Source organism: Adhaeribacter sp. (genome assembly GCF_057359045.1).
Genome location: NZ_JBMQUD010000032.1, coordinates 1 through 42875 on the forward strand (window position 1 = coordinate 1; position 42875 = coordinate 42875).

Genomic DNA, 42875 nt, shown 5'->3' on the forward strand with positions numbered 1-42875 from the left:
ATGAATGATCATTGCGGACTATTAAAAACACAAATTATGATAAGTGCTGAAGGGAATGCCATACCGGGTATGTTGAAAACATTAGGCCGTCAATGGAGCGATATCAATAAACTTGACGGGGATAATTTCAACTATCATTTCCTCGATGAATTATACGGACAGCTTTTTGTAAAGCAGGAGCAGTTGCGAACGGTGCTTGTCTTGTTTTCAGGGTTGGCCGTTTTTATAGCTGCCCTCGGCTTATTTTCTTCGGCGGCTTATGCTATTCGTCTGCGTATGAAAGAGGTTGCAATCAGAAAAGTATTTGGGGCAAGTGGCGAGCAACTAACGGTAATTTTAAGCAGGCCATACTTCATGATCGTTTTAATTGCAAATTTGATCGCGTGGCCCATCTCATTTATGATCGCAAATAAATGGCTAGAAACTTTTGCTTATCGGGTACATATTTCTTTTACTCCTTTTGCGATTGCCCTGATTATCTCAATCGTTATAGTTGTTTTTACTGTCTGTCTGCAAATTGCTAGGGCAGTTAGGCTTAACCCAGCAGTTAGGTTAAAGGTCTAAGTCACTATCTCCTTTTTGGAATTATTCTGATAGCTGAGGAGCTGCTGACCATGAATACTTTTAAACTTTCTGTTATGGTAACATCCGTAGCTTGCGCCGGTGGAATGATTGAACCGCGCCCCGAGTTCTCTAAACTAACGTGAACTCGAGAATTAAATCAAAAAAGAGAGCGGGTATAATAAAACATACAGGCTAAAGCCAAGGTAGAAATATTGTCCGATGTTTCACCTAAAGTTTTAGCCTGATGTATTTTGTGATAGATACTAGAAAAGTAGTAGAAGTGTTCTGCTTTATCGATGATTTTTGTCTTCAAGTCAGCCATTATTTAGCTACCCATCCGCTCCCTGCCGGCCTAGCACCACGTTCTTGTGCCGGTCGTAAGCCCAGGTTGAGTGAGAGTGAAGTCCTCACTATCCTGGTGCTTTACCACCTGTCAGGCTTTAAATGCTTCCTGTACTTCTACCAGCGGCTGGTGTTAGGGGAGTTGCGGAGCTACTTTCCCCAAGCCTGCTCTTATCCGCAATTCTTATCTTTGGCTCGCCAGGCTTACCTGCATGCTTTTCTGTTGGCTCATTACCGTTGCCGTTTATCTATCTGGAGCGGTCATTACTACATTGACTCCAAGAAACTGCCCGTTTGTGATAACCGACGTATCCACTCCCATAAGGTCTTTGAGCAGGTGGCCGCCAGAGGCAAGTCCTCCACGGGTTGGTTCTATGGCCTGAAACTACACCTGGTGACCAATCAATATGGTGAGTTATTACGCTTTCTCATCACGCCAGCTAATGTAGCCGATAACAACAAACAGGTACTAAGCCGGCTATTGGCTGGTTTGCAGGGTAAGTGCTATGGCGATAAAGGTTACCTTTCGGCTTTACTCGAAGAGTTGCTTGAGCAAGGACTTCATTTGGTAGCTAAAGTCGGACGTAACATGAAAAACATGCTCCTAAGCTTTGCTGATAAGATAAACTTACGCCAAAGAGGTACTATTGAAGCGGTTAATGATATTCTCATGACTGTCTGTGATATTGACCATACCCGCCACCGCAATCCAGTTAACGCATTGGTGCAAATCATCTTCGGATTGACTGCTTACTCTTTCTTAGAACATCAGAAAGCATCTTTTAATCCCGCTAGATTACTAGCTTAATTCCCGAGTTCACGTTAGTTTAGTATATTACCTTATTCAGGGTACAGCAATGTGGTTGGTTGCTTCTTTAGCTTATTTTTGGAAGATAGTTTTAGTAAAACTTAACCTATGATTAATAATTTTATTCAATTGTTTGCCAAATTAAAATTTAGAAAACAAGTATTATATTAATTTGAGAGTCAATTATTTATTAGTAATACTCACTGCTTCTGCTGAAATATTAATTTATTTTCTGAATAAATATTCAGTAACCTTTTGGAAGGTATTAAAAAATAGTTATGTTTGCACTCCCAAACCGGTAGCGAGGCCGAGTGGCTAGGCAGAGGTCTGCAAAACCTCGTACAGCGGTTCGAATCCGCTCGCTACCTCATAATAGAACCCTGCTCTTAAACAGCAGGGTTTTTTGTTTCTGTTTTGTATGTATTCTAAGTAGTTGCCGTACTTTCTTCATCTTCTACTTACCATTTCCCGAATAAAGACCGATTTATTTCAATAGGTCTGTTTAATGCCCCAAAAGCTTCATCTTTTTATTTGAGCATACGTATGCTTCTTACCTCATTTTAAGAATAATTTTTAATTCTGTTGAATCACAAGTTGGCTTATCTGTTGCAAAATAGAATAGGACTGAGGTTTATTAATTTATTATAAACTTAAAAATAAATATGGGTGAGAAGACAAGTAAAGTAGAACAGCGTACCATTAATGAAAGCATAACGCCCAAGGGTATAATTATTGCCATCGGCGGAAAAGAAGACAAAGGCGAGAGCGGAAATCATGTGCACGAGGGAAATGGGAATTTTATTGAGTTGGATATTTTAACGCGCTTTACCGAAGAATTAAAAAGAGAAAATCCACTGGTCCTTATTATTCCAACAGCATCATCGGAACCAGATGAAGTTGCGAAGGATTATGTAAAGGTTTTTTCTAAGCTAAAAATTAAAAATATTAAAATAGCAGATATACGGACCAGAGAGGATGCTGCTAAGCCTGAGATTATAGAATTAATAAAAGAGGCTGATGGAATACTGTTTACGGGTGGCGACCAATTAAAATTAACCGCCATATTAGGAGGAACCGAATTATTATTTGTGCTAAAGCAGCGTTTTATAAAAGATGCAATTGTAATTGCTGGTACCAGTGCCGGTGCTGCCGCTATGTCGACGGGTATGATATACGAAGGCCAAAAAGATAATGGCATGTTTAAAGGCGATGTACGCTCTACTACCGGTTTAGAATTTTTAAAAAATGTAGCCATTGATACCCATTTTATCTCTCGTGGCCGTATGATTAGAATGGCGCACCGTTTGGCCTCAAATCCGGGATGTATTGGAATAGGGTTAGAAGAAGATACCGGGATTGTGGTAAAAGCTGGTAGAGAAGCCGAAGTAATTGGGAGCGGCTTAATTGTGGTTATGGATGCTCGCGGTTGTACAGCTACTAACATCCATGAAGTCGACAATGGCGATCCCGTTACATTAAGAAATTTAAAAGTCGATCTTTTAGGTAAAGGGGATACATTTTTAATTCCCGATTTTAATCAACTTCATTCTTATTAGTAGATAAAGTTTAAAAGTTCAAAATTATCCCCATGGAAATTGTTGACTTGCGCATTATGCGCGGACCAAATTATTGGTCGGTGGAGCACCCCAAAATTATTGTGGCTGAACTAGACCTACAGCAGTATAAAGATATTTACACCAACGAAATTCCTGGCTTCTTCATGCGGCTGAAGAAAATGTTTCCAGGAATGCAGGCGCATCGCTCGGCAGAAGGAACAGAAGGAGGCTTCTTTAAAATTGTAAGACGCGGAGCTAAATTAAGCCAGGTAGTAGAGCACATTGCCTTAGAGCTACAAAACCTGTCGGGTATGGATTGTGGATTTGGCCGTACCATTCCTAGTTCAAGAGAAGGCATAGATAATGTTATTTTTTCCTACTCAGAAGAACGGGCCGGCGAATACGCGGCTTATGCGGCGGTAAAGATTACAGAAGCGCTAGTAAAAGATGCCCGATATAATTTAAAACGAGATGTAGACCGGTTGCACCAAATCCGGGAAGATGAACATATTGGCCCCAGCACATACTCAATTGTAGCCGAAGCGGTAAGTAGAGGTATTCCCTATATTCGTTTAAACCGCAATTCGTTAATTCAGCTAGGTTATGGTGTGCACCAGAAGCGGATTCAAGCTACCATGACGTGCCGGACTGCTACTTTTGCCGTTGAACTCGCCGGCGATAAAAATGCCACAAAAGAAATGCTGGCCGAAGCAGGGGTGCCGGTTCCCAAGGGTACTACCGTGTATTCTATAGAAGAACTTAAAGCCGCTACGCAAGCGTTAGGGTATCCGTTGGTAACTAAACCTTTAGATGGGAACCACGGCAAAGGGGCCAGTATAAACATAAAGAACTGGAAAGATGCCCAAAAAGGTTTTGTAGAAGCATCTAAATATTCGGCCGGAGTAATTGTAGAGCAGTTTATAGAAGGTTTTGATTTTAGGTTGCTGGTAATTAACCGCAAGTTTGTGGCTGCTGCCAAGCGTACCCCCGCCATGGTAACCGGCGACGGCGAATCCAGTATTCAGCAATTAATTGAGAAAGTAAATAAAGATCCGCGGCGGGGAGTTGGGCACGAAAAAGAATTAACCCAAATTAAAGTAGATAAGTTTACCAAAGCCATTTTAAAAGACAAAGGGCTCACTATAAAATCAGTTCTTAAACCTGGCGAAATATTATACTTAAAAAGTACTGCTAATATAAGTACGGGTGGTACCGCAACCGATGTAACCGATATTATTGACCCGTATAACGTACTGATGGCCGAAAGAATAGCCGGTATTATAGGCTTAGATATTTGCGGTATTGATGTTATGACAACCGATATTGCCATTCCGTTAAACGAAGGCCGGGGTGCCGTACTGGAAGTAAACGCAGCGCCAGGCTTCCGGATGCATATTGCGCCTACCGAAGGTTTACCCCGCAACGTAGCTGAACCTGTAATTAACATGTTATTTCCGCACGGTTGCCCCTCCAGCATTCCTATAATTGCGATTACCGGTACCAATGGTAAAACCACCACTACCCGTTTAACGGCTCATATTATTAAATCTAACGGGTACCAGGTAGGTTTTACTACCACCGACGGTATTTATATACAAGATAAAATGCTGGAGAAAGGCGATACGACCGGTGCTAAAAGTACGGCCTTTGTGTTAAAAGACCCAACGGTAAATTTTGCGGTGCTGGAATGTGCCCGGGGCGGTATGCTGCGGTCCGGGCTGGGCTTTGAACAATGCGACGTAGGCATTGTAACCAATGTAGCGGCCGATCATTTAGGTTTACGTGATATAAATACCTTAGAAGACATGGCTCGGGTAAAAGCCGTAATTCCTAAAACAGTAAAGCCCGATGGTTACGCGGTTTTAAATGCCGACGACGATTTGGTTTACAAAATGGCCAAAGAACTGGATTGCAAAGTAGCCTTCTTTAGCCTCGACGAAAATAACCCGCGCATTTTAAAACACATTAGCAGAGGCGGCTTAGCCGCGGTGCTGGAGAATGGATTTATCTCGATTTATAAAAACAGTTATAAAATCAGAGTAGATCGAGTTGCCGATATTCCGCTTACTTTTGGCGGAAGGGCCCGCTTTAATATAGAAAATGTATTGGCAGCTACACTGGCGGCTTATGTATCGCGGATTCCGGTAGAAGACATTAAAAACTCTTTACGCACCTTTGTGCCATCTGCTTCTAAAACGCCGGGTCGTATGAATCTTTTCCGTTTCCCAACTTTTGAGGTTCTGGTTGATTATGCCCATAATCCGGCCGGATTAAAAGCAATTGGTGAGTTTGTAGCTACCGCTGAGGCAACGCGGCGGGTAGGTATAATTGCCGGAGTAGGAGACCGCCGCGATGAAGATACCCGGGAACTAGGTAGAATGGCCGCAGAAATATTTGATGAAATAATAATCCGGCAAGATAAAGATTTACGAGGTGCTTCGCCCGAGCATATTTTGGAAATATTGCAGGAAGGAATTAGTCAGGTAGAACCGCCGAAAAAAGTAACTTTTATTCCGGAAGAAATGCGGGCCATTGCACATGCGCTAGAGAATGCCACCCGTGGAGCATTGATTACAATTTTTTCGGAAGATGTTACCGAAGCTATTAAAATGGTAGAAAATTTTAGGGTAATTCAGGACCGCCGCGAATTAGTAGATTAGAATACTGAAGTATCATATAAAAAAGAAGGCCGGATTTACCCGGCCTTCTTTTTTATATGATACTCTACTTACATGCAAGTAAAGTAAATCGGTTTACTTTAACGTAAAAGTGGTCTTACCAATCAGGAATCCATCGGCGTAAAGTTCTACCGTATGTAAACCTCTTTTGTATTCGGCACCTTTGGCGTAAACAAAAGTTACGGCTTGCTTGGTGTTATCAAAAACAATGTCTCTTTTGGCTGTAAAGAAGGTTTCTTCGCCGTTGAGCATAAAAGTACCCGAGCCGGTAGAAAGGTTATACAGGGCAGCGCCATCTGGTTCAATCAGGCGCATTAAAATTTCTTTTGTTCCTTTTTCAGCCACCTCATTATTACCCATAGAAAAAGAAATTTTAATTTTATCTACTTGTTTGGCTTTGTACTCTTCGTCGCTGTCTTCTTTTTCTTTACCCCGGTTATTAATAATATTAACGCTAATATTCTGGGCTTCTAACCGGGAGGCAAGCGCTACTTTCTGGCTTAAATCCTGGTTATTCGTTTTTAAAGTACTAATAGTATCGGTTAACTTATTTTGTGCCGTTTTAAGATTGGTGTTTTCACCAAAGAGCACTTTATTATCATCTTTCAGTTTAGCTATTTCAATATCTTTTTTCTTCAGCTGGCTTTCCAGGTTAGAGGCTCTTTCGCGGTAACGGCGTTGGTCGGCCAGGGAAAAGCTGGTCTTTCTAAAAGATTGCAGTTTAATTAAGTCCGCATTGATTTGCGCAATTTTAGCTTCTAAGGAGTCGTTGGCTACCCCCATAGTCTGTAGCTCTTCGCTTTGGCGCTCAAAATCGGTTTTTAAAGCTTCATAAATTTTAATCTGATTTTCCAGCTCGCTGTTTTTTACCCGGATAACTTCTGCTTGCTCTTCTACTTTCTGGGTTTTTTGGTGCTGCATGTAAAACAGAATTCCGTTAATACTAAGCAAGACAATAATTAAACCTATTACCAATAATTTACGATTATTGTCTCTTTCAGAATTATTTTCTGCCATATTGTTTAAGTTAGTTAAGTTTCTAAAGTAAGTAAATATATAGAAAGTACAAAAATATTAGAACCGTCCTATTTGCCAAAATTATTTATCCGACAAGTAAAGATGCAAGTAGTTAAATAAAGAAATAAATTTACCGCGACAAAAATCTTAAATTTTATTTAATCTAAGTCGCAATTATAAAATAAATTATTGTCATTAAGGTAAACTCACATTAAACTAAAATTAAAATATTAACGAAACCCATTCAGATTTAATATATATATGCTGTCAATTCCAAAATTAACCCATACCCATACGAATAATTTTTTTTTAATGGCCGGTCCTTGTGCCATCGAAGACGAGGCCATGGCTTTGTCAATTGCCGAAAAAATAAAGAAAATTACCGACCGATTGCAAATACCCTATATTTTCAAAGGTTCTTACCGCAAAGCCAACCGGTCCCGGTTAGATTCTTTTACCGGCATCGGCGACGAAAAAGCCTTAAAAATTTTGCAGAAGGTTAATACCGAATTTGATGTACCAACCATAACCGATATTCACGAAGCCCACGAAGCCGCTATGGCAGCCGCGTATGTTGATGTGCTGCAAATTCCGGCTTTTTTGTGCCGCCAAACCGATTTATTAATTTCTGCCGCCAAAACTGGCAAAACAGTTAGTGTTAAAAAAGGTCAATTCTTATCAGGCGAGGCCATGGGCTTTGCGGTAGATAAAATAAAAGGCTCGGGCAACGACAACGTGATTTTAACGGACCGCGGTAATACGTTTGGCTACTCCGATTTAGTGGTTGATTACCGCAATATTGTAGATATGAAAGCTTTTGGCGTGCCGGTGGTTATGGATGTAACCCATTCTTTGCAGCGGCCAAACCAGTCTTCTGGCGTAACCGGTGGTAAACCAGCGCTTATCGAAACCATTGCCAAAGCCGCTATTGCGGTAGGTGCCGACGGTATTTTTATTGAAACGCATCCCATGCCCAGTCAGGCTAAATCCGATGCTGCAAACATGTTACCCTTAGACCAGCTAGAAGGTTTATTAGAAAAACTGTTACGTATTCGGCAAGCTATTACAAACTAATAAATATTCATGATGCAGGTTAATCAATACGGCTTGTATTAATACCACAAAGTAAAATGCTGCTTGGGTTGATGCGGCCGGAAAAAAATTAAACCAAATTGGAAGAGGTCGATGGAGAGGGTAACTGCCGGGTGTTTAATTATTTCCTGCCAGGCCTTTTCCATTTCGGCTGACCAATAAATATCGTCAAAAACAAAAATGCTGTTAGCCGTATGTTTGGTCAGGCAAGTATTAAAATACCGCATAGTTGGTTCATAGCGGTGGTTACCGTCAAAAAAAACGAGATCTAGCTGGGGCAAAGCGGCAATAGTATGGGTTAAGGTTTGGTCTATGTTGCCGGTAATTACCTGAATATTGCTGAGTTTGAGGTTCCGGAAATTATTCTGGGCCTCATCAGCAATATTAGGGCAGCCTTCTAAAGTAAAGACTTTACTTCGCTGACATGCCATAGCCAGATAAGCCGTTGAAACCCCCAAAGAAGTGCCTAGCTCTAAAGTAATAGCAGGTTGCCTGAAATTCACCAACCGAAAAAGCAATTGCGCATACCTGGGCGGTTTGGCTGATATTTTAGTGATTTGATTTATCTCCCTTGCCGAAGAATGTTGCTTTTTAGAGCCCGCGCCAAAATCGGTTACCTGAATAATTTTTTTAGTATGCAAAAGTCTTTGCCTAAACTCTTCCAGAATAGAGTAGGCAGTAAATTGCCCGGAATGCAGAATAACGTTCTGGTACAATTCAAAAACAAAAGGAGAATGTACCCCGTGGAGCCGGAAAGATTTGAGCCGATAAAGTAAAAATTTATAGGCCAGACGAAGCAGGTGCAATCGGATGTTTTTAGTTTAGCTTGTAAGGCACAATCAGTACAAATTCAGGAATAAGAACATTAAATTGCCGGCCATCTACCAGGCGTTCCATTAAATAGGTGCCTCGCATTTTGCCAATGCCGGTTTTTAAATTACATCCGGAAACATACTCGTGCGATTCGCCGGGTTCTAAAACGGGTTGCTGCCCAACTACACCTTCGCCTTCAACTTCGCGTACAATGCCATTTGTATCATGGATAAACCAATGCCGGCGTAATAACTTTACCGTAAATTCACTGTTATTCTGAATATTTATCTTGTACGCAAAAACAAAATGCTGCTGACCCGGACTGGAATAGTCGGGGAGGTAGTTGGTAGTTACCGTTACTTTTACGCCCTGTGTGGTGGTTGTATCCATAATGGGTGTTGCAGGTTTGTTAAATAAACAACCAATTTTAATTAATAGTTTTGGTATACCAAGCATTTACGTTAAAAAAACTTTAATTTGTTTCGCTAATTTAATCATTTTTATGGCTGTTAAAATAGAAGAAAGCTGGAACCGCGTTTTAAATCAGGAGTTTGAAAAGGAATATTTTAAAAAATTAATTTCTTTTGTAAAAGAAGAATATGCCACCCAACAGGTGTTTCCGCCGGGTAATCTTATTTTTAATGCCTTCACTAAAACACCTTTCGACCAGGTTAAAGTAGTTTTAATTGGTCAGGATCCCTACCATGGTGCCGGGCAGGCGCACGGTTTGTCTTTTTCTGTTCCGGATGGTGTTACACCTCCACCATCTCTGCGCAATATTTTTAAAGAAATTAAAGAAGATGTAGGCAAAGAAATTCCGCGCTCGGGCAACCTGGAACGTTGGGCCGTACAAGGCGTATTGCTTTTGAATGCTACCTTAACCGTGCGGGCCAACTCACCGGGTTCTCACCAAAAGAAAGGCTGGGAAGAATTTACCGATGCTGTTATACAAGTTTTATCTGACCAGAAAGAAGGTTTGGTTTTTTTGCTTTGGGGAGCCTTTGCCCAAAAGAAAGGTGCCATAATTGATGCGCAGAAGCACCACGTACTAACTGCTGCCCACCCGTCGCCGTTTGCCGCCGACAAAGGCTTTTTTGGTTGCCAGCATTTTAGCAAGACCAATGATTACCTAAAAGCGCAAGGCCAAACCGAGATTGCGTGGTAAATAGCTGTTATACTCGTAATTTTTGTTGGTTCAATTATCATTATTAACTCTTAGATGGATTTTAATCTAAGGTCTGCTTTCCGGCAATGATAAGAAGTGGAGGAGAAACTTGCCTCTTGAATAATATTTAGAGAAGTAAAAATCTTTAGAAATAACAATATTCAGCCAGGTTCAACGCTAAAAAGAGAAGCACCAAATCACTTTGGTGCTTCTCTTTTTAGCGCTTATGAAAGTTATAGATTATCTAGTTTATTAGTTTAAATATCCGGTTCCAACGGATTTTACCACTTACGCCACCATAAGGGTCCGACGACATCCAGATTAATACGGCTTTACCTACCACATGGTCTTCGGGTACAAAACCCCAGAACCGCGAATCGAGGGAGTTGTGCCGGTTATCGCCCATCATGAAATAATAATTTTGTTTGAAGGTGTATTGGGTTTGGGATTTACCGTCTATGGTTATGCGGTTATCCTCTACTACCACGTTTTTATTACTCTCGTAACGCCTGATAACGGTTTCGTAAAGCGGAATGGTTAATGAATCTAACGTAATGGTGGCACCTTTTTTAGGTATCCAAATTGGTCCGTAGTTATCTTTATTCCATTTGTATACCGATGGCTTAAACGGGTAAACACTGGGATCTGCTACGCCTGCCGGAATTTTATCGTATTCTTCTACGGCTTTAATTGTCTCATTTTTGCCTAATTCTTTAGCCGTCTCAGGAGTGGTATCTACAATATAACCGTTTTGTACCAAAGTAGGTTCAGTTATGTTATGGTCCCGAAAAAACTGTTCGTTCAATGCTTTGCCGGTTTGTAAAAAATACCGGTACTGGGTTTGCTCCGGATCTTTTTGGAGAGCTCCATTTACATAAATTTCTTTATTCTTTATAACCAGCGTATCTCCGGCTATGGCAATACAACGTTTAATATAGTTGGTGCGCAAATCTACGGGATGTTCTTCTTCGGGCGGAAAGTTAAAAACCACCACATCGCCTTGTTTTACCGAAGAAAAACCGGGCAGACGAAATTGCGGCAGCTGTATTAGTTTAGAATAAGACGGAATGCTGGTACCCCAAATAGTTTGGTGCGTAAGCGGTACTTGCAACGGTGTTTTAGGTGTGCGGGGGCCGTAGTGTAGTTTGCTTACAAACAAATAATCTCCCACCAATAAAGATTTTTCCATAGAAGGAGTAGGGATTACGTAGGCCTCAAACGTTGCCCAGCGTATAAGGGTAGCAGCAATTACCGCAAATAAAATAGCATCGCCCCACTCCCGGAAAAAGCCTTTAGGGGCTTTGGGTTTAGGTGTGGTAGTTGGGTTGGTGTTCCTGAATTTTAACTTCATGTTAAGGTTTTTACTTCGGAGCTTACAAGTTAAGCAAATCTTTCATCCCGTAAACGCCAATTTTGCCCGGTAACCATTCGGCGGCCATTACGGCTCCTTCGGCAAAGCCAATGCGGCTGTGGGCATTGTGGGTTAATTCAATTGTATCGTGGGCCGAGGTATATTTTACCGTATGTAAACCCACTACATCGGCCAGGCGTTCCGAAATTATGTTTAACTCCTGGGGCTGCGGCTGATCAGCATCACTTACCCAATTGGTCTTTAATGAATAGTTATTAAGCAAACCTTCGGCGGTAGTAATAGCCGTACCACTGGGTTTATCCACTTTCTGGGTATGGTGTACTTCTTTTATTTCAACATTAAAATCACTATAAGCCTGCATTTTGGCTGCAATATATTCATTAAAATGAAAAAACAAATTTACCCCTACACTATAATTAGAGGCATAAAAAAAAGACCCTTGCTTTTGATTGCATATCGCCGTGATTTCGGGCAGGTGCTGTAACCAACCCGTAGAGCCCGAAACCACCGGTATCTGATTCTGCAGACAGTAACGAATGTTTTGCGGGGCAGATTCGGGGTGAGTAAATTCTATGGCGACGTCGGTGTTTTGTCCGTTAAAGGTTTGCAGGTTTTCCCGGTTATGAACATCAATAATGCCGGCTAGTTCATGGCCTTTTTGCAAGAGTATTTGTTCAATGGTTTTACCCATTTTACCGTATCCGATGAGAAGAATGCGCATTGTTTTTAAAATTTATACTTAAAGTGAGGGCGGGTGCAAAGCTGTTGGTAGAAGCCGTATAAATAAAATTAGGATTTACCTTCATTGATAGATCGTCGCTGATATCAAAGTCTTTCAGGTGGGCGTAAACATACGCTTCGGCTACATTTATGGTGTAAGCTACTAAAGTAAGTAAAATAGTTTGGTCGCGCCACCTGCGGTAGGTATCACGGCCTCTTTTTAACTGATTAATTCTATCCTGCGGGTTTAAGGCCGCAAGCCTTTCTGTAAACTCGTCTTCGACGTCGGTGGTAGTAGTATCTTGGCGGACTCTAACACCAGTACGATAGTGTAAATAATTTTTTTGATGTTGGCTCACAAAATAAAACAGTACCCCGGCGCCGGCATAGATAACCGGAACTTTCCAATAGCTTTTATTATAAACCTGTCCTAAACCGGGTACAATAGCCGACATAAGGGCGGCTTTTCCTGGTTTACTCCATAAATCTACCCGGTAAAAAGGAATGGTATCTTTGGGGCTAGGTGGTGGCGGTGCTACTTCTACCGAATCGGGGCCGGTAGTGATAACCTGGGCCTGCAAACCAGTACTTAAACCGGTACAAATTAGCAACAGCAGGAAAAAAACATTAAACAGGCCGATTCTCATTAAGTATAATTAAGTATTTCCAATATCCGGTTTAAATCATCAACGGATAAAAATGGAATTTTAATTTCTCCTTTGCCGGCTTTATTTGATTTTACCTGAATTTTGGTGCCAAAATACGTTGAAAGCCGCGATTCTACTTTCTTAATTTCCCCGGTATGTTCGTTTTGGGCTGGTCGGGCCGAAGGTTTGTTACCTTTTTGCTGATCGCTTAGGTTCCGAACAATTTCTTCTACTTTTCTTACAGATAATTCCTGTTCTACAATGCGGCGGTATACCTCTAGCTGCAACTCAACATTTTCGATATTGATTAAGGCACGGGCGTGGCCCATACTAATTTGGTTGTCGCGCAAAGCTACTTGTATATCGGGTGGTAATTTTAGCAAGCGCAAATAATTGGTTACTGTAGTCCGCTTTTTGCCCACCCGGTCGCCAAGCTCTTCTTGTTTTAGGTTACACTCGCTTAACAAACGCTGGTAGCTAAGGGCAATTTCGATAGCGTTGAGGTTTTCGCGTTGAATATTCTCAATTAAAGCCATTTCCAGCATTTGCTGATCATTGGCCTTACGTATATATGCGGGAATAACTTCTAAACCGGCCAGTTTAGATGCCTGATACCGTCGTTCGCCCGAAATAAGCTGGTATTTGCCTTCTTCTAACTGCCGCACGGTAACCGGTTGAATAATTCCCTGGGTCCGGATAGAATCGGCCAGTTCTTCTAGGGCGTCCTGGTCAAAGTGGGTGCGGGGTTGGTACGGGTTGGTTTCTATTTGGTCCAGCCGGATTTCGCCAATCGTATTGGCTGGGTTGGGGTTTACCGCCCGGGTTGGCTCCGGTTTTTTATCGTAACTGCCTTCTATCAGGGCGCCTAAACCGCGGCCCAACCCACCTTTTTTCTTAAACAAATTTTTATTATCAGACATTTACTAATATGCTTACTGTGGCTGCAGAATGCCGTTTTTCTCAACAATTTCCCGGGCCAGATTCAGGTAACTGATGGCCCCTTTACTGTCGGCATCGTGCAAAATAGCCGGAATACCAAAACTAGGCGATTCGCTTAATTTTACGTTCCGGGGAATAATGGTGTCGAAAACCATTTGCTGGAAATGTAGTTGTACTTCTTCCACCACCTGGTTAGACAGGCGCAGGCGTACATCGTACATGGTAAGCAAAATGCCTTCTATTTCCAGATCTTGGTTTAACCTCGACTGAATAATTTTAATGGTATTGAGCAACTTGCCTAATCCTTCCAGAGCAAAATATTCGCACTGCACCGGAATAATAACGGAGTTGGCCGCAACCAAAGAGTTTACGGTAATTAAACCCAACGATGGAGAGCAGTCGATAATAATAAAGTCGTAACGATCTTTTACCGGCGCTAAGGCTTCTTTCATTTTAACTTCCCGGTTGGGCAGATTTATCATCTCTACTTCGGCACCTACCAAATCTATGTGCGAAGGAATGAGATCTAAAAAGTCAATATTCGAAGGCATAATAATATCTTCGGCTTTGATATTATCAACCATGCATTCGTAAATACTTTTGGAGATATCTTTGGGGTCGAAACCAACACCCGACGTAGCATTGGCCTGGGGGTCGGCATCTACCAGCAGCGTTTTATATTCCAAAGCGGCCAGACTAGCGGCCAGGTTTATTGCCGAAGTAGTTTTGCCTACGCCACCCTTTTGGTTAGCTACTGCAATTATTTTTCCCATTTTATAATTAATATTCTAAATCAAAGGTCCATTTTTTCGCCAACGGCCAGCAGAAATAATTCTTTACCGGCTTTTTGGGCAGCCTCCTGGGCTTGGGTATGGTCTATTTTAATATTAGGCCAGGTATCGTAATGCATACCAACAATGCGGGTAGTATTAACCCAATCGGCCGCTTTTAAAGCATCATCCACATCCATGGTTAAAGTACCGCCCACCGGTAAAAAAGCCACATCTACTTTTGGGTACAACTCGGCAATCAATTTCATGTCGTAAGTAAGGGCTGTATCACCGGCAAAATAAATGGTTTTACCATTGCTCTGGATTACATAACCCGCCGGGTTACCACCGTAGGTGCCATCGGGCAAAACACTCGAATGGGCGGCATACGCCATTCTTACGGTACCAAACGGCAAATTTACTTTACCGCCAATGTTCATATGCACCACGTTTTCTACGCCTTTACTTTTATACCATTCGCAAACTTCAAAAATAGCCACTAACCCCGCGCCATCTTTTTTGGCAAAATATTCGGCGTCGGCCATGTGGTCCTGGTGGGCATGCGACAGCAAAATATAATCGGCCCGAATGGAAGCTTTATCTATATTGCCGGCTAACTCGTTGTACGTTATAAAAGGATCGAATAAAATTCGGGTACCGTTTAAATCTAACAAAAAGCAAGAGTGGCCCAAGTAAGTAATTCCCATAGTTTTGTGGCTTTCAGAATTATGTTTTACTTTAAAAGAACTGTTGTAATTTTAGGCAAAGATACACGATAAAAAGTACAAATTTTCCACATGTTACCCACACGTCTTCTTTTTTTTACGCTATTCTGGGTCATTTTATTGGCTTGTCAAAACCAATCTGATCAGCTAACGGCGAAAAAAATTTTTAAGTATAACCAACCCGAAGCGCTTAGTTCTTTAGACCCGGCTTTTGCCCGGAACCAGGCCAATATTTGGGCCACAACGCAAATATTTAATGGTTTGGTAGAACTAAACGACTCGTTAAAACCCAGCCCCAGTATTGCCCGAGCCTGGAAAGTATCGCCGGACGGATTGAAATATACGTTTTATTTACGGCCGGATGTTTTCTTTCACGATAGCCGGGTATTTCCGGAGGGTAAAGGGCGAGCTGTGGTAGCCAATGATTTTGTTTATAGTTTTAAACGATTGTTAGACCCAGCAACCGCCAGTACGGGTAGTTGGGTGTTTAAGGGTAAGGTGCTGGAAAATGCTAAAGGAATAATTTCGGATACGTGCTTTAAAGCTAAGAATGATAGTGTTTTAAATATTTATTTAAAGGAGCCTTTTATCGCCTTTCCGGAGATTTTAAGTATGCCGTATTGTTTTGTGGTGCCCCAGGAAGCCGCAATTAAATACGGGAAAGACTTCCGGGAACACCCGGTTGGTACCGGCCCCTTTATCTTTAAAAGTTGGGACGAAGGCAATGCCATTATTTTGCACAAGAATCTAAAATATTGGAAAAAGGATAGTAACGCAAAGCAATTGCCTTATCTCGATGCGGTCCAGATTTCTTTTATTAACGACCGTAAAATGGAGTTCCTGACTTTTCAGCAAAAAAAAATCGATTTCTTATCAGGTATTCGGGGTAGCTCCAAAGATTTGATTCTGCAGCAAGACGGTACATTGCAGGAGGAATTTAGGCAAAAGTTTGATCTCCAGAAAAAGCCTTATTTAAATACCGAGTACATCGGTTTCCAACTGGATTTTGCCAATTTGCGTAACGGCAACCGGGCCCTGCTGGATAAGCGGGTACGTAAGGCGCTGAATTACGCGCTGAATAAAAAAGAACTGGTAGTGTATTACCGTAACAATATTGGCATCCCGGGCCATTCGGGTATGGTGCCGCCTTCTTTGCCTTCTTTTAACCAAAAATTGGTACCGGGCTATGCTTACGATCCGGTAAAAGCACGTTTGTTGCTGCAAGAAGCCGGGTTCTCTCCTCAAAAGCCTTTACGCCTTACACTCTATACCGTAGCCGAACACAAAGAAATAGCCGAGTTTATGCAGAAAAAATGGTCGGAGGTGGGGGTAATAGCCGATATTAGCATTAGCCAGGCTGCTGCCCACCAGGAATCGGTGGATAACGGCCGGGCCGGTTTTTTCATGAAATCCTGGTTTGGCGATTACCCGGATGCCGAGAATTTTTTGGCTTTGTTTTACAGCAAAAACTTTGCCCCGCACGGGCCTAATAAAACCCATTTCAAAAACACGCGCTTCGATAAATTATACGAAAGTGCCAAGCTGGAGCAGGATATTGAAAAGCGTTACCAACTGTATCGCGAAATGGACAAAATTATAGTAGAAGAATGTCCGGTAATTGTGCTCTTTTACGACGAGGTAATTCTTTTGACCCAGAAGAATATTAAAGGTTTAAAAGCCGACCCCATGAATACTTTACGCCTGGAAAGTGTGCAAAAGCTTTAATACTGGCTGCAATATTTTACCTCAGATTATATGAGAAGCTATATAAAGTGGGGATCATCTAATTAAAAAAAGGTTTGTTATTTAGATGTAAATGGTCTTACGCAGGAGCAAAAGCTGCGTAAAATTTTTATTGGTAAGATACCTGCTATGGTATATAGTTTGGGGGACTGGTTTTGATAGATGTAAGCTGCTTAATAAAAGCAAAAGAGCCTGGAAATATTAATTCCAGGCTCTTCTGATTTATAAAAATACTCAATCTATTTCTTACCTTTTTTGGGTGCTTCGGATGCTTTTTTCTGCTGCGCTTCTCTTTCGGAAGCGGCTTTCATAGCATCTTGTAAACGTTTCTGGAAACCACCTGGCTTTTTGTCTTTGTTTTTTTCTTTATTTTCTTCCAGTTTAGCCCGGATTTTATTGTCGTCTACAAACCGGCGAATAATAGCTTGTTGCGCAAACGTTACAATATTAGAAACAAAGTAATAAAAGCTCAGACCAGCGGCAAAAGAGTTTACCACAAACATAATCATTACCGGCATCAGGTAAGAATAAAACTTCATCGGACCCTGAATGGTGGTCATTTGGTTGTTAGACCAGGTGTACAAAATAGTAGACAAGGTCATGAGCAAGGTAAACATACTTACGTGGTTGCCATAAAACGGAATGGTAAACGGCAAGCGGGTAAATACATCGTAAGTAGATAAGTCGTGGGCCCACAGGAAGGGCTGCTGCCGCAACTCAATAGAGTTCGGGAAGAAGTTGAGTAGGGCAAATAATATAGGAATCTGCAACAGCATAGGCACGCAACCACTCATGGGATTAACGCCCATGGTAGAGTACAGCTTCATGGTTTCCTGTTGGGTTTTCTGCATATCATCGGGGTGTTTCTCCTTAATGGCATCAATTTCGGGTTTTAAAATCTTCATTTTAGCCATAGATAGATACGACTTGTAAGTAAGCGGTGTAAGTAATACTTTAATAAACACCACCAGCAGAATTATAATGATACCGTAATTGGTAAAATATTTTTCCAGGAAATTAAAAACTGGGATAACAATTAATTTATTTACCCAGGAAAAAACTCCCCAGCCCAAATCAATGTTTTTCTGGAAATCGGCGGGTAAGGTTTTTAAAATCTGGTAATCGTTCGGGCCAAAATAATACTGGAAATTTCCTTTGCCCGACAGCACATCCTGCGCCGGAATTTGCAGCTGCGTAGCAAATGTTTTTACCTCGGTGGTATCTTTATCGTTAAAAGAGCTCTTAAAATTACCTTTGCTAAAATTATTTTTGGCAATTATAGCCGCCGAGAAAAAGTTTTGTTTGTTAGAGACCCATTTAATAGGTTCTTCTATCGTAGCGGCTTCGGGTTCATCTGCTTTACCGGTAATATAGTCAAAATCTTCATTGGCAGTCATGTAGTTTAACCGTGATCTTTCACGGTTCTGGTTTAGGTCAAACTCTACCCGTTTCAGGCGGTCGCTCCAGGTAAACTGCAAGGGTGCATTAGCCATTAATCCATCTAAACCAACAAAATTAAGTTTATAATCAATCAGGTAAGAGTTTGCCGGTAAAGCGTAAACCTGTTCAATGTACTGGTTCGGGCCGAGTTCGGCGCGGTAAGTTATTACCTGCGTAGGTTTAGCAGCATCGCCGGTAGTTTTAACCGGTTGCGGCGTAAAATAGATATCAGAAAGCTGTATAATCCGGTTGTCCTGGGTCCGGAAGCTGATATCGGTTGTGCTGCTATTTTTGTCGAACAATATCAGCGGCTTCTGGTCATACGTTTTGTATTTCTTTAAAACTACTTCGTTTACCTGGCCTCCTTTGCTTTCGAAAGAAACTTTTAAGTTTTCGTTTTGGAGGATGCTTTGCTGTACAGTGCCGGTTGCTACTGTACCAAAGGCGCCCAAAGCAGTCACTTTTCTGGCTTGCAACACCGAATCGGAAGGTTGATTGACTGGCGGCGTTGCCGGGCTAACAGTAGCCGCCGATGTACTGGGCGCCGGCGCTTCTTTCTTTATTGGTTCAGTAGAAAAGAAAGTCATGTACAAAATCAGCATAACTGATATAAGTACTAAGCCTATGGCTTGATTTTTATCCATTGTGGGTGATTCTAATAATTAAATAAGTACTTGGTTTTTGTTTTTCTGGTAATGGATGGCGGCTTTGATAAACTTCACAAATAAAGGATGTGGATTCTGAACGGTGCTTTTTAACTCCGGGTGAAATTGCGAAGCCACAAACCAAGGGTGGTTTTGTAACTCAATCATTTCTACTAAGTTATTATCGGGATTTATGCCCGAAGCTATCATGCCGTGTTGTTCTAATTGCTCTAAATAGTTGTTGTTAAATTCATACCGGTGCCGGTGCCTTTCACTTATCCGGGTTTTTCCATAAATATTATGGGCCCTGGTTCCTTTTTTAAGTTCGCAAATATACGCGCCCAACCGCATGGTTCCGCCTTTTTGGGTAATTTCTTTCTGGCTGTCCATTAAATCTATAACCGGATGCGGTGTCTCAGGGTTCATTTCGGTGGATGTTGCTTCGGTATATCCCAAAACATTGCGGGTAAATTCTACTACAGCGCACTGCATACCCAGACAAATGCCCAGGAAAGGTATTTTATTTTCGCGCACGAACCGGATGGCTTCTAACTTGCCTTCGAAACCCCGCGCGCCAAAACCCGGTGCTACCAAAACGGCATCGAGGTGATGGAGACTATGGTGAATATTTTCCCGGTTAAGGTGTTCTGATTGGATGGTATGCACATGTACTTTGCACTCATTATGCGCACCGGCGTGAATAAAAGCTTCGGTTATAGATTTGTACGCATCGGGCAACTCTACGTATTTACCTACCAAACCAATGTGTACTTCGGCCGTTGGATTTTTTAAGCGGCCTAAAAATTCTTTCCAGCTATCGAGGTTCAGGTCTTCTTTAGAGGTTAGCTTCAGCTTTTTAATAACGCGCTCGTCTAATTTTTCTTTGCGCATAAGTAAAGGCACGTCGTAAATGGTATCGGCATCTAAAGATTCAATCACCGAATTTACTTTTACGTTACAGAAAAGCGCAATTTTCTGGCGCATTTCTGGCGGAATGGAATGCTCTGACCGGCACACCAAAATATCGGGTTGCACGCCGGCTTCGGAAAGCGCTTTAACTGAGTGCTGGGTAGGTTTGGTTTTTAGTTCGCCGGCAGCCCGCAAAAAGGGCAATAAAGTTAAATGAATAACCACCGAATCGTTGGCGGGTAATTCCCACCGGAGCTGCCGTACCGATTCGATAAAAGGCAAAGATTCAATATCGCCCACGCAACCGCCAATTTCAGTAATTACAATGTCGTACTGGCCGGTTTGGCCCAACAACAGTAATCTGCGTTTAATCTCGTCGGTAATGTGCGGCACCACTTGTACGGTTTTGCCCAGGTAAGCACCCTGACGTTCCTGGGTAATTACATAATTGTAAATTTTGCCAGTAGTAACGTTATTGGCCTGCGAAGTGGGCGCATTTAAGAAACGTTCGTAATGCCCCAGATCCAAATCGGTTTCAGCCCCATCGTCGGTAACAAAGCACTCGCCGTGCTCATACGGGTTCAGGGTACCGGGGTCGATGTTTATATATGGATCAAATTTTTGGATGGTAACCGAGAAACCTCTCGCTTGTAATAATTTAGCCAAAGAAGCTGAAATAATGCCTTTGCCTAACGACGAAGTAACTCCGCCAGTAACGAAAATATATTTGGAAGCCATAAGTTGAGTAAGTCTTATGGAATACAAAGGTACGGATATAATCTTAGAATAAAGAATTTAAAATCAGGAATTAAGCCAGAACTTTACTAAAGTGATAGTGGGTTTTTTGAATGCATCTGTGGTTATTAGTTAATAGTCAACATTTTAACAGATTAATATTTCTTTTAATCATATTTCTAAATTAAATTATAACGCAGCAACCGTTTTTAGAAGCAAAATAATTTTTAAGAATTAGATTCGTGTTTTAGAACCAATTAAAATATTATTTCTTGCCAACTATTTTCACCAGAAAGTAAACAGAACCAGGCAAAATAATGAGCGGCGATAACACCACCCAAGGCACCTGATTCAGTTCGAAATTGAAATAATAAGCGGCTTAGATATATCAGAATTTTGCGGTAATAAAATGGGTTTACCTTTATTGCGGAGAAGTAATATTGGTTACATAAGCTGACGCAAAGCCTGATAATAATTTTGGTAGTGCTGAGGTTGGTTTTGCAGGTAAAGCAAAGGTTCAATTAATTCCAGTTCCATCAACCTAAAGTTGCCGTTGCTATTAATTCCATCAACGCGGGCATACAGGCAACCGGCCGCAAATTTATTAACTAAATTTTGGGCGTAATCCAGTACGGCAGGCGAGGGGGTGGCCGGAATAATGGCTCCGCCAAAATAATGTTGCACCCTAAAATCGCCGGCTTTGGGTAATTTCCGGACAGCATGGCTAAACTTACCGTTAAAAAATAACAACGACCATTCGCCCTGGCTTTTCACTTCGGGTATAAACGGTTGTACCAAATAGTCTTCGGTATTTAAAAGAAAGTTAATTTGGGTTTCAAGTTCGGCAGCATTGGTTACCGAGATAGAAAAAGTATTTTTGGCACCACCGCTTACCGCCGGTTTTACGATTAAGGTTTTGGTTTGCCATTGCTCGAAATAGGTTGCGGCTACAAAAGTTGTTTGTTGCGGTAAAATAGCCGTAGGTACAATAGCAAACCCGGCTTTTTCTATGTCCAGTAAATATTTTTTATTTGTATTCCACCGCACCACCGGCACCGGATTTAAGGTTTTTACTTTTAGCGCTTCGAGTAAATCCAACCAAGCCATAAATGCTTCTATTTTATCAAAATAATCCCACGGCGACTTTAATATAACCGCATGGTATTGTTGCCATGGTACCTGGGGTTCGGTCCAAATCTCGAAATTTACCTGTAAGTTTTTCCGGGTTAAATATTGGTGTAATTGCGCATCTTCGGTAGCGCCTTCGCCCGGATACTGGCCGGCATCGTGGTAAGTAACCAAAGCAATTTGCATGGAGTGCTTTTTACGTTCGTTTTGAATTGAAGAAGTAATAATTAGGTCAGAATATATATTAAATGATTTTTTTTACGGACAAATTAAAATCCGTAAACCGAAAAACCGCCATCAACGGCTAAGCATTGGCCAGTAATGTAGCTAGCGCCCGGCATACATAAAAAAGCCGCTGCGGCGGCTACTTCGGCGGGTTCTCCCACCCGTTTTAAAGGCGTGCGGTCTAGTACCTGCTGTAAATATTCCGGATTTTTTAGTACGGCATCGGCTAAAGGCGTTTGAATGTACCAAGGGGCAATGGCATTTACCAGAATATTATCGGGCGCCCACTCTACTGCTAAATATTTTGTTAAATGGTTTAGGGCGGCTTTGGTCATGCCGTAAATGGCGCCGGTGCGTACCTGCGTTAAACCAGCCACCGACGAAATATTTATAACCCGGCTTTGCGGCCGAGCCTTGAATAAAGGGTAAGCTAATTGACAAAGATGAAACGCCGAAGTTAAATTGGTATTAAGTAAAAGTTGGTACTCGCTTTCGGCGTACGTTTCGGTTCTTTTCCGGATGTTGGTACCCACATTGTTTACCAGAATATCTAGACCACCCCATCTCTGGCCAATTTGTTCAATTATAAGCTGCCGGTCGGCTGGGCGGCTCATATCGCCGGTGAGGCCGTATGCCGGTAATTGCCGGCTTTGCCATTCCCGCACTACCTGATCTATATCGGCGGCTTTACGGGCCACCACGATTACCTCGGCTCCTAAACTTAAAAATTCATCGGCAATGGCTTTTCCAATGCCTTTTGTTCCGCCCGTAACCAAGGCTCGCTTACCCTGTAAATGCCATTTAGTTCTGTTTTCCATTTTTAAAAACCAAGTGTTCTAAAAGTACAATATATTTCATACGCTTAAACCCTATTTGGGATATAATTATATAAATAATAAGGAGGTTTGTCTTATAAATATTTTGTTGGTGCCGCAGGAGAATAGCTTATTCAGTTGTAAACAAAAAAGCGCTTTTACAATTTTGGATAATGTTCAAGCATTTCTACCTGTAAACAGCCTCTGTTAACTTTAAAAGTAAAAACAAGTTATAGTTATTTTTAAATAAAATTTTTAGATAAAGGAGGTAAGTGGTTATATAACAATAAAGTATGAGCTATAAACTGATTTTATTTAACTGCCAAGAAGATTGGTTAACTGGCGGGTAGAAACAGCAGTTTTGTGGTAAAAAGGAATGGCCCTTACGTTTTTAAAAGGTTTATGGTTGCAATTTTATTTAGAAATATTATAAATACTCAATATTTTATTATTAGAATATCGTTATTTAGTTAATTTTTAATAATATAGCGTTGTAAAAATCTTTATAAAATGAAAAAACTCTACTGCGCTTACGTTTTAATTTTATTCTTATTCTACGTAACACCAACCAAAGCCCAGCAAGGTGCGGGCAATACCTTTTTGAAGATGGGTAACATTTCGGCCGAAGATCTGAAGATGACTCATTATAAACAGGATACCAGTGCCAGTGCAGTTGTTTTGTACGATGCCGGTAAATCTTACTTTAGTGTAAATCCGGGCCTGGGCTTGGTTTTAAATTTTGACCGCCACGTTAAAATAAAAATTCTTAAAAAGTCGGGTTATAACTGGGCTGATGTATCGGTACCCCTTTACCAAAAGAACAATGCCACCCGCGAAATTTTAAATAACTTAAAAGGCGCTACTTATAATTTAGAGGATGGCAAAATGGTAAACCACAAACTCACCAAAGAATCGGTGTTTGAAGAAAAAAGCACCGACAACTGGACCACCAAAAAATTTACCATGCCCAATGTAAAGGAGGGCTCAGTAATTGAATTCACGTACCAGGTGCAATCGGTATTTTTCTTTAACCTTCGCGACTGGACTTTTCAGCATACCATTCCGGTGGTATGGAGTGAGTACACCACCGCTATACCAGAATATTTTGATTATAAAAAAATGTCGCAGGGCTACGAAGGTTTTCACGTTAATGAAACCAAGCCCATTAATATTTACTTAGGGCCATCTGTGGGGCAAGCCTCCGGCACCGAGTTCCACTGGATTATGAAAGATGTGCCGGCCATCCGGCGCGAGCCCTACATGACATCAGTAAATAATTTTGTTTCTAAAATAGAGTTTGAATTAGGGCACTTTACTATTCCGGGGCAGGTTTACGAAACCTATAATAGTTCCTGGCGAAGTGTTTGCGGCAATTTGCTGGCCAGCGAGCGTTTTGGCACCCAGTTAAATAAATCGGGCTTTGTAAAAGAAACCATTGCGCCTTTAGTAGCCAACCTAAAAGAGCCCGAAAAGAAAATGACTGCCCTGTACGACTACGTTAAAACCAATATTAAATACAATAACCAGGAACAGTTATTTGCCCAGAATAACCTGCGCAAAGTGCTCGATACCAAAGTGGGCAGCTCTGCCGAAATTAATTTATTATTAGTGGCCATGCTAAAAGAAGCCGGGCTGGAGGCAAACCCGGTAATATTAAGTACCCGAGACAATGGCTATGTAGGCAGCACCTCGTTCCCGAATATTTCTAAGTTTGATTATGTAATTGGCCACGTTAGAATAGACGAAAAAGATTATTTGCTGGATGCTACTGAACCCTTGGCATTGCCCAATATTTTGCCTGTTAAATGTTTAAACGGGCAAGGTTTGTTGGTAAATACCCAGGAAACCCGCTGGGTAAATTTATTGCCGGGTGCTAAAGCCAGCCATACGTCGCAATCGTTCTTAACCATTGGCAACGACAACTCCATTAAGGGTAAAATGGAAACCATTAGCAATGGCTATACGGCGCTGCAAGTGCGTAAAAATATTCAGACAGACGGTGAAAAAAAATACGTGGAAAATTTCCGGAAAAAATTAACCGAATGGGAGATAGATAAATTCGCGATTGTAAATGCGGCTGCACCGGCCGAGGCTCTGAAAATGAGTTTAGAAGTAAACCTCGCTGGCCAGTCTAGCCCCGTTAATGTAATTTATTTAAACCCGATGCAAAACATGGGCGAAAAGGAAAACCCGTTTAAATTAGAGAACCGTAAATTCCCGATTGATTTTGCTACGCCCATAGAAGAAACATACTTGTTTTCTTACACCATTCCGGAAGGTTTTAAAGTAGAAGAACAGCCTAAAAATGCCATTATTACCTTGCCCGAAAACGGTGGACGCTTTACATATAGTGTAACCGCCATTGGTAACACCATAAATGTAATGAGCAAAATAAATATTAACCGACCCACGTTCCAGGCCGCTGAGTATAATTTCTTAAAAGAGTTTTATACCATGGTTATCTCGAAACACGCTGAGCAAATTGTACTGAAAAAAGCAAACTAACCGAAAAGTCAGGGGGCAGAAAGAAGAAATATTTAACGGAGAAATATTTATTTAGAATATTCCGAAAGTTTCTTTTTTCTACCACTCCGGTTAATGAAGATAAATAATTAAAATGTTGTTAAATTTTATATCGCTGGTTGCCCTCTACACGGGCCTCAGCTTTTTAGCCCCGGCTAATAAATATGATACGGCTACTTTACCCGCTAATTTAAAAGAAAATGCCCAGGCCGTAATCCGCACCCACGAAACAACTTTTACGGTTAAGTCCATTAACAGTGCCGTCCGGAAAGTATATTATGCTGTTACTATTTTAAACGAAAAAGCCGCCCGGCAAGCTTACGTATATGTACCCTACGATAAATTAAGTAAGGTAAATTACATTAAAGGCACCCTGTACGACCAAGCCGGCAAGGAACTAAAGTCCTTGAAAAAATCTGATATTCAGGACATGAGCGCCATTTCAGATTTTTCGATTTATGAAGATAACCGCGTAAAAGCCGCCCGTTTAACCCATGTACAATACCCCTATACCGTAGAGTTCGAGTACGAAATTGCTTACAATGGTTTATTGTTTTATCCGGCCTGGCAACCGCAGCACGAACCCCATGTATCGGTAGAGGCGGCTAAGTTTGAGGTAGTTGTTCCGCAGGATTTAAAGTTCCGGTACAAAGCCGTAAACCTAACCGCAAAACCCGCTATTAGCACCGCCGATAAAAATGAAGTGTATGCCTGGCAGGTTAAAAATATGGAAGCGCAAGAGCAAATACCATTTCAACCATCATTCTCGCAATTGTGGCCAACGGTGTATACCGCTCCTAACGATTTTGAAATTGAAGGTTTTAAAGGTAATATGGAAAGCTGGGCCGGGTTTGGCAAATGGATAACCCAGCTAAATACCGGTAAAGATAAACTACCACCAGCTACCGTGGCAAAGCTTCAGGCCCTGGTGGCCGATGCCCCCGACGATTTAAGCAAAATCCAGAAATTGTATGCCTATTTGCAAAGCAATACCCGCTATGTAAGTATTCAGTTAGGTATTGGCGGTTTTCAGCCGTTTGAAGCCAGTTTTGTAGACAGCAAAGGTTACGGCGATTGTAAAGCGCTTTCTAATTACATGCACGCCATGTTAAAAGCTGTAGGAGTATCTTCGTTTTATACCTTAATCCGGGCTGGCGAAGATGAAGACGATATCCAGGTTGATTTTCCGAGTAACCAGTTTAACCACGTGGTGTTGTGTGTGCCCCAGGCCAAGGACTCGGTTTGGTTAGAGTGTACCAGCCAAACGGCATCTTTGGGCTACGCCGGGCATTTTACCGGCAACCGCCACGCGCTGCTTATTACACCAGAAGGCGGGAAAATTGTAAAAACCCCTTCATACGGTGCCAACCAAAATCAGCAAAAAAGAAATGCCACGGTGTTGCTGGAGCCTAACGGCAATGCCAGTGCTACTATCCAAACTGTTTATTCCGGTTTGCAACAAGATGAGGTAAGCAGTTTATTAACAGCTACTACCGAAGACCAGAAAAAATACCTGTACAACCAAATTCAGATACCTAACTTCAATATTGTAAAATATGCCTTTAATCAGGAAAAAGCTCGCTTGCCCCAGGTAACCGAAAAATTAGAGATAAATATTGCTAAATACGGAGCGCAAAGCGGTAAACGGCTTTTCCTGACGCCTAACTTGATGAATCAAATCCGGAATATTCCGCCCAAAATTGATAACCGGAAGTTAGAAGTGGTAACCGAATGGGCTTTCAAAGATACCGATGTCATTCAATATAAATTGCCGGAAGGTGTATTTCAGGTAGAGGCTTTGCCGGAAAATCAAACCATTCAATCGGTATTTGGAGAATATACCACTACTTATGTTTTAGAAAACGATGTTTTAACCTATCAGCGCACCTTTACCCGGCACAAAGGACGTTACCCCAGCACTACTTACCCGGAACTGCAGGAGTTTTACCGCAAAATCAGCAAAGCCGATAAAATGCAGGTGGTGTTGGTAGCAAAGTAAGAAGGTAACAGCACTTAGGTAATTCTGGTTTAAAGGCCTATAATAATGTAATACTTGCTGTATATCAAAACCATAAAAGGTGTCTGCTTTATTGCGGACACCTTTTTTTATTAAACTTATCATAAATCCTTGTTAACAAGCAGATTTAAAAATACGCTATTAAACCAAGGTTAAATATGGCTAAAGTTTCATTGTGCTGTTTAATAAAATAAATTGCTTTACATATTATTAAGGCACAATTACAATTTTTCCGGTGGTATGATGCGATTCAATTTGTTCAAACGCCTTAGCTGTTTCGGCTAAAGCGTAGCGTTGGCTTACGTGCACTTTTAATTTGCCCGCATCGGCTATTTCGGCCAAGTGCGCTAATTGCCGCGAACTGGGTTCCACAAAAACGTACTGGAAGTTTATTCCCGGATTTAAATCTTCGCCGTGGTTGAGGATAGATACCAGTTTGCCATTAGTTTTTAAAGCACCTAAGCTGTTTTTCAGGGTTTCGCCGCTAGCCGCATCAAATATTAGATCTACCCCGTCGGGGAATATTTTCTTTATTTCTTCACTTAAGTTAGCGTTTTTATAATCGATGGTGTGGTTGGCACCCAACTCGCGCATAAAGTTGTGGTTTTTAGCACTGGCTACACCAATTATTTCGGCACCCGCGTATTTGGCTAATTGTATGCCCAGGCTACCAACGCCGCCCGAAGCGCCTAAAATTAATACGCTCTGTCCGGCCTGTAACCCGCCAGCGTCAAATAGCGATTGATAAGCGGTCAGGCCCACGAGCGGAATGCCGGCGGCTTCTTCGAAGGAGAGTGTTTTAGGTTTAAGAGCGATATAACTTTCCGGAATTACCAGGTACTCCGCAAAGGTGCCGTACTGCACTACCGGGCGGCGGGCATACGCATACACTTCATCGCCTACGTTCAGGCGGCGGGCACTGTAACCCCTGTCTTCTATTACACCGGCAATATCCCAACCCGGAATAGCCGGAAAATTTACCGGAATAAAGCTACTTAAATAACCTTCGCGTACAGCAGCATCTACCGGGTTAATACTGGTGGCTTTTACTTTAATCAGCACTTCGCCTTCTTTTAATTCGGGTACCGGTAAAATACCGACCTTTATTTTCTCTTTCCCGCCAAATTCTTCATAGTAAGCGGCATTCATTTGTTTGGCCATAATTGTTATGGGTTTAGTAATTAATTTACAGTACCAGTATTAATACCTTAATATTTTACTCATCTGAACCGGGTTTGTTCTTAATAAAACAAAGTTAAACTTAGCCTACCTGAATTGATAAAGGTGTAGTTAACCTAATAATTAGTAAGTTAATATCCGTTCGTAAACCACCGCCCCAACTTTGTTATAGCTTAACTTGGTCGATTATAATTCAAAAAACTTGCAGATGAAGTTTAGATTTAATTATCTTTATTACTAAGATAATTATTTATTAAGATAAACTGGTTAGTAAATGTTATGCATATTAAAACAGGGAAGGCAGCAATAAGTTTATACATCGTTACATCGGCGCGATTGTACTTACCGCAGCTTTTGCCGGGCCTGAATTGATTGAATACTAAATTGATGCAATCAGTATTCTTAAAATCCTGCTTATCCAGATTTATCTAATTGCTAATAAAAAAACTAACTAAGTATTTAAAAACATGAGCCAGAACACTAATAATAATTCCGTGGCTACTATCCATACCCCGTTTCAACAAACTTATTTTCACGGAACAAGAGCTGATTTAAAAATTGGAGATTTTATTCAGGTTGGTTTTAACTCTAACTACGGACAAAGAAAGAATGCGAAATACATTTTCCTGTCCGCAACCATTGATGCCGCTATTTGGGGGGCTGAACTAGCCTTTGGAGAAGAACGAGAAAGAATTTATTTAGTAGAACCAACTGGACCCATTGAAGACGACCCTGATTTAACCGATAAAAAATTCCCGGGTAATCCATCAAAATCTTACCGCTCAACCCATCCGTTTAAAGTTGTAGGAGAAGTTACCGTTTGGCAAGGGCACGCACCAGAACAGGTTAAAGCCATGAAAGACGTCTTAGAAAAGCTTAAAGAACAAGGTATTAAGTCGCTAAACGATTAAAATAGCTTAATATGCCTGCAGTTATTTAGCTTACTTAGATTTGAAAAATTCTAAGATAAGGTTTGGGTAATAGAACTTCTTTAAGATAAGGCTTAGCTAAGTTTAGTTGGCAGGCGCTAGATAATGCTTCTTTTTAAACAATAGCTATAATCCTGAAATATTCTTATATTTGTACTATATAATATTTATATGGTAATCTACAGTAATGGACTGATTTCGCTCGACTATCAACCAACAACTGATATTTTAATGGTGGAATTACCCAATGCCTCACAGTTTGGTATTTCTGAACTGGAGTCTAGCTTAGATATTATTGCCAGAAATATTATAAATTATGATATTAAAAGATTATTGCTGGATAGCAGCAATGTTTTAGTTGATCAAATTGAAGATGATGTGTACGCCGGTATCGTCGAAAGTTTTATTTTTACTTTATCTAAATCCCGCCTGCAGAAACTAGCCCGCGTAAACACCAAAATAACCACTGCCGACAAAAGAACGGCCCAGGTAACAAGCCAGGCAACCGAAAAATTGAATATTGCTCTACAGATAAAACTGTTTAATAACCGAACCGATGGTTTAAATTGGCTACTAAGCAAATAAGGATTTTATGCTGAATCCTTCATATTCCAAATAAGCAGGTCAGATTTTATAAACATTTATTTCTTTTTCTTTAGTTGCTTTTCCAGCAGGAACTTCTTTTTACAATTTACGCCCGGTTTCTGGCAGATTTTTTAAAATATTCTACTAAATTTTTATAACAAAATACCCATGCAAAGGTATACTATGGCTGATTTAATGATTTAAATATTAAGCCATAGGATGAAAAGAATAGGATGGGGTTTGCTGGTGTTTTATATTTTAAATGCTTGCAGCACGAGTACCGGTAAAGAAAATAATACTAATCCTGAAGCCGTTTCGGCTACCGGCCAAATAAAAGGTTTGGTTTCGTACCAAAAAGATAAAAATAAACTGCCCGATGCGGGTACTACCATTTACGCCGTTTCTACCACCACAACCCATAATACCGCAACTTCATCAGATTTATTTAAAAACAGATATTTTCAGGCCAAAACTGATGCCGATGGAAGTTATGCTTTTAATAATTTGCCAGCCGATACGTATAGCCTGATATTTATTTCGGGCAACGCACCTAAAAAATTAAACTACTATAAAACCAGGTTTGCACCAGCTTTAGAACCGCTCCTAAACGACCAGCCGCTAAATAGATTAGATGGTCCCCAAGCCAAAGCAGCGCGCCTGGATAGCTTATTTAAAGACCAGCAAACGCAAGTAAAAACCAATGTACAGGTAGAGGCTAACGTAACCCAACTGCTTACCCAGGAATTTATAATAAATTAGCCGGTCCGGAATAGCCAGGCATGTTCTTTTGCTCGAAAAAACTAAGGTTTAATAAAGTTCTAGACCTTGGTTTTACTTCCTGTTTTATTTAACCTTAGTATTGTTATCTGGGAAAGTTCTAATGTTTAAAAAGCATTACCAGTAATTTCTGTAATCTGGTAGAGAAGTTAATTCGATTCAGGATTAGAAATATTTACCGCTGTTGAGAATACCAAACCCTGGATATTTTGGGAAAGTTGCTTCATGCGGTAAATGCGCTCATTCGGCGAGTCTTCGCGTTGGTCGGTAGGGCAGGCAAAATCAGCTTCGTAGCTTTCTAAGGTAAAACCTAAGCGGTGCGCCAGGCCAAACATATACGGGCGCCAACCCCAACCCAAATCATCGGTTACCTGGTTTAAGTAGGGGGCCAGGTTGCTGTTTAAAATAAAAGGCCCGTACGTAAAATCAAAAGACTTACCGGTTACTTCGGCTATACAGGCATTAATGGCGGTTTCGGTGGTTCTTTGGAAAGCAGGAAAAGAGTTAAAACCCATTGTTGACCGGCTGGCCAACGTTATACCTACGTTTTGTTTAGCCGGGGCATGGCCGATAAAAGTGGGTAAATAATCCTGAAAAAAATTTAACTTATCGGGTTCGGTATACAATATAAAAGGTTTACCGGTAGCATGGGCGGCCAAAACACTGCTTTTCGCCTGCGGCCATACGCCTTTTGCTTCGGGCCGAAGAACCGTAAAATTTTTAAAGTAGTGCAGGAATTCTATAAACGCCGGACTGGATCCTCCATCGGTTACAAAAACCGGCAATTCTAAGGCGGCTAAAGCAGTTAAAGATTGCTCTAACAACTTCTCCTCCTCGGGCGTACGCGCCAGCGTAATGGTGGCAATGGTTAAATCAGATTTATTTAGCAGCATAAGCAATATTGGACCATAATAAGTAAACCGGTCTGGTATTTAATACTAGATTACTTGGCTGGCTGTTACATCAGTTCGCCAGCATTAGAAATTTAGATAACTACAGCGCGGCTAAAAAAGCCATGGTATCTACACCATCGGCGTAATCCCATACGGCCGGGCACTGTGCCTGCCCAAACGCTATACTGTTGGGGTACCAACCGCTCGCTGACACAATAGCCTGGGTTTTTTCCTGTACCGACGCTAATAATTGTTTCAGGTGTTCTGGAGATGTATAGGTCTGGTAAAACAAAACACTTATTGGCGAAACTAGCTGCTCACTTTCGTTTAAAAGTAAAAAACCATTATCCAGATGCGGCGCGCGGTTTACCAGCAAAATAGATTTATTGTAATCGTAATTATTCTGGTATTTGTTGTGGTCCAGAATATAGCTAAAAGATTCTATTGCCTCGAAAAAAGGAGTAAAAGAATAATTTTCGGGTACATATATTTTAGAAACGTTGCGGCAGCCCAGGCCAAAATACCGGAATATATCTTCACCCAAGGCTTTAAAATCAGCCTCGGTTTCAGCGCTAGACAAAACGCCTAAACTGGTGCGGTTGCGGCGGATAATATGTGGTTTTTGCGCAAAATAATATTCGAAGTAGCGGGCGGTGTTATCGCTGCCGGTGGCAATAATGGCATCTACATCTTTGAGTAAATGAACAAAATTTATTTTGTCGGCAAAGCGGGGCTCTATGTCAATTAGTTGTTGTGCCACTATTTTCATCAGCACATTGTCTTCGGAGCTTAATTTTGCGTATAGGTTATGGCCCGACAGCAGTACACTCATAAAGTCGTGAAAACCAACCATGGGAATATTGCCGGCCATGATTACACCTACTTTTTTGGGGTTTACCGGTTCTAAATTGTAAACAAAAAGCCAATCTTGCAGGTTTTCCTTATCCAGAAGGTAAATAATTCCGTTTAAGGCATTAGTTACATTCCTTTCGTCGAACCAGGAATTGGCATTGCGGGCCCGGGCTAGCAAAAATGCTTTTTGCTCCGGATCTAAATTTTTGAATTTTTCTCCTAAGGAGACAAAGGCAGCCAGGCGTTCGGGTAAGGTCATGGTTTGATTTAAAGATTGTAAAGTAAATATTTGATGTGTTACGGATTGTTTCTACTTTTGCCGGAAATTTTTGGGAAACAAAAATAATAAAAATTAATAGGAGATACGATAATGGCTATAATGATCACGGACGAATGTATTAACTGCGGCGCATGTGAACCAGAGTGCCCGAACACAGCTATCTATGAAGGTGGTGTTCAGTGGACCTGGGGCGGTGGTACAGCGTTAACCGAGGTAGAGATTGATGGTGGCGAGATTGTGGCGGGCACTGCTCCCCAGACTCCCATTTCGGAAGAATATTATTACATTGTTTCAGATAAATGTACAGAATGTACCGGTTTTCATGAAGAGCCGCAATGTGCCGCGGTTTGCCCTGTAGACTGCTGCGTTGATGACCCGGATTACCGCGAAACCGAAGATGAATTACTGGCTAAAAAACAATGGCTGCACGCCGAAGTTTAAGCTTGCCGGTTAAAGTATTTAATAAAAAAGCCTGTTCTGATCAGAACAGGCTTTTTATTTGAGTTACCACCGCCGCCAGGGATTTAAACCGGCGGCTTTGGTTCGATTGTACAATAAAATTAAATAAATAGTATCGTATACAAAAATGCTCAGGTAAAGCAAAATAAGTAAATAAGATTTGGGAAAGTAATTGTAGAATAAAATGGAAGGTAAAACCGTACCTATCATTTTGAATAAAGCAATATACACCGACTGCCCTTTAATATTTTGCCTTTGCAGCAGCATAGAAATAAACAAAACCGACATAAGCAGGTTCTGGCCAAATGCTGCGTAAATACCAATAAATTCCTCGAACTCGTAAGAAATTAAAATTATGGTTAAAGCCGCTAACACTAACGTAAGCAAAAACGACGGATAAAATAATTTATCGGGCAGCAGGTGGCGGGCAAAATGAGAGCGGCCATAATATAAAAACTGGACCAGAATGCCCGTATCGAACAAAAGCCAGATGTAGTTAATGTATAGCTGGGGCTTAGGGTGCGGAAAAACAAAGGCAAAAGTAAACTCCCAGGATAAATTAGCACATAAAGCCAGCACCGGCATGCCATACGTGTTATCTTTATAGCCGCGGCGCAAAATTAATAAATAGGTTATGGTCCAGAAGAGGCCGCTACCTACCTGCAGCCAGACCTCTAACGTAGGATTTAAAGGAATCGGGTTTTTAAGCATACCTATAGCTTTACCCCAGCAACATGTACGTTACCAGAATACATTTTAATGCCGGGTACTTTAAGTTAAATCCCCAAGCACCGGCTAATACTCGTTTAAACTTCCGGTAAGTAAATTAGGTAAGCGCGTTCAGACCAGCTTCGGCTACGGCATGGTCGTCTTCTACGGTGCTGCCCGATACCCCAATAGCGCCAATAATTTCGCCACTATTGTCTTTAATGGGAATACCGCCGGGAAAAGATATTAAGCCGGTGTTAGAATGTTCTATGTTGTACAAGGGGCCGCCGGGCTGCGATAATTTTCCTATTTCACCGGTATTCATATCAAAGAAGCGGGCAGTACGGGCTTTCCGGATGGCAATATCAATAGAGCCCAACCAGGCCCCATCCATGCGGGCAAAGGCCGTTAAGTTAGCACCAGCATCAACTACAGCAATATTCATTTTTACGCCTAAAGCGGTGGCTTTTTCCTGAGCCGCTTTTACGGCACTTTGGGCTTGTTCTAAAGTAATGTTCATGATTAATATTTATAGTGAAACAATTATTTAACTTATGAATAAGGTAAATGTTGGCAATGCCAGTATAAAAGATGTGTTAGCGTTAAGAAAGCGTGTGTAGGGTTACAACTGAAAACGCATACTATTCTGGGGCTGAATATTTTTACAAACCTATGCATACAGTAATATTTACCAGCAAATTTCAAAATTTATTCACTTATAAGTTGTTGTTTGTTAATATTTTAAATAAAATAGTGATGGCGAATATGAAATTCTTTTCTGAATTGGTTTAATAATTGCAAGCTGGATTAAAAACCGAATAAATTTTACTTTATTCTTTTTGTACCGTAAAATATTAATTTAAATTCTTATGAAAAAATTGCTTTTCCTTTTCTTAGCCATGTTTACCACGGGGGTGGTGGCGCAGGCGCAGGTTGCTCTTGGGGTAAAAGCCGGGGCAAGTACTTCTAAAGTAGATATTAAAAATATACGCAGTTCTGTATCGGATTTTAAAGCATCCGACGATATTACCGGCTACCATGTGGGTGGTTTTTTAAGGTTAAAAGCGGCTAACTTTTCTTTACAACCCGAAGCGTACTTTACATCTACCGGTGGAAAAATTGAAATTACCGATACCGGCAGCGGCACAAACGTAAACACCGAAAAAATAACGTTTAACCGTTTAGATGTACCCATTATGGTAGGTTATAATTTCTTTAATTTTGCCCGCGTTCAAGCTGGTCCGGTGGCCTCTGTACTGGTTAATGGTAAACTAGGCGACCAGAAGCTGGAAGATTACATGAACAAATCAGATTGGGGTTGGCAAGCGGGTGTTGGCTTTGATATTGGTAGCTTTACTGCCGATTTACGCTACGAAAACGTACGCCGCGATTTTACCAATTCCAGCACTAGTTTTGATGTAGATAATAACCAGTTTATTTTAAGCTTAGGCTTTAAACTACTAGGTAAATAATCAAAAGACCTAAAAAATAAAAAAGCTTGCTTTCTGTTCAGAAGGCAAGCTTTTTTTATTTTTAGGCGCTGCTTTTATTAAACCATAATATTTGAATTGATTTAGCTGATTGAAGTTATATTATCTCCAAACTTCAATTTCAAAAAGAAAATTATCTAAAGGCAAAAAGTTAATATTCTGGTTTAAAAATAAAGCGCTGTTGGCTATGATTAAATTTCACAACTATCGTCTGTGCAGGCCGGGCCATTTGCCCCTCCGGCTACCAACAGGCTAGCTGGTTTTTCTTCTTCCCAAACCTGGTTAAGCGTTTGCAGGAACAACTCGGTTGGTTGTGCTCCCGATACGGCGTATTTGCGGTTAAATACAAAAAAAGGTACACCCCGTACACCAAGCTGTTGTGCTTCGGTAAAGTCTTTTTGCACGGCAGCCACATAAGTCTTATTCTTAAGGGCTTCTTTAACTGCTGCTGCCGGTAAACCAATTTCTTCCCCTAACTGCACCAGCGTTTCTACATCGCCAATATTTTTACCTTCGGTAAAGTAAGCTTTAAACAAGCGTTCTTCAGCCAGGTCTTGTAAATGATGGGCGGCGGCTAAATGGGTAAATTGGTGCGCCAGCAACGTATTAGCCGGAATAGCCTGGTCTAAATGATAGTCTAAACCAACTTCGCGGGCCATGGCGCTTACCTGTTGGTTCATTTGCTGGGCTTGGGCAGGGCTCCAGCCTTTTTTATCAGCTAAAACTTCGTGAATTGTTTTACCCGGCTCATACGCCATGGTTGGGTCTAGCTGGTAACTACGCCAAATAATTTCGATGTTTTCTTTTGGATCAAACTGCGCCAGTGCATTTTCGAATTTGCGTTTACCAATGTAGCAAAACGGGCACATTATATCGGACCAGATTTCTATTTTCATGTTTTTTATTACGATTAAATAAATAAGTGCCGGAACACTATTCTCTTTAAACAAATAGATTAAGTTAAGGGTTCATGCGGTTAAATACCTCGTTTAATTCGGCCCGAGAGGCATTTCGCGAGAACTCTGAGGTGCCGTAGCCTATTTCTTCTTCGCCGTTGCTTAACCGACTCATGACGGCATCGGCAAAATCGTTTAAAGGTACCCCAAAAGTATGTAAACCTGGCCCTCCCAAATCAGTATTAACGGCTGGCGGGGCAATTTCTAAAACTTTTATACCGATAGTTTTTAATTGGTATCTTAACGACAGGGTAAATGAGTGCAGTGCCGCTTTGGTAGCAGAATAAACTGCTGCCTGCGCCATGGGTACAAACGCCAGCCCCGAGGTAATATTTATAATAGCAGCAGCAGGGTGTTTTTGTAGTAGTGGTATAAACAACAAAGCCAAATGAATAGGCGCCTCCAGGTTAATGGCAATTTCGGACTGGTGCGCTTGCCACGACTCCTGCGTTTGGGTGAGTGGTACCCGCCGCTGAATTCCGGCATTATTTACCAGTACGTTCAGTTGCGGGAATGTTTCCTCAATCCAGGCAAATAGAGCCAACCGGTCTTTTTCCTGGCCTACGTCGCAAACGTACGTATGGATAGCCGAGTACTGCTCTTTTACTTCTTGCAACTTATCTGCGCGCCGACCACAAATAATTACTTTACTGCCGGCTTTTAAAAATCCTTCGGCTAAGGCTAAGCCAATGCCGGAAGCGCCGCCAGTAATCAATACTGTATTTTGGGCTAAATTCATCTTAAATTATTAATATCAGCGCTGCTGCCTAATAATTATAAAAATTGTTTTGGTTTTAAATGTCTGGTACGTTCTTGTGCAGATTAATAAATCAAAACAACCATTTTAAAATTTAAAGCAGAAACACTTTTTATTTTAATACATACGGGTATTTACGCGCTCAATTAGTTATTGGGTTGAGTATTTTACATCTGTTTACGGCATCAACCTAAATTATTTTAGATTTAATCAGTTCATAAAAAAAATCCGGGTAAACCTATGCGCAAAGAGCGGGTAAGTTTTGCCGGATTAATCAGATTATAGATTACTAAGTAGCTATAAGTAAATTTAGCGGTAAATAAATTGCTTGGCAGTTTAGAGGTTTAGCGATATTGGCACAGATAAGCCGTTTGGGTGTCGGTTTTAACTTTAAACGCCGTGTGCGCCGGCACAACAAAATGCTGACCTCGGGTAAAAGTCAGCCAGTTCTGGTTTAAAGGCAAAAACGCGGTTAGTTCGCCTTCAATTATGGTCATGATTTCTTCCTGCGAGGTACTAAACTCGTATTCGCCGGGTTCCAATACACCTACTGTAGATTTACCGCTTGGCGTTTCGTAACCCAGGGATTTTACCTGACCATTAAAATATTCGTTTACATTAATCATGGTGTTTTACTTTGGTTTGTAAGGGGTAATGTTATAAAAAAATTAGAATGTAGTAATAATTTATTTGTAGCAGGGCTACTTTTTCTTGCGCTTTTTCTTCTCTTCAAATTCATCTACCTCCCGCAATAAAGATTTTAGATCGTAATTAATATCTTCCGAAAAATCAATGGTTTGGTGGTAATCAGATTTGGTAATTTCTAAAACTTTAACGGGCTTATCGAGATAGCTTTCTATTTGTTTTAATATTGGTTTTTCTTCGGTGCTGCAAAAAGATACCGCACGGCCTTTCTGGGTACCCCGGCCGGTACGGCCCACGCGGTGCACATACGTTTCGGCTTGTTCGGGTAAGTCGTAGTTTATTACGTAATCTACGTTTTCGATATGTATGCCGCGGGCACTTACATCGGTGGCAATAAGTATTTTTACCTGGCCTTGTTTAAACTGTTGCATAACCGCTAACCGGTCGTGTTGGTCTTTGTCGCCGTGAATGGTTTTGGCTTCCAGGTTTACCCGCTCCAGGGCTTTCATAACGCGTTCAGCTCTTATTTTCGTCCGGACAAAAACCAACATTTTATTTTCCGGATTTTCTTTAATTAAGCGTTCCAGGAAAAAGCGTTTGTCGTCCATTTCTACAAAAGCAACCGCGTGATCGATGTTTTTAGCCACCGGATCTTTAGGCGAAACCTGAATACGAATGGCCTTGTGCACCAGCGAATAAGCCAGTTTTTTAATTTTCTCGTTTATGGTAGCCGAAAAAAACAAAGTTTGCCGGTGCTTGGGAATAAATTTAAGTACATCCTGAATATCTTTTATAAAGCCTAAATCCAACATGTGGTCGGCTTCATCCAGCACCAATATTTCTACCCGGTGCAATTTCAAATGGCCCTGACTTACCAAATCGAACATCCGGCCGGGTGTAGCCACTAATATATCAACGCCTTTTTCTAATTGTGCTATTTGGGGCGATTGTTCTACGCCACCGGTTAAGCCAAAAACTTTTACGCGGGTATATTTGCCTAATTGGTTAAAAACTTCCGTAATCTGGATGGCCAGTTCGCGGGTTGGTACCATTACCAGGCATTTAACGCCATCGGTGCGGCTGGCATTTAGTTTCCGATCTTGCAGCAGGTGTAATACCGGAATAGCAAAGGCGGCCGTTTTACCGGTGCCGGTTTGGGCAATAGCCAGAACATCTTCGCCTTTTAAAATGGGGGTAATAGCTTTGTACTGAATATCGGTGGGCCGCTTAAATCCGGCTTCGGTTAAACTCCGGATTACTTCAGGAGAAATGTTGTATTCTTCAAATTTCATAGCTATTATTTTTAACTCGGCACCCGTAACGTTTACTAAACCTGTTTACCGGTAAAACTTAGTAAAAGAATGATCTATTTTAAACTTGGCAACACTTTACGGCCTTAAAGGCCTATGGCCAGCTTAAAAGTATACGTTGCGGTTTAAAATAAAACCAGTATTTATTAAACCTATTTGGCTTAACCTTAAACCGCCGTTTAAGCGGGTGCAAATATAGATTAATTAAGGTGGTATTCCGAAGCTGAATTTTGCTTTGGCAAATTGATGCGATCGCGGTACCGGGTGCCCATTTTATTCAGGTCTAAGGCAAAGTGCAGGGCAGGGGTGCGGTACAAATAGGTGGGTACCACGGTAAAAGGTTTGCGACCCCACCGGTTGCGGTGCGATATGTAAGCCAGGTGCGACGATAAAATACCAATGCCCGCCCCGGCAAATACATCTGATTGCCAATGTTTATTTTTCAACATCCGGAAAGCACCTACACTGGTGGCAATGGCGTAAGCCCCCACGCCGTACCAATTACTTTTATACCGCAGCTCTGAGTGTAAAATAGAAGCCGCCAAAAAAGCCTGTGCCGTATGCCCCGACGGAAAAGATTCGCGGTTCTCGCCGTTAGGGCGCTCTATGTTGGTAATGCTTTTTAGGCCAAACACGGTAACGCCAAATATAGCTTCGGCTTTAATAATTAAAAGGGTTGTATTCAGGAAGTCGTGGCTGGACTTTACATTAAATAAGTTGGCTACGGCTAATTCTACGTAAGGCGCTACCAGCAAGGGATCATCCAGCCAGGTATCAAAATTGGGGTATTTTCTTAAAATATCGCGGCGGGCATCGTGGCTGCTGTAAAAACCATTATCGCCAATGGTACTAACACCATAGCCAATTAAAACGGCCGGTACAATGGTAGCCCTAAATGCTTTAGACTTAAAAAAAGATTCTTTGGGGGCAACAGGTACTTCTGGCGCTTGGAATTTTTTTAAAGTGTCGGTTTCCTGGCCTAGCGCGGGTGCCCCAAATAAACTCAAAACTAAGCTAAAACTAACTAAAACGCGGGTATGAATATTCATAAAAATATTATTTGGTGAGAATACTCGTTTTACCTGCATTAAGCGCAAAAATTAACAAATTGGTTACTTAAGAGCGGCCATATATTAAATTAAAAGTTGGCGTTAATTAACCGGAGTATCGAATCTGGTAAAATTGCGTATAAAGGCGCTAGTAGCGGGAATTGGGTATTAGAGCGGTAGTTTGCGCGCTATAAGCTTTATTATATTTGCTTAAAGGTATTTAATTCCAGACTAATTAATTAATATTGCCGCACCGTTTGCTTAGGCGGCAAATGGTAGCAACATCTTTTATTTAAAAAATTTATTCTGAACTATGAGAAAATTAACGCTTGCCATAGCTGCCCTGAATATGTTTTACCTGGTAAGCTGCGGCAGTTCTGAGAAACAACCCGGCGAAGAATATTACGACCCGGACTACAAACCCCAAACCAATACAGCAGCTACCAGCAGTACGCCTGCAGGAACCGAAAATACAGGTACTGGCCAGACAACTACTCCTGAGGCAAATAAAGCAGATATGCCGCCAATTACTGATTCTTTGGCATCGGGCGAAAAAATTAAAGATGCTCCTAAAGATAAAAACGAAGTAGTAATAGCTGCGGTACCTAAAGGCGAAGTGAAAGACTCGCCGGCTGGCAAAAGCGTTGAAAAAGGTAAAACTTTAATTTCAAAATCTGACTGCTTGGCTTGCCACAAAGACGATGCTAAAATAGTTGGCCCGGCTTACGTAGATGTAGCTAATAAATATGAGGCTAATGCCAAAAACCGGTCTTATCTGGTAGGTAAAATTATTAAAGGTGGCGCAGGTGCCTGGGGTCAAATACCCATGAGTCCGCACCCGAACGTATCAGAAGCCGATGCCGGGGAAATGGTAGATTATATTTTATCGCTTAAAAAATAACCCAATTGGTTTATAATTCTATTCAGCGGATATAAGCTGATTAAATTAATAAAAGCGGCCACAAGCCGCTTTTTTTTATAATAATAATTAACCTCCGCCTACTTTTTCTTGGTCAGGATGTTCGTTATAACCGGTCATTTCTTCTTTTTTACTTTCTTCGTCCGGCATTAATTCTTCGCCGGTTTCGGGTTGGGCCTGTTCTTCCGGTGTTGCCTGTTCGGGGCTGCCCGAAACTTTCTCGCCTTCATGCTCAATGGCGGGCGCATCGGGGGTATCTACTTCATTTAAAATATTGGTCATAGCTTTTGTATATAAGTTACCACAATAATTGTTTTTATATAAAGCGATATTTTCCGGAAATGGTTGTAAAGTTTGGAATAATTAGGTGCAACTCTTAAAATGACCTTTAAGGGAAAAAATATTTATTCTTTGTGTTAGATGCAAAAAACTGATTATGAATTTGTAAAGTTAGACTGAGTACAAAATATTTTAAGTTGAATATTTTTTAATCTGTATATAGTAAATCTGGCACGGTTTTGCTGCTTTAATCCACATCACCTTTTGATTCAATCATGAAAACACAGTTGATTAGACCATTTATAATATTGCTGGTATTATTAATAGGCGTTTCGGGTTGTAGAACTACCAAAATTGTTCATCATCCGGTACCCGGACATCGCACTGTTAGGAGTATGCCACCTGGCCACGCTAAAAAAGTATATGGTCACCAATCGGCCAGAGCTTTTGCACCGGGCCAGCAGAAAAAATACGGACATCCGCACCAGGCACCAGGCAAAGGCAATAAAGGCCAGCACGGTAAAGGAAAAGGCAAAAAATAAATTTATTTAGGAGGATTCAGCAATTGGTTCCTCCTTTATTATTTTAAGTTTTCTGCTTTTTCTTTTTGGCTGCCGGAAATAAAATATTGTTCAGAATCAGGCGATAACCCGGCGAGTTGGGGTGCAAAGATAAATCGGTGGGGTTTTCATCGCCGCGTGGCTGGTAAGCTTCGGGGTCGTGGCCGCCGTAAAAAGTCCAGGTGCCTTTGCCTATAATGCCATTCATGTACCGGATTTCGTCGGCGGCTTTGGTTTCGCCCATAACTGTGGCTTCGGATTTTACGTGCTCTTTCTTAAAAGCCGTAGTCTGGCCCATAAACCCTTTTATCGTTTTCTCGTGGTTTTGCGTGAGCATGGTTGGTATGGGGTCCCACTTGGCCGAAAACGTAAATAACTGGAAAAAATCGTTTTGCCGATCGAGGTTACGTCCCCAGCGGTTGTTATCTATACTGGAAAAACCCCGGTCCGAAGAACTCAAACTGATAGAAAAATTTTCAAAAGCAAAAGTTTTGTTAAAGTCGAGCTTTTGTTGGGCACTGGGGTCTACACCGTCGCCGTCGAAAATAGCATCTACAATATCTATGCCTTCGGCGGCCAAGGCAATATCATAGGTATCGGTGGCCGAGCACATCGCAAACATAAAACCTCCGCCGGCCACGTATTCTTTTATGCGTTTGGCTACACCTAATTTCATCTGCGAAACTTTGCTGTAGCCAAATTTCTGGGTTAAACGCTCGGCTTCCTGTTGCTCCATTAAGCGTTCCTGGTACCGCCGGCGGCCCATCGACTTGCCGTACTGGCCGGTAAAATCTTCGTGGTGCAGGTGCAGCCAATCATATTTGAGGAGTTTCTGGTCCAGCACTTCTTCATCAAACACCA

General features: G+C 41.4%; 41 protein-coding genes and 1 tRNA gene. 17 read left to right on the plus strand and 25 right to left on the minus strand.

Features of this window, described 5'->3' with window-relative positions:
* From ACO1R6_RS05390 to cphA, 5 genes are all read left to right on the plus strand, one after another.
* On the plus strand, nucleotides 1-564 hold a 564-nt coding region (locus ACO1R6_RS05390; RefSeq protein WP_486262849.1), incomplete at its 5' end, for an ABC transporter permease.
* 244 nt (nucleotides 565-808) lie between these two features.
* On the plus strand, nucleotides 809-1714 hold the full coding sequence (locus ACO1R6_RS05395) for an IS982 family transposase (RefSeq protein WP_486262851.1): 906 nt from the start codon (nucleotides 809-811) through the stop codon (nucleotides 1712-1714).
* A gap of 297 nt (nucleotides 1715-2011) precedes the next feature.
* Nucleotides 2012-2082, plus strand: a tRNA-Cys gene (locus ACO1R6_RS05400).
* 294 nt (nucleotides 2083-2376) lie between these two features.
* Nucleotides 2377-3270: a cyanophycinase gene (locus tag ACO1R6_RS05405; RefSeq protein WP_486262853.1), complete on the plus strand. Its 894-nt coding sequence runs from the start codon at nucleotides 2377-2379 to the stop codon at nucleotides 3268-3270.
* A gap of 32 nt (nucleotides 3271-3302) precedes the next feature.
* Nucleotides 3303-5930, plus strand: a complete 2628-nt coding sequence (cphA, locus tag ACO1R6_RS05410) for a cyanophycin synthetase (RefSeq protein ID WP_486262854.1) — start codon at nucleotides 3303-3305, stop codon at nucleotides 5928-5930.
* A 93-nt stretch (nucleotides 5931-6023) separates the two neighbouring features.
* On the opposite strand, the gene ACO1R6_RS05415 is transcribed toward cphA, so the two are convergent.
* Nucleotides 6024-6965 (minus strand): hypothetical protein, encoded by a 942-nt coding sequence (locus ACO1R6_RS05415; RefSeq protein WP_486262856.1) that lies wholly within the window; start codon nucleotides 6963-6965, stop codon nucleotides 6024-6026.
* A gap of 261 nt (nucleotides 6966-7226) precedes the next feature.
* Between ACO1R6_RS05415 and kdsA the strand changes: the two genes are divergently transcribed.
* Nucleotides 7227-8039 carry a 3-deoxy-8-phosphooctulonate synthase gene (kdsA, locus tag ACO1R6_RS05420; RefSeq protein WP_486262857.1) on the plus strand — a complete coding sequence of 271 codons (813 nt, stop codon included), beginning with the start codon at nucleotides 7227-7229 and terminating at the stop codon, nucleotides 8037-8039.
* A 38-nt stretch (nucleotides 8040-8077) separates the two neighbouring features.
* Here kdsA and ACO1R6_RS05425 read toward each other — a convergent pair whose 3' ends face one another.
* Nucleotides 8078-8863, minus strand: coding sequence for an O-methyltransferase (locus ACO1R6_RS05425; RefSeq protein ID WP_486262859.1), 786 nt, complete (start codon nucleotides 8861-8863; stop codon nucleotides 8078-8080).
* Between the two features lie 10 nt (nucleotides 8864-8873).
* Nucleotides 8874-9260 carry a Co2+/Mg2+ efflux protein ApaG gene (gene apaG / locus ACO1R6_RS05430; RefSeq protein ID WP_486262861.1) on the minus strand — a complete coding sequence of 129 codons (387 nt, stop codon included), beginning with the start codon at nucleotides 9258-9260 and terminating at the stop codon, nucleotides 8874-8876.
* 112 nt (nucleotides 9261-9372) lie between these two features.
* Here apaG and ung point away from each other — a divergent pair, with 112 nt between their 5' ends.
* Nucleotides 9373-10035, plus strand: coding sequence for a uracil-DNA glycosylase (gene ung, locus ACO1R6_RS05435; protein WP_486262863.1), 663 nt, complete (start codon nucleotides 9373-9375; stop codon nucleotides 10033-10035).
* Between the two features lie 244 nt (nucleotides 10036-10279).
* Here ung and lepB read toward each other — a convergent pair whose 3' ends face one another.
* Genes lepB through ACO1R6_RS05465 form a run of 6 tightly spaced genes read right to left on the minus strand, consistent with a single transcriptional unit; the run spans nucleotide 10280 to nucleotide 15190 of the window.
* The gene (gene lepB, locus ACO1R6_RS05440; protein WP_486262865.1) at nucleotides 10280-11386 is read right to left on the minus strand and encodes a signal peptidase I; all 1107 of its coding nucleotides are present in this window, start codon (nucleotides 11384-11386) and stop codon (nucleotides 10280-10282) included.
* A gap of 22 nt (nucleotides 11387-11408) precedes the next feature.
* Nucleotides 11409-12128: a 4-hydroxy-tetrahydrodipicolinate reductase gene (gene dapB, locus ACO1R6_RS05445; RefSeq protein WP_486262867.1), complete on the minus strand. Its 720-nt coding sequence runs from the start codon at nucleotides 12126-12128 to the stop codon at nucleotides 11409-11411.
* Nucleotides 12100-12774 carry a DUF5683 domain-containing protein gene (locus tag ACO1R6_RS05450; protein ID WP_486262869.1) on the minus strand — a complete coding sequence of 225 codons (675 nt, stop codon included), beginning with the start codon at nucleotides 12772-12774 and terminating at the stop codon, nucleotides 12100-12102. The genes dapB and ACO1R6_RS05450 overlap by 29 nt, the downstream gene beginning before the upstream one ends.
* Entirely contained in the window at nucleotides 12774-13694 is a 921-nt protein-coding gene (locus tag ACO1R6_RS05455; protein ID WP_486262870.1) for a ParB/RepB/Spo0J family partition protein, read from the minus strand. The genes ACO1R6_RS05450 and ACO1R6_RS05455 overlap by 1 nt, the downstream gene beginning before the upstream one ends.
* Before the next feature lie 12 nt (nucleotides 13695-13706).
* Nucleotides 13707-14486, minus strand: a complete 780-nt coding sequence (locus ACO1R6_RS05460) for a ParA family protein (RefSeq protein ID WP_486262871.1) — start codon at nucleotides 14484-14486, stop codon at nucleotides 13707-13709.
* Between the two features lie 20 nt (nucleotides 14487-14506).
* Entirely contained in the window at nucleotides 14507-15190 is a 684-nt protein-coding gene (locus ACO1R6_RS05465; RefSeq protein WP_486262872.1) for a metal-dependent hydrolase, read from the minus strand.
* Between the two features lie 90 nt (nucleotides 15191-15280).
* Between ACO1R6_RS05465 and ACO1R6_RS05470 the strand changes: the two genes are divergently transcribed.
* Complete coding sequence (locus ACO1R6_RS05470) at nucleotides 15281-16933, plus strand: ABC transporter substrate-binding protein (RefSeq protein ID WP_486262873.1); 1653 nt, start codon at nucleotides 15281-15283, stop codon at nucleotides 16931-16933.
* 257 nt (nucleotides 16934-17190) lie between these two features.
* On the opposite strand, the gene yidC is transcribed toward ACO1R6_RS05470, so the two are convergent.
* From yidC to ACO1R6_RS05490, 4 genes are all read right to left on the minus strand, one after another.
* The gene (gene yidC / locus ACO1R6_RS05475; protein ID WP_486262874.1) at nucleotides 17191-19035 is read right to left on the minus strand and encodes a membrane protein insertase YidC; all 1845 of its coding nucleotides are present in this window, start codon (nucleotides 19033-19035) and stop codon (nucleotides 17191-17193) included.
* Nucleotides 19036-19053: 18 nt separating this feature from the next.
* Nucleotides 19054-20682, minus strand: coding sequence for a CTP synthase (pyrG, locus tag ACO1R6_RS05480; RefSeq protein WP_486262876.1), 1629 nt, complete (start codon nucleotides 20680-20682; stop codon nucleotides 19054-19056).
* Between the two features lie 441 nt (nucleotides 20683-21123).
* Nucleotides 21124-21993: an ATP-grasp domain-containing protein gene (locus ACO1R6_RS05485; RefSeq protein ID WP_486262877.1), complete on the minus strand. Its 870-nt coding sequence runs from the start codon at nucleotides 21991-21993 to the stop codon at nucleotides 21124-21126.
* An 83-nt stretch (nucleotides 21994-22076) separates the two neighbouring features.
* Nucleotides 22077-22850, minus strand: coding sequence for an SDR family oxidoreductase (locus tag ACO1R6_RS05490; RefSeq protein WP_486262878.1), 774 nt, complete (start codon nucleotides 22848-22850; stop codon nucleotides 22077-22079).
* Between the two features lie 507 nt (nucleotides 22851-23357).
* On the opposite strand from ACO1R6_RS05490, the gene ACO1R6_RS05495 reads away from it, so the two are divergent.
* Both ACO1R6_RS05495 and ACO1R6_RS05500 read left to right on the plus strand, forming a co-directional pair.
* Entirely contained in the window at nucleotides 23358-25352 is a 1995-nt protein-coding gene (locus ACO1R6_RS05495) for a transglutaminase domain-containing protein (protein WP_486262880.1), read from the plus strand.
* Between the two features lie 112 nt (nucleotides 25353-25464).
* Nucleotides 25465-27369, plus strand: a complete 1905-nt coding sequence (locus ACO1R6_RS05500; protein ID WP_486262881.1) for a DUF3857 domain-containing protein — start codon at nucleotides 25465-25467, stop codon at nucleotides 27367-27369.
* Between the two features lie 228 nt (nucleotides 27370-27597).
* Here ACO1R6_RS05500 and ACO1R6_RS05505 read toward each other — a convergent pair whose 3' ends face one another.
* A complete protein-coding gene (locus tag ACO1R6_RS05505; RefSeq protein WP_486262883.1) occupies nucleotides 27598-28548 on the minus strand; it encodes an NADP-dependent oxidoreductase in 951 nt (316 codons plus the stop codon).
* 512 nt (nucleotides 28549-29060) lie between these two features.
* On the opposite strand from ACO1R6_RS05505, the gene arr reads away from it, so the two are divergent.
* The 3 genes from arr (at nucleotide 29061) to ACO1R6_RS05520 (ending at nucleotide 30839) form a co-directional block, all read left to right on the plus strand.
* Nucleotides 29061-29477: an NAD(+)--rifampin ADP-ribosyltransferase gene (gene arr / locus ACO1R6_RS05510; protein ID WP_486262913.1), complete on the plus strand. Its 417-nt coding sequence runs from the start codon at nucleotides 29061-29063 to the stop codon at nucleotides 29475-29477.
* Between the two features lie 189 nt (nucleotides 29478-29666).
* Nucleotides 29667-30080: a hypothetical protein gene (locus ACO1R6_RS05515; RefSeq protein ID WP_486262885.1), complete on the plus strand. Its 414-nt coding sequence runs from the start codon at nucleotides 29667-29669 to the stop codon at nucleotides 30078-30080.
* 219 nt (nucleotides 30081-30299) lie between these two features.
* A complete protein-coding gene (locus ACO1R6_RS05520) occupies nucleotides 30300-30839 on the plus strand; it encodes a carboxypeptidase-like regulatory domain-containing protein (protein WP_486262887.1) in 540 nt (179 codons plus the stop codon).
* Nucleotides 30840-31006: 167 nt separating this feature from the next.
* Here ACO1R6_RS05520 and ACO1R6_RS05525 read toward each other — a convergent pair whose 3' ends face one another.
* Entirely contained in the window at nucleotides 31007-31750 is a 744-nt protein-coding gene (locus tag ACO1R6_RS05525) for a hypothetical protein (RefSeq protein ID WP_486262889.1), read from the minus strand.
* A 100-nt stretch (nucleotides 31751-31850) separates the two neighbouring features.
* The gene (locus ACO1R6_RS05530) at nucleotides 31851-32861 is read right to left on the minus strand and encodes an acyl-CoA reductase (RefSeq protein WP_486262891.1); all 1011 of its coding nucleotides are present in this window, start codon (nucleotides 32859-32861) and stop codon (nucleotides 31851-31853) included.
* Nucleotides 32862-32972: 111 nt separating this feature from the next.
* On the opposite strand from ACO1R6_RS05530, the gene ACO1R6_RS05535 reads away from it, so the two are divergent.
* The gene (locus tag ACO1R6_RS05535; protein ID WP_486262893.1) at nucleotides 32973-33323 is read left to right on the plus strand and encodes a 4Fe-4S dicluster domain-containing protein; all 351 of its coding nucleotides are present in this window, start codon (nucleotides 32973-32975) and stop codon (nucleotides 33321-33323) included.
* Nucleotides 33324-33386: 63 nt separating this feature from the next.
* Here the strand turns inward: ACO1R6_RS05535 and ACO1R6_RS05540 are convergent, their stop codons facing one another.
* Together ACO1R6_RS05540 and ACO1R6_RS05545 are read right to left on the minus strand one after the other, a co-directional pair.
* Nucleotides 33387-34052, minus strand: coding sequence for a transmembrane-type terpene cyclase (locus ACO1R6_RS05540; protein ID WP_486262895.1), 666 nt, complete (start codon nucleotides 34050-34052; stop codon nucleotides 33387-33389).
* Between the two features lie 115 nt (nucleotides 34053-34167).
* Complete coding sequence (locus ACO1R6_RS05545; protein ID WP_486262896.1) at nucleotides 34168-34569, minus strand: GlcG/HbpS family heme-binding protein; 402 nt, start codon at nucleotides 34567-34569, stop codon at nucleotides 34168-34170.
* Nucleotides 34570-34918: 349 nt separating this feature from the next.
* On the opposite strand from ACO1R6_RS05545, the gene ACO1R6_RS05550 reads away from it, so the two are divergent.
* Nucleotides 34919-35521 (plus strand): porin family protein, encoded by a 603-nt coding sequence (locus ACO1R6_RS05550; protein ID WP_486262898.1) that lies wholly within the window; start codon nucleotides 34919-34921, stop codon nucleotides 35519-35521.
* A 209-nt stretch (nucleotides 35522-35730) separates the two neighbouring features.
* Here the strand turns inward: ACO1R6_RS05550 and ACO1R6_RS05555 are convergent, their stop codons facing one another.
* From ACO1R6_RS05555 to ACO1R6_RS05575, 5 genes are all read right to left on the minus strand, one after another.
* The gene (locus ACO1R6_RS05555) at nucleotides 35731-36435 is read right to left on the minus strand and encodes a DsbA family oxidoreductase (RefSeq protein ID WP_486262900.1); all 705 of its coding nucleotides are present in this window, start codon (nucleotides 36433-36435) and stop codon (nucleotides 35731-35733) included.
* Between the two features lie 64 nt (nucleotides 36436-36499).
* Nucleotides 36500-37234, minus strand: coding sequence for an SDR family oxidoreductase (locus ACO1R6_RS05560; RefSeq protein ID WP_486262901.1), 735 nt, complete (start codon nucleotides 37232-37234; stop codon nucleotides 36500-36502).
* A 362-nt stretch (nucleotides 37235-37596) separates the two neighbouring features.
* Entirely contained in the window at nucleotides 37597-37878 is a 282-nt protein-coding gene (ppnP, locus tag ACO1R6_RS05565; protein ID WP_486262903.1) for a pyrimidine/purine nucleoside phosphorylase, read from the minus strand.
* Nucleotides 37879-37953: 75 nt separating this feature from the next.
* Complete coding sequence (locus tag ACO1R6_RS05570) at nucleotides 37954-39189, minus strand: DEAD/DEAH box helicase (RefSeq protein WP_486262905.1); 1236 nt, start codon at nucleotides 39187-39189, stop codon at nucleotides 37954-37956.
* 218 nt (nucleotides 39190-39407) lie between these two features.
* A complete protein-coding gene (locus tag ACO1R6_RS05575) occupies nucleotides 39408-40256 on the minus strand; it encodes a phosphatase PAP2 family protein (protein WP_486262906.1) in 849 nt (282 codons plus the stop codon).
* Between the two features lie 313 nt (nucleotides 40257-40569).
* On the opposite strand from ACO1R6_RS05575, the gene ACO1R6_RS05580 reads away from it, so the two are divergent.
* The gene (locus ACO1R6_RS05580; protein ID WP_486262907.1) at nucleotides 40570-41157 is read left to right on the plus strand and encodes a c-type cytochrome; all 588 of its coding nucleotides are present in this window, start codon (nucleotides 40570-40572) and stop codon (nucleotides 41155-41157) included.
* A gap of 87 nt (nucleotides 41158-41244) precedes the next feature.
* Here the strand turns inward: ACO1R6_RS05580 and ACO1R6_RS05585 are convergent, their stop codons facing one another.
* Nucleotides 41245-41457 (minus strand): hypothetical protein, encoded by a 213-nt coding sequence (locus ACO1R6_RS05585; protein ID WP_486262909.1) that lies wholly within the window; start codon nucleotides 41455-41457, stop codon nucleotides 41245-41247.
* 272 nt (nucleotides 41458-41729) lie between these two features.
* Here ACO1R6_RS05585 and ACO1R6_RS05590 point away from each other — a divergent pair, with 272 nt between their 5' ends.
* Nucleotides 41730-41996, plus strand: coding sequence for a hypothetical protein (locus ACO1R6_RS05590; RefSeq protein WP_486262911.1), 267 nt, complete (start codon nucleotides 41730-41732; stop codon nucleotides 41994-41996).
* A 43-nt stretch (nucleotides 41997-42039) separates the two neighbouring features.
* On the opposite strand, the gene ACO1R6_RS05595 is transcribed toward ACO1R6_RS05590, so the two are convergent.
* Nucleotides 42040-42875 (minus strand): asparagine synthetase B (locus ACO1R6_RS05595; RefSeq protein ID WP_486262912.1); only part of this gene is annotated, 836 nt, incomplete at its 5' end.

Coding starts and splice junctions, on each gene's coding strand:
- ACO1R6_RS05515 (WP_486262885.1), top strand. CDS start 29,667: ATGGTAATCTACAGTAATGGACTGATTTCGCTCGACTATCAACCAACA.
- ACO1R6_RS05455 (WP_486262870.1), bottom strand. CDS start 13,694: ATGTCTGATAATAAAAATTTGTTTAAGAAAAAAGGTGGGTTGGGCCGC.
- ACO1R6_RS05490 (WP_486262878.1), bottom strand. CDS start 22,850: ATGGAAAACAGAACTAAATGGCATTTACAGGGTAAGCGAGCCTTGGTT.
- ACO1R6_RS05465 (WP_486262872.1), bottom strand. CDS start 15,190: ATGGGAATTACTTACTTGGGCCACTCTTGCTTTTTGTTAGATTTAAAC.
- ACO1R6_RS05395 (WP_486262851.1), top strand. CDS start 809: ATGTATTTTGTGATAGATACTAGAAAAGTAGTAGAAGTGTTCTGCTTT.
- ACO1R6_RS05575 (WP_486262906.1), bottom strand. CDS start 40,256: ATGAATATTCATACCCGCGTTTTAGTTAGTTTTAGCTTAGTTTTGAGT.
- ACO1R6_RS05405 (WP_486262853.1), top strand. CDS start 2,377: ATGGGTGAGAAGACAAGTAAAGTAGAACAGCGTACCATTAATGAAAGC.
- ACO1R6_RS05520 (WP_486262887.1), top strand. CDS start 30,300: ATGAAAAGAATAGGATGGGGTTTGCTGGTGTTTTATATTTTAAATGCT.
- ACO1R6_RS05535 (WP_486262893.1), top strand. CDS start 32,973: ATGGCTATAATGATCACGGACGAATGTATTAACTGCGGCGCATGTGAA.
- ppnP (WP_486262903.1), bottom strand. CDS start 37,878: ATGATTAATGTAAACGAATATTTTAATGGTCAGGTAAAATCCCTGGGT.
- ACO1R6_RS05590 (WP_486262911.1), top strand. CDS start 41,730: ATGAAAACACAGTTGATTAGACCATTTATAATATTGCTGGTATTATTA.
- ACO1R6_RS05525 (WP_486262889.1), bottom strand. CDS start 31,750: ATGCTGCTAAATAAATCTGATTTAACCATTGCCACCATTACGCTGGCG.
- ACO1R6_RS05500 (WP_486262881.1), top strand. CDS start 25,465: ATGTTGTTAAATTTTATATCGCTGGTTGCCCTCTACACGGGCCTCAGC.
- kdsA (WP_486262857.1), top strand. CDS start 7,227: ATGCTGTCAATTCCAAAATTAACCCATACCCATACGAATAATTTTTTT.
- ACO1R6_RS05545 (WP_486262896.1), bottom strand. CDS start 34,569: ATGAACATTACTTTAGAACAAGCCCAAAGTGCCGTAAAAGCGGCTCAG.
- apaG (WP_486262861.1), bottom strand. CDS start 9,260: ATGGATACAACCACCACACAGGGCGTAAAAGTAACGGTAACTACCAAC.
- ACO1R6_RS05580 (WP_486262907.1), top strand. CDS start 40,570: ATGAGAAAATTAACGCTTGCCATAGCTGCCCTGAATATGTTTTACCTG.
- dapB (WP_486262867.1), bottom strand. CDS start 12,128: ATGCGCATTCTTCTCATCGGATACGGTAAAATGGGTAAAACCATTGAA.
- ACO1R6_RS05550 (WP_486262898.1), top strand. CDS start 34,919: ATGAAAAAATTGCTTTTCCTTTTCTTAGCCATGTTTACCACGGGGGTG.
- yidC (WP_486262874.1), bottom strand. CDS start 19,035: ATGGATAAAAATCAAGCCATAGGCTTAGTACTTATATCAGTTATGCTG.
- ACO1R6_RS05570 (WP_486262905.1), bottom strand. CDS start 39,189: ATGAAATTTGAAGAATACAACATTTCTCCTGAAGTAATCCGGAGTTTA.
- cphA (WP_486262854.1), top strand. CDS start 3,303: ATGGAAATTGTTGACTTGCGCATTATGCGCGGACCAAATTATTGGTCG.
- ACO1R6_RS05560 (WP_486262901.1), bottom strand. CDS start 37,234: ATGAATTTAGCCCAAAATACAGTATTGATTACTGGCGGCGCTTCCGGC.
- ACO1R6_RS05495 (WP_486262880.1), top strand. CDS start 23,358: ATGAAAAAACTCTACTGCGCTTACGTTTTAATTTTATTCTTATTCTAC.
- lepB (WP_486262865.1), bottom strand. CDS start 11,386: ATGAAGTTAAAATTCAGGAACACCAACCCAACTACCACACCTAAACCC.
- ung (WP_486262863.1), top strand. CDS start 9,373: ATGGCTGTTAAAATAGAAGAAAGCTGGAACCGCGTTTTAAATCAGGAG.
- ACO1R6_RS05585 (WP_486262909.1), bottom strand. CDS start 41,457: ATGACCAATATTTTAAATGAAGTAGATACCCCCGATGCGCCCGCCATT.
- ACO1R6_RS05415 (WP_486262856.1), bottom strand. CDS start 6,965: ATGGCAGAAAATAATTCTGAAAGAGACAATAATCGTAAATTATTGGTA.
- ACO1R6_RS05470 (WP_486262873.1), top strand. CDS start 15,281: ATGTTACCCACACGTCTTCTTTTTTTTACGCTATTCTGGGTCATTTTA.
- ACO1R6_RS05460 (WP_486262871.1), bottom strand. CDS start 14,486: ATGGGAAAAATAATTGCAGTAGCTAACCAAAAGGGTGGCGTAGGCAAA.
- ACO1R6_RS05450 (WP_486262869.1), bottom strand. CDS start 12,774: ATGAGAATCGGCCTGTTTAATGTTTTTTTCCTGCTGTTGCTAATTTGT.
- ACO1R6_RS05530 (WP_486262891.1), bottom strand. CDS start 32,861: ATGACCTTACCCGAACGCCTGGCTGCCTTTGTCTCCTTAGGAGAAAAA.
- ACO1R6_RS05485 (WP_486262877.1), bottom strand. CDS start 21,993: ATGCAAATTGCTTTGGTTACTTACCACGATGCCGGCCAGTATCCGGGC.
- ACO1R6_RS05555 (WP_486262900.1), bottom strand. CDS start 36,435: ATGAAAATAGAAATCTGGTCCGATATAATGTGCCCGTTTTGCTACATT.
- pyrG (WP_486262876.1), bottom strand. CDS start 20,682: ATGGCTTCCAAATATATTTTCGTTACTGGCGGAGTTACTTCGTCGTTA.
- ACO1R6_RS05505 (WP_486262883.1), bottom strand. CDS start 28,548: ATGGCCAAACAAATGAATGCCGCTTACTATGAAGAATTTGGCGGGAAA.
- ACO1R6_RS05540 (WP_486262895.1), bottom strand. CDS start 34,052: ATGCTTAAAAACCCGATTCCTTTAAATCCTACGTTAGAGGTCTGGCTG.